51 protein-coding genes (2 of these 51 running past the window's edge) are annotated in these 57,671 nt (G+C 64.1%); 41 read left to right on the forward strand and 10 right to left on the reverse strand.

Annotated elements, in window-relative coordinates:
• On the reverse strand, positions 1-203 hold the start of the coding sequence (locus tag ACLD02_RS01335) for a phosphate/phosphite/phosphonate ABC transporter substrate-binding protein (RefSeq protein ID WP_203104207.1). 631 nt of this gene lie to the left of the window's left edge; the window shows 203 of its 834 coding nt (coding positions 1-203); the start codon lies at positions 201-203; its stop codon lies beyond the left edge, outside the window.
• 192 nt (positions 204-395) lie between these two features.
• On the opposite strand from ACLD02_RS01335, the gene ACLD02_RS01340 reads away from it, so the two are divergent.
• The 18 genes from ACLD02_RS01340 (at position 396) to ACLD02_RS01425 (ending at position 23,439) form a co-directional block, all read left to right on the forward strand.
• On the forward strand, positions 396-1,601 hold the full coding sequence (locus tag ACLD02_RS01340) for a SpoIIE family protein phosphatase (protein ID WP_203104205.1): 1,206 nt from the start codon (positions 396-398) through the stop codon (positions 1,599-1,601).
• Between the two features lie 66 nt (positions 1,602-1,667).
• Positions 1,668-2,009 carry an ATP-binding protein gene (locus ACLD02_RS01345; protein ID WP_410297744.1) on the forward strand — a complete coding sequence of 114 codons (342 nt, stop codon included), beginning with the start codon at positions 1,668-1,670 and terminating at the stop codon, positions 2,007-2,009.
• A 185-nt stretch (positions 2,010-2,194) separates the two neighbouring features.
• The gene (locus ACLD02_RS01350) at positions 2,195-2,536 is read left to right on the forward strand and encodes an STAS domain-containing protein (RefSeq protein ID WP_410297745.1); all 342 of its coding nucleotides are present in this window, start codon (positions 2,195-2,197) and stop codon (positions 2,534-2,536) included.
• A gap of 26 nt (positions 2,537-2,562) precedes the next feature.
• Positions 2,563-3,759 (forward strand): polysaccharide biosynthesis/export family protein, encoded by a 1,197-nt coding sequence (locus ACLD02_RS01355; protein ID WP_203104198.1) that lies wholly within the window; start codon positions 2,563-2,565, stop codon positions 3,757-3,759.
• Positions 3,760-3,770: 11 nt separating this feature from the next.
• Entirely contained in the window at positions 3,771-5,186 is a 1,416-nt protein-coding gene (locus ACLD02_RS01360) for a hypothetical protein (RefSeq protein ID WP_203104195.1), read from the forward strand.
• A complete protein-coding gene (locus ACLD02_RS01365; protein ID WP_410297746.1) occupies positions 5,141-6,433 on the forward strand; it encodes an O-antigen ligase domain-containing protein in 1,293 nt (430 codons plus the stop codon). The genes ACLD02_RS01360 and ACLD02_RS01365 overlap by 46 nt, the downstream gene beginning before the upstream one ends.
• A gap of 91 nt (positions 6,434-6,524) precedes the next feature.
• Complete coding sequence (locus ACLD02_RS01370) at positions 6,525-7,817, forward strand: oligosaccharide flippase family protein (protein ID WP_410297747.1); 1,293 nt, start codon at positions 6,525-6,527, stop codon at positions 7,815-7,817.
• Complete coding sequence (locus ACLD02_RS01375) at positions 7,814-8,860, forward strand: glycosyltransferase (protein ID WP_203104187.1); 1,047 nt, start codon at positions 7,814-7,816, stop codon at positions 8,858-8,860. The genes ACLD02_RS01370 and ACLD02_RS01375 overlap by 4 nt, the downstream gene beginning before the upstream one ends.
• Positions 8,861-9,145: 285 nt before the next feature.
• Complete coding sequence (locus tag ACLD02_RS01380; RefSeq protein ID WP_410297748.1) at positions 9,146-11,020, forward strand: WecB/TagA/CpsF family glycosyltransferase; 1,875 nt, start codon at positions 9,146-9,148, stop codon at positions 11,018-11,020.
• Positions 11,021-11,032: 12 nt separating this feature from the next.
• Positions 11,033-12,457, forward strand: a complete 1,425-nt coding sequence (locus ACLD02_RS01385) for a sugar phosphate nucleotidyltransferase (RefSeq protein ID WP_410297749.1) — start codon at positions 11,033-11,035, stop codon at positions 12,455-12,457.
• Entirely contained in the window at positions 12,454-12,861 is a 408-nt protein-coding gene (gene tagD / locus ACLD02_RS01390) for a glycerol-3-phosphate cytidylyltransferase (protein ID WP_203104180.1), read from the forward strand. Before ACLD02_RS01385 ends, tagD begins: the two co-directional genes overlap by 4 nt.
• Positions 12,862-12,884: 23 nt before the next feature.
• A complete protein-coding gene (locus ACLD02_RS01395) occupies positions 12,885-14,039 on the forward strand; it encodes a CDP-glycerol glycerophosphotransferase family protein (RefSeq protein WP_410297750.1) in 1,155 nt (384 codons plus the stop codon).
• A 133-nt stretch (positions 14,040-14,172) separates the two neighbouring features.
• A complete protein-coding gene (locus ACLD02_RS01400) occupies positions 14,173-15,204 on the forward strand; it encodes a sensor domain-containing diguanylate cyclase (protein WP_203104176.1) in 1,032 nt (343 codons plus the stop codon).
• A 63-nt stretch (positions 15,205-15,267) separates the two neighbouring features.
• The gene (locus ACLD02_RS01405) at positions 15,268-16,644 is read left to right on the forward strand and encodes a class II fumarate hydratase (protein WP_203104174.1); all 1,377 of its coding nucleotides are present in this window, start codon (positions 15,268-15,270) and stop codon (positions 16,642-16,644) included.
• A 128-nt stretch (positions 16,645-16,772) separates the two neighbouring features.
• Positions 16,773-18,407, forward strand: a complete 1,635-nt coding sequence (locus ACLD02_RS01410; RefSeq protein WP_410297751.1) for a fatty acid--CoA ligase — start codon at positions 16,773-16,775, stop codon at positions 18,405-18,407.
• A gap of 202 nt (positions 18,408-18,609) precedes the next feature.
• The gene (locus ACLD02_RS01415; RefSeq protein ID WP_203104170.1) at positions 18,610-19,698 is read left to right on the forward strand and encodes an efflux RND transporter periplasmic adaptor subunit; all 1,089 of its coding nucleotides are present in this window, start codon (positions 18,610-18,612) and stop codon (positions 19,696-19,698) included.
• Positions 19,698-22,802, forward strand: coding sequence for an efflux RND transporter permease subunit (locus tag ACLD02_RS01420; protein ID WP_410297752.1), 3,105 nt, complete (start codon positions 19,698-19,700; stop codon positions 22,800-22,802). Before ACLD02_RS01415 ends, ACLD02_RS01420 begins: the two co-directional genes overlap by 1 nt.
• On the forward strand, positions 22,792-23,439 hold the full coding sequence (locus tag ACLD02_RS01425) for a M48 family metallopeptidase (RefSeq protein WP_410297753.1): 648 nt from the start codon (positions 22,792-22,794) through the stop codon (positions 23,437-23,439). Before ACLD02_RS01420 ends, ACLD02_RS01425 begins: the two co-directional genes overlap by 11 nt.
• 81 nt (positions 23,440-23,520) lie before the next feature.
• Here ACLD02_RS01425 and ACLD02_RS01430 read toward each other — a convergent pair whose 3' ends face one another.
• Positions 23,521-23,724, reverse strand: coding sequence for a cold-shock protein (locus tag ACLD02_RS01430; protein ID WP_161382743.1), 204 nt, complete (start codon positions 23,722-23,724; stop codon positions 23,521-23,523).
• Positions 23,725-23,928: 204 nt separating this feature from the next.
• Complete coding sequence (locus ACLD02_RS01435; protein ID WP_203104164.1) at positions 23,929-25,299, reverse strand: WS/DGAT/MGAT family O-acyltransferase; 1,371 nt, start codon at positions 25,297-25,299, stop codon at positions 23,929-23,931.
• Between the two features lie 250 nt (positions 25,300-25,549).
• Between ACLD02_RS01435 and ACLD02_RS01440 the strand changes: the two genes are divergently transcribed.
• Both ACLD02_RS01440 and ACLD02_RS01445 read left to right on the forward strand, forming a co-directional pair.
• The gene (locus ACLD02_RS01440; RefSeq protein ID WP_410297754.1) at positions 25,550-27,958 is read left to right on the forward strand and encodes an ExeM/NucH family extracellular endonuclease; all 2,409 of its coding nucleotides are present in this window, start codon (positions 25,550-25,552) and stop codon (positions 27,956-27,958) included.
• A 36-nt stretch (positions 27,959-27,994) separates the two neighbouring features.
• A complete protein-coding gene (locus tag ACLD02_RS01445) occupies positions 27,995-28,597 on the forward strand; it encodes an HAD family hydrolase (RefSeq protein ID WP_410297755.1) in 603 nt (200 codons plus the stop codon).
• A 10-nt stretch (positions 28,598-28,607) separates the two neighbouring features.
• Here ACLD02_RS01445 and ACLD02_RS01450 read toward each other — a convergent pair whose 3' ends face one another.
• The 3 genes from ACLD02_RS01450 to ACLD02_RS01460 form a co-directional block, all read right to left on the reverse strand.
• The gene (locus ACLD02_RS01450) at positions 28,608-30,422 is read right to left on the reverse strand and encodes an acyl-CoA dehydrogenase C-terminal domain-containing protein (RefSeq protein WP_410297756.1); all 1,815 of its coding nucleotides are present in this window, start codon (positions 30,420-30,422) and stop codon (positions 28,608-28,610) included.
• Positions 30,423-30,594: 172 nt separating this feature from the next.
• Positions 30,595-31,407 carry an SDR family NAD(P)-dependent oxidoreductase gene (locus ACLD02_RS01455; protein WP_203104157.1) on the reverse strand — a complete coding sequence of 271 codons (813 nt, stop codon included), beginning with the start codon at positions 31,405-31,407 and terminating at the stop codon, positions 30,595-30,597.
• 79 nt (positions 31,408-31,486) lie between these two features.
• Positions 31,487-33,193, reverse strand: coding sequence for a potassium/proton antiporter (locus ACLD02_RS01460; RefSeq protein WP_410297757.1), 1,707 nt, complete (start codon positions 33,191-33,193; stop codon positions 31,487-31,489).
• Between the two features lie 273 nt (positions 33,194-33,466).
• On the opposite strand from ACLD02_RS01460, the gene mnmG reads away from it, so the two are divergent.
• The 17 genes from mnmG (at position 33,467) to ACLD02_RS01545 (ending at position 50,043) form a co-directional block, all read left to right on the forward strand.
• Positions 33,467-35,353, forward strand: a complete 1,887-nt coding sequence (gene mnmG, locus ACLD02_RS01465; protein ID WP_203104153.1) for a tRNA uridine-5-carboxymethylaminomethyl(34) synthesis enzyme MnmG — start codon at positions 33,467-33,469, stop codon at positions 35,351-35,353.
• Positions 35,350-35,967, forward strand: coding sequence for a 16S rRNA (guanine(527)-N(7))-methyltransferase RsmG (gene rsmG, locus ACLD02_RS01470; protein ID WP_203104151.1), 618 nt, complete (start codon positions 35,350-35,352; stop codon positions 35,965-35,967). Before mnmG ends, rsmG begins: the two co-directional genes overlap by 4 nt.
• Positions 35,964-36,755, forward strand: a complete 792-nt coding sequence (locus ACLD02_RS01475; protein WP_203104150.1) for an AAA family ATPase — start codon at positions 35,964-35,966, stop codon at positions 36,753-36,755. Before rsmG ends, ACLD02_RS01475 begins: the two co-directional genes overlap by 4 nt.
• A gap of 29 nt (positions 36,756-36,784) precedes the next feature.
• A complete protein-coding gene (locus tag ACLD02_RS01480) occupies positions 36,785-37,708 on the forward strand; it encodes a ParB/RepB/Spo0J family partition protein (protein ID WP_203104148.1) in 924 nt (307 codons plus the stop codon).
• 298 nt (positions 37,709-38,006) lie between these two features.
• The gene (locus tag ACLD02_RS01485; RefSeq protein WP_338015206.1) at positions 38,007-38,435 is read left to right on the forward strand and encodes a hypothetical protein; all 429 of its coding nucleotides are present in this window, start codon (positions 38,007-38,009) and stop codon (positions 38,433-38,435) included.
• A gap of 24 nt (positions 38,436-38,459) precedes the next feature.
• Positions 38,460-39,368, forward strand: a complete 909-nt coding sequence (atpB, locus tag ACLD02_RS01490; protein WP_203104146.1) for a F0F1 ATP synthase subunit A — start codon at positions 38,460-38,462, stop codon at positions 39,366-39,368.
• Positions 39,369-39,413: 45 nt separating this feature from the next.
• Complete coding sequence (atpE, locus tag ACLD02_RS01495) at positions 39,414-39,635, forward strand: F0F1 ATP synthase subunit C (protein ID WP_138773561.1); 222 nt, start codon at positions 39,414-39,416, stop codon at positions 39,633-39,635.
• A 57-nt stretch (positions 39,636-39,692) separates the two neighbouring features.
• The gene (locus ACLD02_RS01500; protein ID WP_203104144.1) at positions 39,693-40,163 is read left to right on the forward strand and encodes a F0F1 ATP synthase subunit B; all 471 of its coding nucleotides are present in this window, start codon (positions 39,693-39,695) and stop codon (positions 40,161-40,163) included.
• A gap of 19 nt (positions 40,164-40,182) precedes the next feature.
• Positions 40,183-40,719, forward strand: coding sequence for a F0F1 ATP synthase subunit delta (locus ACLD02_RS01505; RefSeq protein WP_203104142.1), 537 nt, complete (start codon positions 40,183-40,185; stop codon positions 40,717-40,719).
• A 16-nt stretch (positions 40,720-40,735) separates the two neighbouring features.
• Positions 40,736-42,280 (forward strand): F0F1 ATP synthase subunit alpha, encoded by a 1,545-nt coding sequence (atpA, locus tag ACLD02_RS01510; protein ID WP_203104139.1) that lies wholly within the window; start codon positions 40,736-40,738, stop codon positions 42,278-42,280.
• 23 nt (positions 42,281-42,303) lie between these two features.
• A complete protein-coding gene (atpG, locus tag ACLD02_RS01515) occupies positions 42,304-43,164 on the forward strand; it encodes a F0F1 ATP synthase subunit gamma (RefSeq protein ID WP_203104137.1) in 861 nt (286 codons plus the stop codon).
• A 49-nt stretch (positions 43,165-43,213) separates the two neighbouring features.
• Entirely contained in the window at positions 43,214-44,599 is a 1,386-nt protein-coding gene (gene atpD / locus ACLD02_RS01520) for a F0F1 ATP synthase subunit beta (protein WP_203104135.1), read from the forward strand.
• A gap of 21 nt (positions 44,600-44,620) precedes the next feature.
• The gene (locus tag ACLD02_RS01525; RefSeq protein WP_203104133.1) at positions 44,621-45,046 is read left to right on the forward strand and encodes a F0F1 ATP synthase subunit epsilon; all 426 of its coding nucleotides are present in this window, start codon (positions 44,621-44,623) and stop codon (positions 45,044-45,046) included.
• 96 nt (positions 45,047-45,142) lie between these two features.
• A complete protein-coding gene (gene glmU / locus ACLD02_RS01530) occupies positions 45,143-46,501 on the forward strand; it encodes a bifunctional UDP-N-acetylglucosamine diphosphorylase/glucosamine-1-phosphate N-acetyltransferase GlmU (RefSeq protein ID WP_203104131.1) in 1,359 nt (452 codons plus the stop codon).
• 28 nt (positions 46,502-46,529) lie between these two features.
• Positions 46,530-48,362, forward strand: a complete 1,833-nt coding sequence (gene glmS, locus ACLD02_RS01535) for a glutamine--fructose-6-phosphate transaminase (isomerizing) (RefSeq protein WP_203104129.1) — start codon at positions 46,530-46,532, stop codon at positions 48,360-48,362.
• A 98-nt stretch (positions 48,363-48,460) separates the two neighbouring features.
• Positions 48,461-48,625 (forward strand): hypothetical protein, encoded by a 165-nt coding sequence (locus ACLD02_RS01540; RefSeq protein WP_410297758.1) that lies wholly within the window; start codon positions 48,461-48,463, stop codon positions 48,623-48,625.
• Positions 48,622-50,043, forward strand: a complete 1,422-nt coding sequence (locus tag ACLD02_RS01545; protein ID WP_410297759.1) for a phospholipase D family protein — start codon at positions 48,622-48,624, stop codon at positions 50,041-50,043. Before ACLD02_RS01540 ends, ACLD02_RS01545 begins: the two co-directional genes overlap by 4 nt.
• A gap of 15 nt (positions 50,044-50,058) precedes the next feature.
• Here the strand turns inward: ACLD02_RS01545 and ACLD02_RS01550 are convergent, their stop codons facing one another.
• On the reverse strand, positions 50,059-51,669 hold the full coding sequence (locus ACLD02_RS01550; protein ID WP_410297760.1) for a class I adenylate-forming enzyme family protein: 1,611 nt from the start codon (positions 51,667-51,669) through the stop codon (positions 50,059-50,061).
• Positions 51,670-51,891: 222 nt separating this feature from the next.
• On the opposite strand from ACLD02_RS01550, the gene ACLD02_RS01555 reads away from it, so the two are divergent.
• Positions 51,892-53,181, forward strand: coding sequence for an ABC transporter substrate-binding protein (locus tag ACLD02_RS01555; RefSeq protein ID WP_203104121.1), 1,290 nt, complete (start codon positions 51,892-51,894; stop codon positions 53,179-53,181).
• Positions 53,182-53,189: 8 nt separating this feature from the next.
• Positions 53,190-53,630 (forward strand): acyl-CoA thioesterase, encoded by a 441-nt coding sequence (locus ACLD02_RS01560; protein ID WP_203104119.1) that lies wholly within the window; start codon positions 53,190-53,192, stop codon positions 53,628-53,630.
• Positions 53,631-53,674: 44 nt separating this feature from the next.
• Here ACLD02_RS01560 and ACLD02_RS01565 read toward each other — a convergent pair whose 3' ends face one another.
• The gene (locus ACLD02_RS01565; protein WP_203104117.1) at positions 53,675-53,929 is read right to left on the reverse strand and encodes a hypothetical protein; all 255 of its coding nucleotides are present in this window, start codon (positions 53,927-53,929) and stop codon (positions 53,675-53,677) included.
• Complete coding sequence (locus tag ACLD02_RS01570) at positions 53,926-54,741, reverse strand: VacJ family lipoprotein (RefSeq protein ID WP_410297761.1); 816 nt, start codon at positions 54,739-54,741, stop codon at positions 53,926-53,928. Before ACLD02_RS01570 ends, ACLD02_RS01565 begins: the two co-directional genes overlap by 4 nt.
• A gap of 179 nt (positions 54,742-54,920) precedes the next feature.
• Here ACLD02_RS01570 and ACLD02_RS01575 point away from each other — a divergent pair, with 179 nt between their 5' ends.
• Positions 54,921-55,619, forward strand: coding sequence for a response regulator (locus ACLD02_RS01575; protein ID WP_238400967.1), 699 nt, complete (start codon positions 54,921-54,923; stop codon positions 55,617-55,619).
• The gene (locus ACLD02_RS01580) at positions 55,619-56,953 is read left to right on the forward strand and encodes an ATP-binding protein (protein ID WP_203104113.1); all 1,335 of its coding nucleotides are present in this window, start codon (positions 55,619-55,621) and stop codon (positions 56,951-56,953) included. The genes ACLD02_RS01575 and ACLD02_RS01580 overlap by 1 nt, the downstream gene beginning before the upstream one ends.
• 24 nt (positions 56,954-56,977) lie before the next feature.
• On the opposite strand, the gene ACLD02_RS01585 is transcribed toward ACLD02_RS01580, so the two are convergent.
• Positions 56,978-57,671 carry the 3' portion of an NADPH:quinone oxidoreductase family protein gene (locus ACLD02_RS01585; protein ID WP_203104111.1) on the reverse strand. Its footprint extends 284 nt past the window's final position, so only the last 694 of its 978 coding nucleotides appear in the window; the start codon falls outside the window, past its right edge; its stop codon occupies positions 56,978-56,980.

The following is a 57,671-nucleotide window of genomic DNA, read 5'->3' on the forward strand; positions in this document are numbered from 1 at the left end:
GGGATGCTCGGGGCGGTGGCGAAGCGCAGGTCGAAAGGCAGCCGCTCGGAAAGATAGGTCAACAGAGGGTACCAGCTGCGGGCCAGTACGCTGGGGGTTTGCTGGGGCACGATGCCGAAGATCAGAATCGGCCGGTCGGATTCCGCCTCGGCGGAACCGGCCAGAATGACGAGCAGAAGCAGCATCAAGGGACGGTGGTTCATATTATTCTATTCCGCGCGGATCGGTTCCTTTCAGGCAATATGGTAGAAAGCTTCGCAATTTGCAAAAGTCGCCTCGTAAAATTCGTTGTCCCCGTCTTTTATATTCATAACTTATTGTATTTAAAAGAAAAACAGTTTTGGCACACTAATCGCTTATCGACCGGCAACATCAACGGGAATAGAGCTGCTTCGATGTTGATCGACGATTCCGCCTGCGCCAGTGAACCGCTTAAATTGCTGTTGGTTGAAGATACCGACAGCGAGCGTTTCTATCTGTCCGAACTGCTTAATCAGCAGGGTTTTCAGGTCACCGAGTGCCGTGACGGCGAACAGGCCCTGGCCTGGTTCGACGACTGCCAGCCTGACATCGTGGTCAGTGATTGGCGCATGCCGGGCATGTCCGGCCTTGATCTCTGCCGCCTGCTCAAGCAAAAGGAGAGGCCGCCCTATGTGCTGATGCTGACCGCCAACAGTGATACGGCGAATCTGATCCAAGGCATTGAATCCGGGGCCGACGACTACCTGGGCAAGCCGTTCTTGCCGGCGGTGCTCAAGGTGCGCCTGCTGGCCGCCCGCCGTCAGGTCTGCCTGAACCGGCGACTGCGCACCCAGTACGATGCCTTGCGCGAAAGCCTGCGTAGTGAATACAACCTGCGCAATCAATTGCTTGAGGATCTGCAGAACGCCGCCAGCCTGCAACGGGCGCTGCTGCCCGCCAAGGGATTCCGTCACCAGGGCTGGTCCGGCCTTCACCACTTCGCCAGCGCCAGTCATCTGGCCGGCGATCTGTTCAACGTGTTTCCGGTGGATGAGAACCATCTGGGGTTCTTCATCGCCGATATTTCCGGGCACGGCACCGCCGCCGCCTTGCAGGCTTTTGCGTTGGGGCTGCGCCTGGGACCGGCCCATGTGGATTGGCGCAAACAAGCGCCCTCTGAAATTCTTTCCGTGGTCAATCGTCAGTTCACCGATCCAGGCCAGGGCGGGCAGTTCGCCACCGTGCAGGTGGGGCGGATCGATTGTCGAAGCGGCGATCTGGTAATCGCCAACGCCGCTCATCCCCGCCCGTTGCTGTGGCGTTCTGACGGCTGTAAGCAGCTTGATCTGGAGGGTGGCCTGCCCTTGGGGATCGAGCCGGAGTTCACCTATCAGGACCACCACCTTCGTCTGGAGCCGGGCGACCGCCTGCTGTTGGTCACCGACGGAACCTATGAAGGCAATCACGCCACCCGGGGCCGGTTTGGCGTGACCAATATTACCGGGACCTTGATGCAAACCGGGTGGTCGGCACCCGAGATGGCGTTGGAGCAGCTTTTTGAAAGCATCCTTACCTGGCAGGACTACAGCCTCCAGGATGACGTTTCCCTTCTTATGTTATGCGCCCCCGAGGCGTTCTAGCGGAGTAAATGAGCCATGCAGCCCTTTCATTTGCGATTGTCGGAAATGCTGTGGAGGAATCACGGCGTGGTCAGAGCCCTGGAACGGTATCTGGAAGCCAACGGCGTGCCGGAACTGGCTCGCTTCAAGGTGGTTACCTGCATGGTGGAGGCGGTGGCCAACGTAGTCTGCCACACGGAGGTGGCGCTCAAGGACATAACCCTCACCGTGTGCTGCGAGGCGGGTAAGGTGAGCCTGGAGCTGACCGACCCTTCCCATGTGTCGGACTTCACCTGGCCGATTCAGCAGCCGGGTGCCCTGGACCAGCGTGGTCGTGGTTTGTGGATCATCCATAACTGGATGAACGCGGTGAGCCATGTGGTGTGCGAGCAAGGCAGCCGCCTGCGCATGGAACTGATTTTCGCCTGACCGTCTCTCCTCCCTCCTAATATTCCTCCCGCTTTGCAATTCGCTACGCAAAACCCGCGTGGCGGTTTGCCCATTCCTTCGATTTTCGTGTAACTCATTGTTTCTTAACGTAAAAAAAGTTGGCCCACTTCGTGCTTTAGGAAACTAAGTGTGACAAATGTCACAACTAAAACGAGGAGCACGTCATGCAACAACAACATATCGTCGAATCCAACGCCCTGGTCGTCCGCCTTCCCAGCGAAGTTCTGATGTCACAGACCCCCACCTACCGGGCAGCACTGTTGCGGCACATGGATGACGGCGTGGAGAACATCATCGTCGATCTTTCCGGTGTGCGTTACATGGATTCCAGCGGGCTTTCCATTCTGGTCAGCCTGCACAAGAAAGCCCGCGAGCAGGGTGGGCGGGTGGTGCTGGTGTCACCGAACGACGGTGTACGGGCGCTGATCGAGCTGACCAGTCTTAACCAGCTTTTCGATATCTACGCCGATGAAAAGTCCGCCATCGAACAGTGCGTGATGTCCTGACCAGGCCGCCCATGCCGGGGAAAACCATGAAGACCTTTGGCTTTCTGATCGTTTCCACGCTGTGTCTTTCGGCCTGCACCACGCCGGCGATGCGGCCCTCGTCCACCTGTGACGTGCTACCCGACGGCAAGCGCTGCCACTACTTCGCCGATGATGACGCCTACGCCCGCGACCGGGGTCTGGTATCGGCCCCGGAACCGGTGCAAGCCGTCCCGGTCGGACCGGCCACGCCGGCCTGGGAGATGGGCGGCGTGGGTGATCCGGTGCTGTCCAACGGCGACCGGCTGGCCGTGAAGGTGCTCAATGGCGAGGAATTCAGTGGCGAGGTGGAAATCGATGCCAGCGGCCATCTTTATCTCGACTATCTGCCGCCGATCGCGGCGGCGGGGCAGCGGCTCGGCGCCGTTAAACAGCGCATCGCCGATGCCCTGGTGGAACAACAGTTGATGCTCGAAGGGGCGATCTTCATCAGCGTCACGCCGTTGAGCTGGGCGCCCATCGACATCACCGTTTCCGGGGCGGTGTTCGAGCCCGGCCAGCACACTATCAACCATGGTGAACGCCTTCCCGATGACCTGGGCAACCTGGAAAGCGGCGATCGCGGCGGCCAGCGTACCCTGGCGGCGGCGATGCGCTCCAGCGGCGGGGTCAGGCCGGACGCCGATCTGACCCGCATCATGGTACGTCGCGGCGAGCACCAGACCGCCCTGGATCTGAGCGCGGTGATGGACGGCGGCGTGGTGCCCCGGTTGCTCTTGCAGGACGGCGACCGCATCCACGTGCCCAGCCGTCGCATCTTCGATGAGGATCTGGCACGGCCCTCTCAGCTCACCACGCCCGGGGTGCGGGTCTTTATTTCCAACCTGACGCAACCGGCGGACAGCAACAGCGAGTCCTCGGTGAATTCGGAAAGCACCCGGTTGCCCTACGGTACCCGGTTGCTGGCCGCGGCCATGGCCGCCAACTGCGTGGGCGGTGCCCAGGTTTCCAATGCCAGCCGGCGTGTGATGCTGGTCACCGAGAACCCGCTCAATGGCCAGGTGGATATCGTCGAACGGTCGGTGGATACCCTGTTGGCCCGGGCCCGCAAGCCGGAGGTCAATCCGGTGATCCTGCCCGGTGACAGCCTCACCTGCTATGACTCCGGTGTCACCAATCTGCGCGAGCTGGCTCGCACCCTGACCGACATGGTGCTGCCGGTGCACCTGCTCGGCTTGTTGTAGAGGATCGGGCCATGAACCAGTGGATGGATCAAATCGGCAAATTCGGATGGGTACGCGAGCTGGTGGTGGAAGGTAGCGACCTGAGCCTGCGCGACCGTTTCAAGCTCTACCTGCGCATCGCGCTGCTGATGCTGGCGCTGATCTGGACCGTGGCGGGCGTGCTGCTCACCGTGAAGCCGGACAAGTACATCAGCCACTGGACGCTGATCCTGCCCGGCGCCGGCTCCGGTGCCCAGGTCAGTCTGGACAGCCTGGGGCAGGCCAGTGCTTCCACCAATTCGCCGTACGCCAGCTCGGCGATTGATCCCCGGGAAAATTACAAAGCGATCGTCATGAGTGATGTGGTGATCGCGGCGGCGGCCGCGTCGCTGGAGCAAACCAGCGCGGCGTTCGGGCAACCCAAACTGAAGTTGCCGACGCAAACCGGCCTGATGGTGTTTTCCTCCCAGGCGCTCACCGCGGAGGACGCCCGGGCCAAGGCCTGGGCGCTTTATCACAGCCTTCAGTCCACCCTCGACGAACTTCGCGAGGATGAAATCCGTATGCGCGAAGAAGGCGTGCGGAAAGGACTGGACGGCTTCGCCACCAAGGTCGGGCAGAGCCAGCGCAATATCGTCGCTTATCAATCCGAGCGCGGCCTGGTGTCTCTCGACCAGTTCAAGGAGCTGGCGATCAGCAGCGAACGGCTGCGTCAGAAGCGGATTGGCAGCGTCAGCCAGCTACAGGGCATCGAGGCCCGCGAGCGCAAGCTGATTGAATACCTGGGTCTGACCGCTTCCCAGGCCGGCGATGTGCTGAAGTTGAAGAACGATCAGCTGTATCAGGAGTTGCTGGTCAACGATACCACTCTGCACGCGGAAGCGATCCGGCTGGGCGGCATGCTCGGCGACCGTCACCCGCGCCTGATCGCACTGCGTCAGGAGCAGGAGCAGGTGCGCGGGGCGATGACCGAACGCTGCCTGGTGCTGATCGATAACTGCGGCACGCGGCTGATGAGAATGTTGTCCGCGGACGATGTGGATGGCCGCGCGCAACTGATGCAGCAGCTGATCAGCCTGGCCAGCGACGCGGAAGGCCTGCGCGAGGAACTGCGCTCCTTGGACGAAGAACTCCGAATCTGGGAAAAGCGCCTGGAAGAAAGCAAACAGGATGCGGCCAAGCTGGCGGAACTGAACCGTGAACACCAGCTGGCCAGCGCCGTTTTTACCTCGGCGGTGGCACGCATGGACGTGGGCAAGGCGGACATTTATTCCGCCTATCCGCTGCTGCAGATTCTTGCCAAGCCGTCGTTGCCGTCGTCGCCGGACCGCGTCGGTTCCCTGTTGATTCTGGTGGGCGGCGCCGCGGCGTCGCTGAGCGTACTGATCGGGCTGGGCCTGTTATGGGTAAGAAAACCGATTTTGAGCAAACTGCTGACGAGAAAATAGTCTGGTTCGCCATCGTCGGCACCTATGGGTTCTGGGTACTGGGCGCGGTTTACCTGGTGGCGCCGGTGATTGGCTGGGTGTTGTTCGTGCGCCTGCTCTCCCGGCAGCTCGGCGAGGCCCGGGGGCCGGCGGAACAACTGCCGCTGCCCCTACTGGCCTGGGCCGCCGCCATGGGCGTGATGCTGCTTAGCCTGGTGATCGGTCACCTGGACATGGGCCTGGGCCTGGGCAAGTTGATCAAGTCTTCCATCGGCTGGGCCAAGGGCTGGGCGCTGCTGGCGCTGTTTCCGCTGGTGGCGCGGTTGGAAATACGACCGGCGGTGATTTACCGCGCCGCCTGCGTGGTGTGCCGTTACACGGTGTTGTTCTTTCCGCTGTTCGTGGCCGCCTGGGTGTTGTCGTTGCCGACCACGCTTTATGTGTCGCCGCTGAAGCTGGTGGGCGGGCCTGGCCCGGAGTTCTTCAGTGTCAGCCTGTACGAACTCGATCCAGGCAGCGGCGCGCCGCGCTGGCGTCTGTTCACCCCCTGGGCGCCGGCCCTGGGCATGCTCGGCAATCTCTATTTCCTGTGCGCGCTGGAGGAACAGGACACCCGTTGGCGACGCTGGGGCATCGCCGGCAGCCTGTTGATGATCGTGATCTCCAAGTCCCGGCTGGCGATGCTGTGCTGCATCGGCCTGTATGGCCTGCGCTGGGTATTCCGTTATTACCGCCACCCGGGCACTTACTTTCTGGCCACGCCGGTGTTGCTGCTGGCCGGATTCCTGGGCGGCAGCATCGTGGAAAAAGTGCTGGATGGCGTGGAGGCCATCAAGTCGGCGCGGGCCGATTCCACCCGCGTCCGTGAAGCGTTGGCGGACATCGCCATCGAGCGCTGGTGGAACGAAGCGATCTGGTGGGGCCATGGCATCGTGGAACGGGGCCCGCACATGGTGGAGTACATGCCGATTGGTTCCCATCACACCTGGTATGGGCTGCTGTTCGTGAAAGGCCTGGTGGGGGCGCTGGCGTTGATGGCCGCGTTCCTGGTCAGCCTGGGCGCGCTGTTGCCGTGGGTGGCCCGGCTTCCCTCCGCCCGTCTTGGGGTGTCCATTCTCTGTCTGCTGCTGTTCTACACCCTGGGAGAAAACCTGGAGATTCTCGCCTACCTGTTCTGGCCGGGCCTGATTCTGCTCGGCCGCGCTCATATTGAAAGTCGCGCCGGGGCTTTTGCGATGCAAAATAGGAGACAACCGCAGGCCATATAATTTTATCAATAAAAACAAAGGGTTAAGAGAAAAAAAAACTGGCATGGAAAATGGATAAAGAGGCTCGTTATCCACTCGGACGAAGAGCACCATGAAACCGATCACCCTGGCCCGACAATTTGAATCCACCGCGCTGCTGCGCGGCATGATGTGGTTGGGCAGCGCGCAAATTCTGGGACGTTGCGTACGTCTGGGGGCCAGCGTGGCGCTTGCGCGCCTGCTTACCCCGGAGGTGTTCGGTCAGGCCGCTCTTATCCTTACCACGTTTGAACTGCTCGCCACCCTGATCCGCCGTATTACCAGCGTCACCCTGATTCCCATGGACGATGAGGAACTGGGTGCTCATATGAACCGCGCGCGCGGGATCAACGCGCGTGCCTGCCAGGCGGCTTTCCTTTTAATGAGCCTGGCCAGTTTGCCACTTGCGTTCTATTACCAGGACAACACCCTGATCGGGCCCATGGTGCTGATGGCCAGCGCTTACCTGCTGCAACCCCTGGGTATGTTGCACGCCGCCCTGAACCAGCGGCGCAACGACATGCGGGTGCTGGGACGGGCGGTGCTCTGGCAGACCATCGCCGACGGTATCCTGACCACCGTGCTGGCACTGCTGGGCCTGGGCATCTGGGCCATTATCGTGCCGAAACTGGCCTCCACCCTGGTATGGGCGGCGGTGCACCGTGCCGCCGTGCGCCCGCCGCGGCCATCCGCCCGCGTCGGTACGCAGCCCCTGGCGCGTCGCGGCATCGAAACCGGTCTGGCCGATTCCGCGGTGGCCCTGCGCTTCAGCATCGATACCTTGTTGATCGGCTACTTCCTTGGCATCCAGGCGGTGGGCATTTACTTCTTCGCCTATAACACCGCCCTCGGTATCAGCCTGGGCTTGATCCAGAGTTTTGGCATCGCCTTCTATGCCCGGCTCAGCGGCACCGCCCGTGGCCGGGCATCCGGGCGGGCTCAGTTTCTGGGCGGGCTGTCCACCATGGCCCTGGTGACCTGGCCGCTGATTTTGCTGCAGTGCGCGCTGGCGCCGTGGTATCTGCCGCTGGTCTACGGCCAGCAATGGATCGATGCCGGAGCGCTGCCGATTTTCCTCTGCCTGTGCCTGTCCGCCCTGGTGCGCCCGATGGGTGAGGCCGCTGGTCAGTTGCTGCTGGCCAACGGTTTGAGCACCGCCAATCTGATTATGAATCTTGTCTTTACCCTGTTGTTGACCGCGGCCATCGCCATGGCCGGTCGCTGGGGGCTTGTCGAGGTGGCCGCCGCCGTACTGGCGTGTCATCTGGTGGGCATGCCGGTGATGGCGTTCTACGCCTGGTCAAGGTGCGGCCTCCCGGCCGCGATCATGAAGGGTAATGCCTTACCCCCTGGAGATGCATCATGATTCCCATTCCCACCGTTTCCGTCATTATGCCGGTCTATAACGTGGAAGCGTTCGTGGCCGAGGCGATTCAATCCGTATTGCGTCAATCGTTTCCGGATTTTGAGCTGATCATCGTCAACGATTGCGCCACCGATGGCAGCCTGGCGATTTGCCAGGGCTTCCATGATTGGCGCATTCGTATCGTCAACCACGATGTTAACCGGGGGCTGGCGGCCGCTCGTAATACCGGTATCAACCATGCGCGCGGGGATTTTCTGGCGTTCCTGGATTCCGACGACATCTGGCATGGCGATAAACTGATGCGACATGTTCAGCATTTCGCGGTGGACCCGGAAATCGGTCTGAGCTTCTCGCGCTCCAGTTTCATGGATTCCAAAGGAGCGCCGATCCGCTGCTATCAGATGCCGAAGCTGTCCGACATCGACGCCGCCCATCTGTTATGCCGCAATCCGATTGGCAACGGCTCGGCGCCGGTGCTGCGGCGGGAGACCCTGGAGGCGATCCGTTTCGTGGGTGAGCGTTGCGGTGAGCCGGTGTCCTGCTATTTCGACGAGGCATTCCGGCAGTCCGAGGATATCGAATGCTGGCTGCGGATCGCCGCCACCACTTTTTGGCAGATCGAGGGCATTCCGGAACCGTTGACCTTCTACCGGCTCAATGAGGGGGGGTTGTCCGCCAAGCTGGATCAGCAGCTCGCCAGCTGGGAAAAAATGATCGAGAAGGCGGAGCGGTACGCGCCGGATCTGGTCGCTGAACACGGTCGCCGTGCCCGGGCTTATCAATTGCGTTACCTGGCCCGCCAGGCCATCCGTTTGAACGATGGCGTTGCCGCCGCGCGTTTTCTAAAACGCGCCGTGGCCGCCGATCCCTCCATTCTGAAGGAAGAAACCGCGCGCACTTCGGCCACCGCCGTGGCCGCTTTCCTGCAGCGCTGTTTGCCGGCGTCACTCTATGGCTATTGCGAGCGGGTAGGGCAGGCCGTTATCGGCTGGCTGCAGCGCCGCCGGATTAGCCGCGAGGGGGTGCATTCTTCCTTACTGTAAACGCGCTGGACTGTTGATGGCAGTCTCTCTTTGGGCCTCCTTGCGAGGCCCTTTTTTTATCGAGAAAAGACAAGCCGATGGAGATTTTGGATGAGCGCGCCGCAGAGCGCGAAGCAATTTGCACACGGTGGCCGGATTTAATAATAAAAACCAATTAAATCAACAAGTTAAAAGTTGGCCCGAGGTATGCAGTAAGAGCTGTGAAAAGAACAATTCAGGAGAGGTTCCATGGCTTTTACACACTCACTCCATAGCCGCCCCCAAATCGCCGCAGGCGTACGGGCCGTGGACCTGATCGCCTCGGTGGTCTTGTTGATGGCCGGCTTGCCGTTGCTGCTGGTCGCCGTGGTCTGGCGCCGGTCACGGGGCCTGGCGGTTTTCGAGGCGGTTCACATCGTCGCCGGCACCGGTGCCGTCGTTACCCAGCGCCAGCTTGCCGGGGCCGGGCCCTGGCGGAGCTATCCGTTTCTGCTGAACGTGCTGCGCGGGCAAGTGTGCCTGCTGGGGATCGATATCCAGTTCGCCCTGGGCGTGCCGGTGGTCTACCCGGCGATGCCGGGTCTGCTGTCGGTGTCCCGGTTGCAGCAACGCATGGGTCTGGGTTTCGAGGATTCGCAAGCGGTGGCGTTGGCCTGCCAGGGCAGTGTGCGCCTCTATCTGCCGGCGTTGGCCCGGGCCCTGTTGTGCCTGTTGCTGGTGCCGCGCCAGCCTGCCGTTCGCGGCGATGAAATCCGGCTGTTTGGCGTGCGTATCCGCAACATGACCATGAAGACCATGCTGGAGGCGCTGTGCAGCCAGGCGCAGTGGGGTGGCGAGACCCGCCGCTATGCGTTCGTGAACGCGGATTGCCTCAATATCGCCTATCGCAACCGTTCCTACCGGGACACCCTGGCCGGCTGCGAGGCGGTGTTCGCCGATGGTATTGGCGTGCGCCTGGGGGCCGCCATGACCGGGCAGGGGGTGCGCGACAACCTCAATGGTACCGACATGTTTCCCCGCTTGTGCGAGCGGCTGGCGGAGAAGGGGCTGGGCGTCTATCTGCTGGGTGGCCGTGACGGTGTCGCCGAGGAAGCGGCTCGCCGGATGCGGGAGCGCTTTCCGAACCTGATTATCAGTGGTTTTCATCACGGCTATTTCGATGCCATCGACGCCATGGAGGTGATTGATGACATCAACCACAGCGGCGCCGCCGTGTTGCTGGTGTCCATGGGCGCGCCAGTCCAGGAAGCCTGGATCGAAAAATACCAGGACCACCTCAGGCCGCGTGTCTGCATGGGCGTCGGTGGCCTGATGGATTTCTATTCCGGCCGGGTCAGCCGCGCGCCGCTGTGGGTTCGTCAGATCGGCATGGAGTGGGTATGGCGTCTGAGCCAGGAGCCGGCGCGTCTGTGGCGGCGCTATCTGATTGGCAACCCCCTGTTTTTGTGGCGCGCCTGGCGGGAACGTCGTGCCGCTGGTCGTGCCGGTGGCCGGCGCCCGGGCGGTGACGCGGCGCCGTGGCACCCGCCGGTGCGTGCCGGTCGTCGTGGTTGTTCCCGCCACCGCCGCCGTTTGCGCCTGGTGCGTGCCGCCAAACGTTCCCTGGATATTCTGGTCAGCGCGTTGGCGATCCTGATGCTGTCACCGCTGTTGTTGATGGTGGTGACCGCGATCCGTCTGGAATCGCCGGGCCCGGTGTTCTTCAAACAATGTCGGGTGGGCAAGGACGGTCGTCCGTTCAACATGTGGAAGCTGCGTTCCATGTACACCGATGCGGAGCAGCGCCTGGCGGAGCTGCGCGCCGTCAACGAAATGCAGGGCGGCGTGCTGTTCAAGATGAAGCGTGACCCGCGCATCACCCGGGTGGGGCGATTGATCCGCAAGGCCTCCATCGATGAGTTGCCGCAGTTGTGGAATGTGCTGAAAGGCGACATGGCCCTGGTGGGCCCGCGGCCCGCCTTGCCCCAGGAGGTGGATCAGTACTCCCTGGATCACCGTCAGCGCTTGGCCGCCCGGCCCGGTATCACCTGCATCTGGCAGGTCTCCGGACGCTCCGACATTCCCTTTCAGCAACAGGTTCATCTGGACATGGAATACATCCATGACCAGGGGTTCTGGACCGATGTGATGCTGCTGGTGAAAACCGTGCCGGCGGTGCTTCTCGCCCGCGGCGCCTACTGAGGAATCGACATCATGGAAGCCATTGTCTTCGCCAATCGCAGCGGCTGGGAGCTGAGCCCCCTGGACCGGCGCTACTGCCCGGCCCTGCTGCCCATCGCCAACCGCGCGGTGATTGAATACACCCTGGACGATCTGGCGCAAGCCGGGGTGTCCCGAGTGAGGCTGGTGGTGTCCAACCAGGCCCGCGAGATCGAGGCGCTGGTGGGCGCCGGGGAGAAATGGGGCCTGCGCGTGGAGTATCACCTGAGCAAGGTGGAGGAGAGCGTCACCGCCGTGGTGCCCCGCCTGGGCCTGGACCCGAGCACGCCGTGCCTGTTCGTGCGCGGCGACGTGCTGCGCAGCCCGAACCTGAAGAACCTGATGGTGATGGCCACGTCTCTGGACGGCGAGGTGCTGCAGCCCTTGCTGGGCCGTCGCAACGCCGGCATCGCCATTCTAAGACCCATCAGTGAGCGGCTGGGGGAGCTGGAATGGCCGCTGATAACGCCGGCGGATACCCGGGGCAGGGTGATCGAGTTGCTGCCGGGCGATTGCAATACCCTGGAAACCTGGCGCGACCTGCTCGATGCCAATCTGCTGGTGGCCAGCCATGCGGTGCCGGGGCTTTCCCCGCGGGGGGCGGCGCGCCCCAGCGCCGAGGCGGTGTTCTTCACCGGCAGCCACTGCCGGTTGCCGGCTCTGGCGCCGCAAGCCGGCGGCGGCGTGATCGGTGAGCATTGCACTCTGGACAAAAGCTGCCTGCTTCAGGGGGTGGTGGTGATCGGCACCGGAGCGGTGGTCGACCGCGCCTGCCGTATCCAGGATGCCCTGGTGATGCCGCACACCTACCTGGGGCCAGGCCTGGCCCTGGAAGGCAAGATCGTTTGCGGCGATCTGCTGCTGGACCCGGCCACCGGTGGCTGGATTCAGGTGTCCGACCGGGATCTGCTGGGTGACAGCCGCGTCGCCACGACCCGGCCGGCGGAGAAAACACCGCCCCTGGAAAGAACGGTGGCCCTGATCGGTCTGACCCTGACGCTGCTGCTTTCACCGCTGTTGCTGGTGACCGGTGGCGCGTGGCGCCCGGAAAAGCGGCGCCTGTTCAGCAATGGCGGCCAGCACCGGATGGGCTGGGTGCTGGGCGGCGGGAACCGTGGTTTGGCGTTGCTGCCGCTGCTGGTTCTGGTGGTGCGTGGCGACCTGCGCCTGTTCGGCGCGGATCCGTCCCGAGGCATCGAGGAGGCCGGTTCCCTGGGGGTCTGGGGTCCGGTGCAACTGTGGCTGCACAGCGGCGCGTCGGACGAGGAGGTGGACATCGTCCAGCGCCACTTCCGCACTCTGAGCCCGCTGCGCCAACTGGCCATGCTGTGGCGCTGGCGTCGTCAGGCGCGCCGCCGTCCCCAAGCCGACGATACGACCTTGACCGCCAGCAGCGCGATTCCGGGAGAACCCTCATGACCACGATTCTTACCTACGGCACCTTTGACCTGTTCCACTTTGGCCATGTGCGGCTGTTTGCCCGGCTGGCGGGGAAGGGCGACCGGCTGATCGTCGGCGTATCCACCGACGCCTTCAACGCGCGCAAGGGCAAGGCGGCGTTCTTCAGCTATCAGCAACGGGTGGAGATGGTGCGCGCCTGTCGATATGTGGATCAGGTGATTCCGGAACGGCACTGGGATCAAAAGGCGGACGACATTCTCAAGTACGGCGTGGATATCTTCGCCATGGGCGACGACTGGCGCGGGCATTTCGATCACCTTGGCGTCCATTGCCGGGTGCTTTATTTGCCGCGCACGGAGACCGTTTCCACCACCAGCATCAAATCCAGTCTCGCGGGCGCACTGCCCGTGGAGCATGGCTGAACCCTGTTCAAGAGGAACCGACTATGTGGCGGAACATACTTGGCAAACTGATCTACTTCATCAGCGGGTGGGTGCCCCGGCAATCCCACAAAGCGGTGTTCGGCTGCTATCGCGATCTGTTCACTGACAACAGCAAGTACCTGTTCCTGCATTACAGCGGTGCTCCCCGGGTGCGAGCGATCTGGATCAGCGGCGATGATTATCTGGTGGAGCGGCTCAATCAGGAAGGCCATGAAGCCTACCATCGCGGTTCCTGGCGCGGCCGCTGGCACGCGCTTACCGCCGGTGTTTACTGCTACAGCAGTTACGTGGGCGACATTAACCAGTGGCTGTGCCGAGGGGCTTTTCTGGTCAACCTCTGGCATGGTTCGCCGCTCAAGGAGATCGAATTCGACATCTCAAATGGTCCCCTGGCGGATCGTTATCGCCGAACCCATCCGGGGATGCGCGCCTGGCGCTATCACCAGCTCTATCTGAAACCGGACCTGATGCTGGCTCCCAGCTTCCGGGTGGCGGATTGTTTCCGCTCCGCGTTCCGTCTACCGGAGCATCGGGTACGGATTGGCGGCTACCCGCGCACCGACTTCGCCGACAGCCCGGAGATGGCCGCCAACCCGCCGCTGCCGGCTTTCTGCAATGGACGCCGCCGGATTCTCTATGCGCCGTCCTGGCGGGACGGCGCCAATGGCAACCCCTACCTGGAGGCTCTGGATTGGCCACGGTTGTCCGATTGGCTGGTCGAGAATGACAGCGTGCTGCTGCTAAGGCTGCACCCCAATGAACGGGAAATGGCGAGGGATCTGGCGAAATATCCGTTCATTGTCGATATCAGTCACCGGGAAGACATCTATGACCTGCTGCCGGACCTGGCCCTGGTAATCACCGATTATTCATCGTTGTACATCGATGGTTTGCTGTTCGACGTGCCGGTGCTGTTCTACCGATTCGATCATGCCTGGTACGCCAGCGACTGCCGGAAAGCGTATGCCTACAGCCGGGATCTGCCGGCCGCCGGGCGGGTGGTGGGCGACTTCGAGACGCTGTTGGCGGAGCTGCAACGCGGCTATTGCTTTGATCGCAATCAGAACCGCACCGGGCGGGCCGCCCAGCGCAATCAGTTCTGGCAACCCGGGTTGCCCCGGGCGTTCGAAGTGATTGACCGCCAGTTGGGATGGTAGTGCGCGGTTTGGGCGCGGTGGTGGTCGCGGTGCAATCAATCTGCTATTACTACGGGGCGCCACTTGGGGGGCGCCGGCGGGCTGCTCAGCCCTCCGTTCCCAAGGGGAAATACAGAATAAATCGGTGTATACCATGGCTGCGACACGTTGGGGCGGCGACCACAATGGTGAGTCGCAGCGTCGGGCATTGCTCAAGGCGCTATTGATCATTACCGCGCTGTGCGGTGTGTTGTTCTTCGTGATCAACAGCCGCCGGGGCGTGATGGTGCTTGCCTATATGGAGCTGGGGGCGGCGGTGGCTTCCCTGGCACTGTACGTGGTGGCGCGGCGCACCCGGCGCCTGTTGCTCTGGACCCTGCTCTATCTGATCCCCTTCCTGACCATCATGATGGTCGCTCTCTACATACCGGGTTCCTCTCCCACGGTGTTTTTGTGGGTGTACATCGTGCCGGTGCTTTGCCATCTGTTGCTGGGCCAGCGGCTGGGGCTGGCGGTGTCGGTGTTTTATATCCTGGTGGCGCTGTTCCTGTTTCTGCACAAAAACCCGGACTATCTGTACCGTGGCCAGTTCGCGGAGATCGCCAACATCACCTTGTCCCTGGCGGTGACCCTGGCGTTCGCCTACATCTACGAACTCAGCAGCCATCGTTCCCGGTCCGACCTGATGGTGATGGCGTCCACCGACCCGCTCACCCGGCTGGCCAATCTGTACCGCTTCCGGGAGGCCTTCGAGCATGAGAAACGCCGGGCGCTGCGGCTGGACTCGCCACTGAGCGTGTTGGTGCTTGATCTTGACCATTTCAAGGCGGTCAACGATACCCACGGCCATAAGGTCGGCGACCTGGTGCTGATTCACGTTGCCCAGCGGCTGCGCGAGCGCTTGCGTGCCACCGATTTACCGTGCCGGGTGGGCGGCGAGGAATTCACGGTGCTGCTGCCCGACACGGATCGCAAGGAGGCGGTGGTGGTGGCGGAAACCCTGCGTGAGCTTATCGAGTGCCAGCCTTACCGGGGTGGCCGGCTGGTGATCCCGCTGTCGTGCAGTATCGGCGTGGCGGAATGGGGCACCGACGGCGACACCATCGACGAGCTGGTGGAAGCCGCCGACCAGCGCCTCTATATCGCCAAACAGCAGGGTCGTAACCAGGTGGTGGCGAGCGGTTGAACTCTGGACGTCCGGCGGGGCCTTACCGATACTGAGGCGACACTTTCCCGCAAGGAGACGGTGATGAGCGAAACACGGGTAGAGAAGGATTCCCTGGGCGAGATCGAAGTACCGGTGGAGGCGCGCTGGGGCGCGCAGACACAGCGGGCGGTGAATAACTTTCCAATCAGCGGTCGGCGTCTGCCGGCCCGCTTCATTCAGGCGGTGGTGCGCGTGAAGCGCTGCGCCGCCCAGACCAACGCCGATCTGGACCAGCTTGACGAGCACAAACGCGCCGCCATTGTCGGCGCCTGCAACGAGCTGCTGGAGGGCCATCATCTGGATCAGTTCCCGGTGGACGTATTCCAGACCGGCTCCGGCACCAGCACCAACATGAACGTCAACGAGGTGATCGCCCACCTGTGCCGGGACGCCGGCGCCGAGGTGCACCCCAACGACGACGTCAACCTGGGCCAGAGCAGCAACGACACCATTCCCACCGCCCTGCACCTGTCCTCGGTGCTGGCGGTCACCGAGCAGCTGCTGCCCGGGCTGGAGCATCTGATCGCCACCCTGGGCCTGCGCGCCAGCGAGGGCAAGACGCTGGTGAAGACCGGCCGCACCCACCTGATGGACGCCATGCCGGTGACGGTGGAGCAGGAGCTGCGCACCTGGGTGCTGCAGTTGCAGGGCGCCAGCGAGCGGCTGGCCCGGGCCCGGGACGAGCTGCAGGGGCTGCCCCAGGGCGGCACCGCGGTGGGCACCGGCATCAATGCCCACCCGCGCTTTGGCGAGTGCTTCGCCGCCACCCTGGCGGATGACACCGGCCGGCCTTTCACCGCCTTGCCCCATCCGGCCCTGGCGCAAAGCGCACTGGACGCGCCGCTGAATCTGTCCGCCGCCCTACGCGGCCTGGCGGTGGTGCTGATGAAGATCGGCAACGATCTGCGCTGGATGAATTCCGGGCCCATCCACGGCCTGGGGGAACTGCAACTGCCCGCCACCCAGCCGGGTTCCTCAATCATGCCCGGCAAGGTCAATCCGGTGATCTGCGAATCCGCCACCATGGTGGCGGCCCAGGTGATCGGTCTGGATCAGGCCAACACGGTGGCGGCGCAAAGCGGCAACTTTCAGCTCAACGTGATGCTGCCCCTGGTGGCCACCAACCTGCTGGACATGACCGAATGGCTGGCCAATAGCTGCCGCAACCTGGCCGACCAGGCCATCGAGGGCATGACCTGGAACCGGGAGCGCCTGGCCGAGGGGGTGGGCCGAAACCCGATTCTGGTCACCGCCCTGAACCCGGTGATTGGCTACGAAAAAGCGGCCACCATCGCCAAGGAGGCGTTCGCAACCGGTCGTGCCGTGATCGACGTGGCCGCCGAGCACACCGATCTCGGCCATGATGAGCTGAAACGGCTTCTCGACCCGCTCAAGCTCACCGGCCCCGACCCGGAATAAGCCGCGACGCACCGGTCACGCCGCCGGGGTGACGGCGGCGGCGGCCTGTGCCAATCTTTCGCCCCCTAATAAATAGCAATTTCCGGCCACTTTTTCGGACCGGAACCTTTTGGTGATGGAGAGCAAGCATGAGCAAAGACCTGACCATTGATCGCACCCCCGAGGCGGTGGAGTCGCCGTTGCTGATCCATAGCATCCTGGAATCCGGCGTGCGGTCCGCCCCGGATCAGGAAATCGTCTATGCCGACCAACGCCGGCTGACCTATCGTGAACTGGGACAGCGCGTGCACCGGCTGGCCGGTGCCCTGGCCTCCCAGGGCGTCAAGCCGGGCGACACCGTGGCGGTCATGGATTGGGACACCAACCGCTACCTGGAAGCCTTCTTCGCCATTCCAATGATGGGGGCCGTGTTGCACACCGTGAACGTGCGGCTCAGCCCGGAACAGATTCTCTATACCCTCAACCACGCCGAGGACGACGTGATTCTGGTGAACCGGGAATTCCTGCCGGTGCTGGAAGAGCTCAAGGACCGCATCGAGACCGCCAAGACCTTTATCCTGCTGGATGACGAGGGCGGTAACCTGGACAGCCAGCTGGAGCTTGCCGGTGAATACGAGGCCCTGCTTCAGCAGGCACCGGACCATTACGACTTTCCCCTGCTGGACGAAAACACCCGCGCCACCACCTTCTATACCACCGGCACCACGGGCCTGCCCAAGGGCGTGTATTTCTCCCACCGGCAATTGGTGCTGCATACCTTCGCCGGTCGCGCGGCGCTGTCCGGTTCCGGCCATGGCCGGCTCAATCAGGACGACGTTTACATGCCGATCACGCCCATGTTCCACGTGCACGCCTGGGGCGTGCCCTACGTGGCCACCCTGCTGGGCGTGAAGCAGGTGTACCCGGGCCGCTATGTGCCGGAAAGCCTGCTCAAGCTGCTGCTCACCGAGAAAGTCACCTTTTCCCACTGCGTGCCCACCATCATCCAGATGCTGCTGCAGTCGGAAGCGGCCAAGAGTATCGACCTGAGCGGCTGGAAGGTGATCATCGGCGGTTCCGCTCTGGCGCGACCGCTGGCCAAGGCCGCCCTGGCCCGAGGCATCGATATCTACTCCGGCTACGGCATGAGCGAGACCTGCCCGCTGATTTCCGTGGCGCTGCTGACCCCGGAACTGGAAAAAGCCGACCCGGAAACCCAGGCCGATTACCGCAGCCGCACCGGCCGGCCGGTGCCCATGGTGCAGTGGCGCATCGTCGATACCGACATGAATGACGTGCCCCACGACGGCAAGAGCCAGGGTGAGCTGGTGCTGCGCGCCCCCTGGCTGACCCAGGGTTACCTGAAGGACGAGGAAAACTCGAAAACCCTCTGGCACGGCGGCTGGATGCACACCGGTGACATCGGCGTGATCGATGGCGACGGCTGGCTGCGCATCACCGACCGCATCAAGGATGTGATCAAGACCGGCGGCGAGTGGGTCTCCTCCCTGGATCTGGAAGGCCTGATCCTGCAGCACGACGGCGTGGCCGAGTGCGCGGTGGTGGGTGTCGAGGATCCCAAGTGGGGCGAGCGCCCGGTGGCCCTGGTGGTCAAGGGCGGCGAAGTGGACGAACAGGCGATCAAGGACCTGGTGGCGGGCTACGCCGACAAGGGCGTGATCAGCCGCTATGGCATCCCCGATCGGGTGGTGTTCGTGGACGAACTGCCGCGTACCTCCGTGGGCAAACTCGACAAGAAGAAAATGCGCGCCGAACTGGTGTGATCGTCCCCGGGGCCGGTGTTCACCGGCCCCGTCCCGCCTTCCCACTCAGAAATTCCGATCCTCCCGACGCCAAACGGTGTACCCTTCGGGAACCGGTCGGTCATCGGTCGGTCAGCTTACTGTAATTCTCACACTCCGTGTTCCCTTCGCCCAGGCATGGCCGCCTTTCGGGGACGGGTGTGCCTGTAATGTGGAGAACACGATGTTGCGAGTCATCGCGAGCCTGGCCCTGGTGGCGGCTCTGGTCCTGGGCGCCTGGTGGTGGCGGCAGGAGGGGCTGGAGCCGGCGGCGGCGCAGCGGCCGCCCACCGTGGTCAACGTGGCGCCGGCCATCACCCGGCCGCTGGCCAACCGGCTGGACGTGGTGGGCAACGCCCGGGCCAGCCGCGCCGTCACCCTGCTTACCGAGGTGGATGGCCGCGTCAAGGACCTGCATTTCCAGGAAGGGCAGAGTGTCGCCGCCGGTGATTTGCTGGTTTCCCTGGATGACCGTCAGGCGCGAGCCGATCTGGGCCGGGCACGGGCGGAGTATCAGCGCGCCCTGTCCGACTATCAACGGGCCGCGCGGCTGGCCGGCAGCCGCTCCATCTCCGAAGCGGAGGTGGATACCTTGAAAACCACCCTGGAAGCGGCCAAGGCGGATCAGGCCGCCAGCATGGCGGCCCTGGACGATCATCGTATCCGCGCGCCGTTCGATGGCGTGGTGGGCCTGCGCCAGGTGGACCCCGGCGCCTACCTTCAGGTGGGCGATCCGATCGCCAATCTGGACAGCATCCTGACCCTGGACGTGCATTTCCAGGTCCCGGAGCGTTACCTGGCCCACCTGCACGCGGGCCTGCCCGTGGACATCACCAGCGACGCCTATCCGGGCAAGACCTTCCACGGCAAGGTGGCGCTGCTCGATACCCGGGTGGATACCGCCAGCCGCGGCCTGCCGGTGAAGGCGGTGCTCGACAATAGCGAGACCTTGCTGCGGCCCGGCCAGTTCCTGCAGGTGTCGGTGTTGCTGGAGGAGCATGCCGCGGTGCTGGTGCCGGAACAGGCGGTGATCACCCAGGGCGCGCAAAGCTATGTGTTCACCGTCAGTGACACCCAGCGCGCCGAGCGCCGGGCGGTGAGCCTGGGCGGGCGCCGTGATGGCTGGGTGGAAATCACCGCCGGCCTGCGTGATCACGAGCCGGTGATCGTCAACGGCCACAGCCGCTTGGGCGGTGGAGCGCCGGTGAAGGTGGTGGAGGACCAGGGCGCCTTGTTGCCCGCGCAGCGCGCCTTGCTGGAGGAAGCGGCCTGATGGTTCTGAGCGACGTCTCGGTCAAACGGCCGGTCTTCGCGACCGTGATCAGCCTGCTGATCGTGGTGTTCGGCGTCAGCGCCCTGTTGAAACTGCCGGTGCGTGAGTACCCGGATATCGACCCGCCCCAGGTCACCGTGGAGGTCAGCTACGACGGCGCCGCTCCGGAAGTGATCGACACACAGATCATTCAGGTGGTGGAAGGCGCCATCGCTGGCGTGGAAGGGGTGCACCGCATCGAGTCGCGGTCGCGGCTGGGTTCGGCGCGTACCTCGGTGGAATTCAATCTCGACCGCGATCTCGACATCGCCGCCAATGACGTACGCGACGCGGTATCCCGGGTGCTCAATCACTTGCCAGAGGACGCCGACGCGCCGGTGATCGCCAAGGCCGATTCCGACGCCCGGCCGATCATCTGGGTGACCTTGAGCAGTGACACCCTGGCTCCCCAGGAGCTCACCGATTTCGCCGAGCGCAATCTGGTGGACCGCTTCGCGGTGCTTGATGGCGTGTCCGAGGTCATGATCGGTGGTGAACGCCGCTACGCCATGCGCGTCTGGCTGGATCGCCAGCGCATGGCCGCCAATAACATCGCCGTCAACGACATCGCCGGTGCCCTGCGCGCCAACAACGTGGAACTGCCCGCCGGACGGCTGGAATCCGACAGCCGCAGCTTCACGGTGCGCGCCGATAACCGGCTGGCCACGGTGGAGGCGTTCCGCGATCTGGTGCTGCGTCGGCAGGGCGATTACCTGCTGCGCCTGGGGGATGTGGCACGGGTCACCCTGGGCGTGGAAAACGACGACACCATGTTGCGCGCCAATGGCAAGCAGGCCATCGGCCTGGGCATCATCCGCCAGTCCAAGGCCAACACCGTGGCGGTGTCCGATCAGGTGCGCGCGGAAATCCGCCGTCTGAGTGACAATCTGCCGGCGGACATCAGCCTGGACATCAATCACGACGAATCCCTGTTCATTCGTGCTTCGATCCGCGAGGTGCTGATCACCCTGGCCCTGTCCATGGCTCTGGTGGTGGCGGTGATCTTCGTGTTCCTGGGCAGTCTGCGCGCCACCCTGATCCCGGCGGTGACGATTCCCGTGTCGGTGATCGGGGCTTTCATGGGCCTTGGTGCCCTGGGTTTTTCCATCAACGTGCTCACGCTGCTGGCGCTGATTCTGGCCATCGGCCTGGTGGTGGACGACGCCATCGTCATGCTGGAGAACATCCAGCGTCGCATCGACGAAGGCGAATCGCGGCTGGTGGCGGCCTTTCTGGGCGCCCGTCAGGTAGCGTTCGCGGTGGTCGCCACCACCCTGACGCTGGTGGCGGTGTTCGTGCCGATCTCCTTCATGGGGGGCGACGTGGGCCGGCTGTTCGGTGAGTTCGGTTTCACCCTGGCGGCGGCGGTGATCATCTCCAGCGTGGTGGCGTTGAGTCTGGCGCCGATGCTGTGTTCCCGCTGGCTCCATCCCCACCCCAAGGAGGAAGCCCGCAAACACCGGCTCGAGCGCGCCTTGGGCGGCCTTAATCAAGTCTACGCGCGGGCTCTGGCCGGCGCTCTCGGTCGTCCCTGGCCGGTGGTGGGGTTGTCGGTGTTGATCTGCGTGCTGGCCGGTCTGGTCTACAACGGCATTCCCCGAGAGCTATCGCCCACCGAGGATCGGGGCGTGTTCATCGTACCGGCCACCGCGCCCCAAGGCGCCACGGCGGAATACACCGCCTGGCATCTGCAACGGGTGGAGGGCCTGCTGGCGCCGCTTTTGGAGGAGGGTGGCGAGGGGCAGCGCACGCTCTCCATCGTCGGTTTCCGTGGCCAGCCAGAGCGCGCCTTCATGATCGCCCGTCTGAAACCCTGGGAGCAGCGTGAGCGCAGCCAACAGGAAATCGTTAATGGTCTGCGCGGCCCGTTGAGCGAGGTGGCCGGCCTGCGGGCCTTCGCCATCAACCCGCCCGGCCTGGGACAAAGCGGTTTCAATCAGGATCTGGAAGTGGTGATCGCGGGCCCCGACTATGACTCGGTGAAACGCTGGAGCAACGCCATGATGGACGCCATGGCGGCGAACCCGAATCTGCTCAGCATCGACACTGACTACGAGGAAACCCAGCCGCAACTGGACGTGGTGCTCGACCGGGCCAGGGCGGCGGACTTCGGGCTTTCCGCCACCGACGTGGGCCAGACCCTGCAGGCCATGTTCGCGACCCTGCAGGCATCCACCTATGTGGACCGGGGTCGCGAATACGACGTATTGCTGGAGGCCGCGGATGCCGATGCCCGGGAGCCGGAAGACATCAATCCGATCTACATTCGCACCGAGGCGGGCGCCCTGGTGCCCCTGTCCAGCGTGGTGGAACTCAACACCCTGGGTGCCGCTCCGGAACTGCGCCGGGTCGATCGGCTGCCGGCCATTACCCTGTCCGCCAATCTGGGCCCCGGCTACGATATGGGCCGCGCCATCGATTTCATCGAGACCACGGTGGACGATATTCTGCCCCTGGAAGCGCGCCTCGGTTACAAGGGCACGGCGGAGGAATTCACCGAGGCGTCCTCGGCGATCCTGGTCACCTTCGCCCTCGCTCTGGTGATCGTTTTCCTGGTGCTGGCGGCCCAGTTCGAAAGCTGGATCCATCCTCTGATCATTCTGCTCACCGTGCCGTTGGCCATCGCCGGCGCCCTGCTGGCGTTGTGGGCCTCCGGCAACAGCCTCAATATTTACAGTCAGATCGGCATGATCATGCTGCTCGGGCTGATGGCCAAGAATGGCATCCTGATCGTGGAATTCGCCAACCAGCTTCGTGATCAGGGCTATTCGGTGCGTGATGCCGTCTATCAAGGGGCGATCATCCGCTTCCGCCCGGTGTTGATGACCGGGGTATCCACCATCTTCGGCGCCATCCCACTGGTGTTCGCCAGCGGCGCCGGCGCCGAGAGCCGGTTTACCATCGGCGTGGTGATTCTCGGCGGTCTGCTGTTCGCCACCGTGCTCACCCTGTTCATCATTCCGGTGTTGTATGTGTGGCTGGCCGGTTACACCGGGGCCGCCGATGCCGTGAAGCAGCAACTCGAGAAGGAAATGAACGGCGACGGGGCGTCCCATGGAGTATGAGCTGGTCCGCTCCCGCCGGCGTAGCCTGGAGGTCCGGGTGTTTCCCGACGGTCATGTTCAGGTGCGTGCCCCGCAACGGCTGGCTTTGCGCCATGTGCGGGCCTTCGTCGATGAGCGTCGCGGCTGGATCGAGAAACAGCAACGGCACATGGCCGAGCGGCCCCGCCAGCGCTGGCGCCATGGGGATCACTGTACCCATCTGGGCGATACCCTGAGCCTGGAACTGGCGGCGGGCCGTCGGCGAGTAGCGCGCCATCACAACCACCTGCGGGTCACGGTGCCGGACCCCGACGATGAACGGCAGGTCAGTGATGCCGTTCACGAGTGGTGGCGTGCCCAGGCGCGCCCCTTGTTCCAGGCGCGCATCGAGGCCCTGTTCCCCTGGTTCGCCGCTCGCGGGCACGACTTCCCGGTGCTGAGGGTGAAGAAGATGCGCACCCGTTGGGGGTCTTTATCCCAGCGTGGCTACATCAATCTCAGCCTGCTGCTGATGCAGTACCCCCTGGCGGTGATCGACTACGTGGTGATGCACGAGCTTTGCCACCTGGAGCACATGAATCACGGGCCCGACTTTCACGCCCTGATGGACCGGCGCATGCCCGATTGGCGTCGCCGCAAGATGCTGCTGGAAGGCTGAGGAAGCCATCCGGTGCCGGCCTGGAAACCGGACACAAAAAACCCCGCGCCAGGCGGGGTTTTTTGTAGCAAGGGCGGGCCCTTACTCTGCGACGACGTTCGCAGCCTGCGGACCTTTCGGACCTTGCTGGATGTCGAAGCTTACTTTCTGGCCTTCAGCCAGGGTCCGGAAGCCGGAGCCGCTGATCGCACTGAAGTGAACGAAAACGTCCGCGCCACCGTCATCCTGGGAGATGAAACCAAAACCCTTGGACTCGTTGAACCATTTAACGGTACCAGTAGCCATTTGAATCTATACCTCAAAACTTTTCATAGGGTGATGCTTGCAAACCAGGAAGGGGGTGTTCGGAGACTTCTAGTGCTTCACGCGGGGAAGGCCACTACCAAAACCAGCCACTGCCACAATCTGCAGCGTTTTGACTTTACTACCCTTTTTCACACCGCACCAACTATTTTTTTGTAACCCGCTGGTGACCGCTGAAACCGCCGGCTAGCGCAGGCCGGCGGCGATCTCCAGCTCGTGGATGGACTGCTCAAGATAGTCCAGCAGGCGCTGCATCGAGGGCAGGGTACGGCGGCAGGCGATCAGACCGAACTCGATCTGGTCGCGGTAACTGGTCAGGGTCATGTTGAGAGCGATGCGGTCCAGCACCACCGACACCGGGTACTGCCCCTGAAGCTGAGCGCCGTTCCAGTACAGCGGCTCCCGTGGGCCGGGCACGTTGGAGATGATCACGTTGAAGGCACGCCATTTGGGCGCCAGGCCGGTGAGCAGGTTGAGCCCGGTGGGCGCCATGCTCAGGGCGGTGAAGTTGAGGATCTCCTCGGGGCTCATCTGCGCGAAACGCTGCTTGGCCTCCTTCACCGAGGCTTGCACCACCCGCAGCCGGTTGGCCGGGTCGCAAATATGCGTGCCCAGGTTCGCCAGGATCATGGCGATCTGGTTGCCGCCGGCGCTGTCGTCCTTGCGCAGGGACATCGGCACCATGGCGATCAGCGGCGCGTTCGGCAGAGCATTCTGGCTGATCAGATATTCGCGCAGGGCATGGCCGCACATGCTCAACACCACGTCGTTGAGCGTGCAATTGAAGGCGCCGGCCAGTTTCTTCAGGCGCGGCAGGGAATAGCTCTGCGCGGCGAACCGCCGGGAACCGGTAATGCACTGGTTGAGGATGGTGTCCGGGGCCTGGAAGATGGAAACGAAGTTGGGGTCGTCCTTGGCTTTCTGGGTGACCCGGTAGATTTCCCGCGCCAGCGCCGGCACGGTGGCGATCTGACGGCTGGCGCCGGCGGTGAGCCGGGCCAGGCTGCTGACCGCGTCCACCGGGCTGCCCAGCCCGCGCGCCCGCTTCTTGGGTTTGTAGGCCCACACCGGAGGCAGATCCCGCTCCTCCGGGTCCGGCGATAGGGCACGCATGCCCATGCGCATGGCCGAGATGCCGTCCACCATGGAATGATGCACCTTGGTGTAGAGTGCGAACTGACGGCCACGGATGCCCTCGATCAGGTGCGCCTCCCAAAGGGGGCGCTCCCGGTCCAGCAGATTGGAATGCTCCGCCGACACCAGCGACAGCAGTTCCCGGATGCGACCGGGCTTGGGCAGCGCCTCGTGACGGAAATGGTGGTCGATATCGAACTGCTGGTCCTCGTCCCAGTGCCACTGGCCCATTCGGCGGCGCAGGCGCTGGTTGAACGGAGGTTCCGGGTGGCAGTAGTCGCGAATCGACTGCGCCAGCTCGCTGACGTACTTGGGGCCGGCGCCCTCGGGAAAGGAAAAAAGTTGCAGGCCGGCCACGTGCATGGGTTGCTGTCGTTTTTCCAGATACAGAAACAGCTGATCCACCGGACTCAGAGTCTTCATGCCATCCTCGTTTGTTATTGCCGTCCCGCTCGGGAACAGGACGCGCTATCTCCTTGGCGTTCCGGGCCATCTTAGCAGAGCGGCCACGGTCCTGAATGTGCTTTCCGGTAATCGCGGCGCGGCCCTGGAGCCGACCGGGATGTGCACCGGTTCGCGTAATGGACACTTGCAAAAAGGCTGCCATTCCGATGCAACGGTTCGGTCACGGGGCCTTGCCACGGTGCTTCGATCACCGTTTGCGGAGAGGGTCATGCGAATCACCATCATGGCGCTGGCGGGGCTGGGGCTGGCCAGCGCCGCTCAGGCCAATATTCTGATCAGCGAGTACGTGGAAGGCGGCGGCTACAACAAGGCCATCGAGCTGCACAACGCCGGTGAGGTCAGTGAAAGCCTCGACGGCTACACCCTGGAGCTTTACAGCAACGGCGGCACCGAGCCGGGTGCCACTCTGGCCCTGGACGGCCGGGAACTGGCCGCCGACGAGGTTCTGGTGATCGTCTCCAACCAGGCCGGGGGTGAGCTCGCCGGGCTGGCGGATTTGAGCAGCGCCGCGATCAATCACAACGGCGACGACGCCTACGTCCTGCGCGACGCCGGCGGCGTGGTGGACAGCTTCGGCCGGGTCGGAGAGGACCCGGGCGACGCCTGGACCGGCGGCGGGCTGAGCACCCGGGACCGGACCCTGCGTCGCAAGGACAACATCACCACCGGCGATACCGTGATCGACGACGCCTTTGATCCGTCGGCGCAGTGGCAGGGCTATCCGGTGGACACCCTGGGCGGCCTCGGCGCCCCTGGCGCCGGCAGCGTGGAGGGCGATGGCGAGCCGGTTCCCCTGGGCGCCTGCGGCGAGCCGGTGACCCGCGTCGCCGCCATTCAGGGCAAGGGCGACGCCTCGCCGCTGGCCGGCGAGGGACACGTGATCGAGGCGGTGGTCACCGCCGTGTACCCGGCCTTCGACGGCTTCTATGTGATGGAAACCGAGGCCCACCGGGATGACGACCCCGCCACCTCCGAAGGGTTGTTCGTCTATCAGCCGGAGGCGGACGTGGTCGCCGGCGACCGGGTGCGGGTGAGCGGGACCGTCGACGAGTACTACGGCCTTACCCAGATCAGCGCCGACCACCGGGCCGTCTGCGAGCAGGGCCTGACCGTGTCGCCGGTGGCGCTGACCCTGCCGTTCGACGACCCGGCCGACCGGGAGGCCCTGGAAGGCATGCTGGTGACCGTGGAGCAGCCGCTCACCGTGAGCGACAATTACCAGTTGGCCCGCTACGGCAGCATGACCCTGAGCAACGGGCGCCTGTTCAATCCCACCAACGTGGCCGAACCCGGCGCGGCGGCCCGGGCGGTGAAGGACGCCAACGAACGCAACCAGGTGCTACTGGACGATGCCTCCAACGAGCAGAACCCGGTCACCGTGATCTACCCGGCCGGCGGTCTGGCGGCGGACAACACGGTGCGCGCCGGCTACCGCACCCGGCCGTTCCAGGCGGTGTTCACCTACGGCTTCGACGAGTGGCGTCTGCAGCCGGTGGGTGAAGTGGCGTTCGACACCGCCGCCAACCCCCGCGCCCCGGCCCCGGACCGGGCCGCCGGCAGCGACCTGCGGGTGGCCGCCTTCAACGTGCTCAACTACTTCAATGGCGACGGCCAGGGTGGCGGGTTTCCCACCGAGCGCGGTGCCCGCGACGCAGAGGAACTGACCCGGCAGCAGGCCAAGCTGGTGGCCGCGCTTAAGGACATCGACGCCGACGTGGTGGGGCTCATGGAGGTGGAGAACGACGGCTATGGCCCGGATTCCGCTCTGGCGCGGCTCACCGCCGCCCTGGGCCCGTCCTGGCGCTACGTGGACCCGGGCCTCGAGCGCCTTGGCGGCGACGCCATCGCCGTGGCGCTGATCTACCGCGGTGACGTCGTGGCCGAGGCCGGCACCGCCGCCACCACCGCCGTCGGTGCCTTCGGCAACAACACCAATCGCCAGCCCCTGGCGCAGACTTTCCGCCCGCTCAACGGCGGCGAGGCGGTCACCGTGGTGGTCAATCACTTCAAGTCCAAGGGCAGCTGCCCGGACGATGGCGAGAACGCGGAGCAGGGCGATCTGCAAGGCTGCTGGAACGCGGAGCGGGTGGCCGCCGCCGAGCAATTGCCGGGCTGGCTGGAGAGCGATCCCACCGGTGCCGACGAAGGCAACTGGCTGATCATCGGGGACCTGAACAGCTACGCCATGGAAGACCCGATCGCCGCCCTGCGCGACGCCGGTCTGGTGGATCTGATCCAGCGCTTCCAGGGCGACAATGCCTACAGCTACACCTACATGGGAGAGGCCGGCTATCTGGACCACGCGCTGGCCTCCGAAGCGCTCAACGAGAAGGTGCTGGCCGCCCACGAGTGGCACGCCAACGCCGACGAGCCGGTGGCGTTTTCCTACCGCCTGCCGGAGTACCAGAGCGACGACCAGCACCGGCTCTATTACGCCGCGAATGCCTGGCGTGCCTCCGATCACGATCCGGTGATCGTCGATCTGGCCCTGTCCGGCGCCGCCGGCGGCGAACCGGACCCGGAGGATGACGCCGGTGACGGTGGCGACAGTGACGGCGGAGGCCTCGGCTATGGCGTGTTGCTGATGCTGGCGGGCCTGGCGCGCCGCCATCACTGACCATTGCGCGGCGGCGGGGTACCCTTGGGCGCTGTCATGAATACCAAGGAGACGCCCATGCCGCCGCGCCGCTTTCAGGCTCTGTTGTTCGACCTCGACGGCACCCTGGTGGATACCCGCCTGGATTTCGCCGGCCTGCGCCGGGAGCTGGGTTTCCCCGATGGCATCGGCCTGCTTGAACATCTGGAGACCCTGCCGGAGGTGGAAGCCGCACGGGCCCGGGCGGTGATCGACCGTCACGAAATGGCCGGGGCCTCGGCGGCTACCTGGATCGACGGCGCCGAGGCGCTGCTGGCCGCGCTGCGCCGGCGTGGCGTGCCGACCGCCATCCTTACCCGCAACAGCCGCGCCGCCGTGGCCCGTACCGATCAGATGTTGGGGCTGCCGGTGGATCTGATCCTGACCCGGGAGGACTGCCCGCCCAAGCCGGACCCGGGCGGACTGCTGCGCATCGCCAGACGCCTCGGGCTGGCGCCGGCACGCACGCTGTACGTGGGGGATTTCGTCTACGATCTGCAGGCGGCGCGAAACGCCGGCATGGCGGCCGGTTTGCTGCTCAACGGTGGTAATGGGCATTTCGCCGATCAGGCCGACCTGGTGGTCGGCCATCTCGGTGAACTGCTGGACTGGCTGGAATAGCCGGGCACGGTTACTCGTAGTCGAACGAGAAATGCTCCGGCGCCAGTTGCATGGTGCTCTTGGTGGGTTTGAGGGCGCCGTCGGCGTGGCCCTTGGCGGCCGGCAGCATGCGCTCGAAGAAGAATTCCGCGGTGGCCAGCTTGGCCTGGTAGAACTCCTTGGGCTCGTTGCCGCCATGGGCCAGTTTGTCGCGGGCGACCTTGGCCTGCAGCGCCCAGAAGTAGGCCATCATGGCGTAGCCGGAATACATCAGGAAATCGTGGCTGGCGGTGCCCACCATCTCACGGTCCTTGGCGGCGACCAGCATGATGCGGGTGGTCAGGTAGTTCCACTCGGCGGCGATTTTGAGCAGCTTCCAGGCGTAGGGGCGCAGCTCGCCGTCGGTGAGGTGCTTGCGACCGAAATCGAGCAGCTTCTTGGAGAAATCGCGCACGCATTTGCCACGGCTGGACAGCAGTACCTTGCGGCCCAGCAGATCCAGGGCCTGGATGCCGGTGGTGCCTTCATAGAGCGTGGCGATGCGTGCGTCGCGCACGATCTGCTCCATGCCGTGTTCCTTGATGTAGCCGTGGCCGCCGAATACCTGCATGGCGTCGTTGGCCGCTTCCAGCCCTTTCTCGGTGAGGAAGCCCTTGAGGATCGGTGTCAGGAAGCCCAACTCGCTGTCCCAGCGGTCGTACTTGTCCTTGTCGTCCTCGAGGATGCCGGAAATCATGTTGTCGGCGTACTGGGCGGCGAAATAGATCATCGCCCGGCCACCTTCGGCGATGGCCTTCTGCTTGAGCAGCATGCGGCGCACGTCGCCATGGTGAATCAGGGCGTCGGCCACCGCGTCCGGGTCCTTCTTGCCGGACAGGGCGCGCATGGAACGGCGCTCCTTGGCATAGGGCAGGGAGCCCTGGTAGGCCAGTTCGGCGTGGGCGATGCCCTGGCAGGCGGTGCCGATGCGCGCCGAGTTCATGAAGGTGAACATGCATTCCAGGCCCTGGTTGGCCGGGCCGATCAGGAAACCGGTGGCCTGGTCGAAGTTCATCACGCAGGTGGCGGATGCCTTGATGCCCATTTTCTTTTCCAGGGAGCCGCACGCCACGCCGTTGTCCTCGCCGATCTTGCCGGGCAGGTACTTGGGCACGATGAACAGGGAAATGCCCTTGGTGCCCTTGGGCGCGTCCGGCAGGCGGGCCAGCACGATGTGCACGATGTTCTCGGTGAGATCGTGGTCGCCGGAAGAGATGAAGATCTTGGTGCCGGTGATTTTGTAGGAGCCGTTGTCCTGGGGCTCGGCCTTGGTCTTCACCTGGCCCAGGTCGGTGCCGCACTGGGGCTCGGTGAGGCACATGGTGCCCGCCCAGGTGCCCTCGGTGAGCCGGGTCAGATAAGTCTGTTTCTGCTCTTCGTCGCCGTGCAGCTGGATGGTGTTCATGGCGCCCAGGGACAGGCCCGGGTACATGGCGAACGACCAGTTGGCGGTGCCAAGCATCTCCTGCTTGAACAGGTTCAGCGACATGGGCAGCCCCTGGCCGCCGAACTCGGCGGGATGGGACAGGCCCTGCCAGCCCCCGGCCACGTACTCCTGATAGGCTTCCTTGTAGCCCTTGGGCGTGGTCACCACGCCGTCTTCCAGCTTACAGCCTTCCTCGTCGCCGCTCTGGTAGAGCGGCGCGATGGTGTTCTCGCACAGCCGCGCCAGTTCACCAAGGATCGCCTCCACCATGTCCGGGGTGGCGTCCTCGCCGTTGGGCAGGGTCTTGTAGTGACTCTCGAAGTCGAACACTTCGTTGATCAGGAAGCGCATATCGCGCAGGGGGGCCTTATAGGTCGGCATAACACACTCTCGTTCTGCGATTCCGGACGCGGGCGACCGGCCCGCTTGACATTGCCGAGCATATTAGCGAACGAGCGTTGACTGACATTGACGGTCAAGCGGAGGCCGCCGGCTTTACGGTGAATCAGCGTTTCGTGAATGCTTGAGAACATATGTACACATTAAGGGGCGGTCAATCACCCTTGCCCTTCCAGCCGTACATGGACGTGGACACCCCGGTCCGTTTCGCCACCTGGTCCCAGACCCGCCGGGGCAGAATGCCCTTGAGCAGCTCCACGGAGCGCGCCATGGGCGGTTCGATCACGAATGGCTCGCCCTTGGCGACGCCGCGCAGGATGCTGTCCGCCACCCCGCTGGGGGTAAGCATGGGCGAGAACAGCGGCGTCTTGACGCCCTTGAACATGCCGGTGGAAATGTAGCTGGGGCACACCGTGGTCACCTTGAGCCGGTGCTGATCCCGTTCCGCCAGTTCCAGACGCAAGGATTCGGAAAAGCCCACCACGGCCCACTTGCTGGCCGCGTAGGTGCTGCCATAGGGCAGGCCGATGAACGCCGAGGCGCTGGCGATGTTCACCAGGTGGGCGCGGTCGGCGGCCAGCAGGTCTTCCATGAAGGCGTGGGTGCAGGCCATCAGCCCCTCGGCGTTGACCTTGAAGGTGTCCAGGTGCTTTTGCAGCGGCACCTGTTCGAATTCGCCGCCGTGCACCACCCCGGCGTTGTTCACCAGAATACTCACCGGCCCGCGCTCTTCGTGGAGCTGGTCGCGGAATTTGGCGATCGAGGCGATCTTGCTCACATCCAGGGTATAGGCATGGGCGTTGCCGCCGGCGTTGGTGATGTGGTCCACCACCTCCCGGGCGGCGGCGATGCGCCGCGCGGTGACGATTACCTCGGCGCCCCGGGCGGCGAATTTCTCGGCCATCATCCGACCGATGCCCGCGCCGGCGCCGGTGATCAGAACACGGTGGTTGTCGAAACGGGGCATGGGCTCGCTTCCTGCGGTTGCAAATGAGCCCCTAGCATACAGGCCCGGAGGGGCGGACCGAATTGGCGCGAGAGGCTCCCTATTTCGGCAGCTTGATCCCGACCAGAATCGCGCGGCCCTTTTCCACCGTGCGCGCGCGCAATTTCAGCCCGCTCAGCCGGATGGTGTCGCCCACCACCACCTGCTGGCCGAAGTGACGCTCGAACAGGGCTTCCACGGTCAGCCCTTCCAGGGCCGGGTCCGCCTCTTCCATGCCGTACACCGCCACCAACTGGTCCACGGGGACGCTACCGCGCAGGAAGAACTCGCCGTAGTAGCGTTTTTCGTCCTTGGACAGGCGGTGACACATGTCCGAGAGGTAATCCTTCTCCGCCAGGGGCGCCAGCCAGGTGACCAGGTCGCCGGCCTGGATCACCGGGTCCTCGGCCAGGTTGCGGAATTCCTGGTTGCGGATGATCAGTAGCGGCGTGATACGCGGCGTGGTGATCGCGCCCAGGCGCTGGCCCTCCGCCTTGGCGCCGGCATCCACCTCGAACTGCATGACGTAGCGATCGCCGGAGGCCGCCAGGGGCACCATCTGTTTCGGCGGGGTGGTGGTCGGCACCGACACCTTCAGGCGGCGCGCCATCCAGCGCAGGCTGCCACCCTGGGTGAGCAGGGAAATCAGTACCACCACCAGGGTGATGTCGAACAGCAATCGGGTCTGGCTGACTCCGGCCAGCAACGGGAACACCGCGAGCACGATGGGCACCGCGCCACGCAGCCCGGTCCAGGCGATGAACAGCTCCTCGCGCCAGGTGAAGCGGAACGGCAGCAGGCTGGCCCAGACCGCGATGGGACGCGCCACCAGCATCAGGAACACCGCCACCAGCAGGGCATCCACCAGGCTTTTGCCCAGCTCCGACGGGGTGACCAGCAGCCCCAGCATCAGGAACATGCCGGACTGCGCCAGCCAGGCCATGGAATCCATGGAGCGCAGCACGTTGTCGCCGGTGCCGCCGCGCCGGTTGCCGGCCACCAGGCCGGCCAGGTAAATGGCCAGGAAGCCGCTGCCGCCGGCCAGGTTGGTGGTGGCGAACACCATGGCGCCGCCACTGCACAGCAGCAGGGCATGGAGCCCTTCGTTACTGCGCACCCGCAGCAGAATCTCGCTGAGCAGGGCGCCCAGGGTCAGGCCCATGAGCACGCCCAAGCCGAACTGCTGCACCAGGGTGATCAGCATCTGCCAGCCGAAGCCGATCTCCGGGTTCACCAGCACACCCACCAGCATCAGGGTGATGAAGATCGCCATCGGGTCGTTGAGGCCGGACTCGATCTCCAGGGTGCTGGCGACCCGCTCATTGAGCGTGACGCCGGCGCCCTTGACCACATTGAACACCGCCGCCGCGTCGGTGGAGCCGATGATGCCGCCGAGCAGCAGGCCCAGGCGCCAGTCCACGCCGATTAGCCAGGTGGCGAAGGCGCCCACCAGACCGGCGGACAGGGCCACCCCCAGGGTGGCCAGGCTCAACGCCGGCTTCAGGCCCAGACGGAAGGTGCTCAAGCGGGTACGCAGGCCGCCGTCCAGCAGGATCACCGCCAACGCGATGTTGCTGACCACATAGGCCAGGGAAAAATCATCGAACTGAATACCACCCAGTCCATCCTCGCCGGCGACCATGCCCACCACCAGGAACACCAGCAGCGAGGGTACGCCGAAACGGGCGCTCAGCGTGCCCAGCAACAGGCCGATGAACATCAGACCGGTGCCGACGAGGAGAAAGACGTTCAGTGATTCCAAATGCACTCCCGGAATATCAGGCAGAGAAAAGACCGCTTTCTATTATATAGGAAGACGGCCCGGCTCTCAGTGACACGCTACCGGTTCGTGGCGACACGGTTCCTGAAGGCGCGGCAAAGGGCGTCAGGAGCGGCTTCAGCCGCGATCATCGCCCGGTTATCGCGGCTGAAGCCGCTCCTGACGCGATGAGCCTTTAAATTAGGCGTGTTCGGATTATACTAGCGCGCCCGATCTGATCATATTTTAAACGCGCGCCCGGCGTGCGGAGAGAGCATCCCCATGGAATACCCCCATCGATTCGGCGTCATCGTGATTGGCGGCGGCCATGCCGGCACCGAGGCGGCCCTGGCGGCGGCCCGCATGGGCGTGGACACGGTGCTGCTCACCCACAACATCGAGACGCTCGGGCAGATGAGTTGCAACCCGGCCATCGGTGGCATCGGCAAGAGCCACCTGGTGCGCGAGATCGACGCCCTGGGCGGCGCCATGGCCCGCGCCACCGACCGGGGCGGCATCCAGTTCCGGGTGCTCAACGCCCGCAAGGGGCCGGCGGTGCGCGCCACCCGCGCCCAGGCCGACCGGGTGCGCTACAAGGCGGCGATCCGGGGCATCCTGGAAAACCAGCCCCACCTGACCCTGTTCCAGCAGGCGGTGGATGATCTGATCGTGGAAAACGGTCGCTGCGTGGGCGCGGTCACCAATATGGGGCTGCGTTTCCGCGCCGACGCCGTGGTGCTCACCGCCGGCACCTTCCTGGGCGGCGTCATCCACGTGGGGCTGGACAACCACCAGGGCGGCCGCGCCGGGGATCAGCCCTCCAACGCCCTGGCCCGGCGCCTGCGCGAGCTGCCGTTCCGGGTTGACCGCCTGAAGACCGGCACGCCGCCGCGCATCGACGGCAAGACCGTGGATTTCTCGGTAATGGAACAGCAGTGGGGCGATGACCCGCTGCCGGTAATGAGCTACCTGGGTCGGGTGGAGGAGCACCCCCGCCAGACCTGCTGCTTTATTACCCACACCAATGAGCGTACCCACGACATCATCCGCGCCGGCTTTGACCGCAGCCCCATGTTCACCGGCGTTATCGAAGGCACGGGGCCCCGTTATTGCCCGTCCATCGAGGATAAGGTCAACCGCTACCCGGAAAAGACCAGCCACCAGATCTTCGTCGAGCCGGAAGGGCTCGATACCCACGAACTGTACCCCAACGGTATTTCCACCAGTTTGCCGTTCGATGTGCAGATGGAGGCGGTGCGCTCCATCCGTGGCTTCGAGAACGCCCACATCACCCGGCCCGGCTACGCCATTGAGTACGACTACTTCAACCCCCAGGACCTCAAGCACAGCCTGGAGACCAAGCACATGCCCGGGCTGTTCTTCGCCGGCCAGATCAACGGCACCACCGGCTACGAGGAAGCCGGCGCCCAGGGGTTGCTGGCGGGCCTGAACGCGGCGCGCCTGAGCCAGGAACAGGACGCCTGGACGCCGCGCCGGGACGAGGCCTACATCGGTGTGCTGGTGGATGATCTGATCACCATGGGCACCCGCGAACCCTACCGGATGTTCACCAGCCGGGCGGAATACCGCCTGCTGCTACGCGAGGACAACGCCGATCTGCGCCTCACCGAACGGGGCCGTGAGCTGGGTCTGGTGGACGATGAGCGCTGGGCCGCCTATTGCGCCAAGCGTGAGGGCATGGAACAGGAGCAGGCGCGTCTCAAGGCGACCTGGGTGCGCCCCGGGACTCCGGAGGCGGAGCGCGTCAACATCCTGCTCGACAAGCCGTTGCCCCATGAATACAACCTCATGGAGCTGCTCAAGCGCCCGGAACTGACCTATCGACCGTTGGCCGAGGCCGCCGGTCTGGTGCCGGCCGCCGACGCGGTGATCGAACAGGTGGAGATCGTCGCCAAATACGCCGGCTATATCGACCGCCAGGAAGCGGAGATCGCCAGGTTGCGCGCCGCCGAGGATCAGCCGCTGCCGGAGGGTTTCGACTACGCGTCGGTCAAGGGCCTGTCCAATGAGGTCAAGCAGAAGCTCACCGAGGTGCGCCCGGCCACCATCGGCCAGGCGGGCAGGATTCCCGGCGTTACCCCGGCGGCGATTTCCCTGTTGCTGATCTTCCTCAAGAAGCACCAGCACCAGACGGCCCGCCAGGCATGAGTGACCGGGACCGCCTGGCCGGCGGCCTGAGTGAACTGGAACTGGCGCTGAACGAGGACCAGGTGACGGCGCTGCTTGCCTACCGGGACCTGCTGGTGAAATGGAACCGTGCCTTCAATCTCACCGCGGTGCGTGACCCGGGCGAGATGATCGCCCGGCATCTGCTCGATTCCCTGGCGGTGCTGCCTCACCTGGGCGACGGTGACACTCTGGATGTGGGCACCGGCGCCGGCCTGCCCGGCATCCCCCTGGCCATCGCCCGCCCGGAGCAGGCCTTCACGCTGCTCGACGGCAATGGCAAGAAGGCGCGTTTCGTGCGCCAGGCCCGGCGTGAGCTGGGCCTGGACAACGTGGAGGTTGTGCACGCCCGCGTGGAACAGTACCGTAAGGCTCCATCACAGATTATCAGCCGCGCCTTCGCCGCCCTGTCCGATATGCTGGCGGTCACGGGGCCCCTGATCGCGCCGGAAACCCGCGTTCTGGCCATGAAGGCGACCGCCGTGGAGCGCGAACTGGCCGAGCTGCCGGTCGGCTGGACCGCGCGCGTGGAACCCCTGGCCGTGCCGGGGCTGGCGGAAACCCGCGTGCTGGTGATCATAAGGAGACCGCAGTGACCACCGTTTTTGCCATTGCCAACCAGAAAGGCGGAGTGGGCAAGACCACCAGCAGCGTCAACCTGGCCGCCTCCCTGGCGGCCACGCGCAAAAAGGTGCTGCTGGTGGACATCGACCCCCAGGGCAACGCCACCAGTGGCGCCGGCGTGGACAAGTACGAGCCGGAATACACCGTCCATGAGGTGCTGATGGGCGACGTGGACGTGGAGCAGGCGCTGGTGGGCACGCCGGAGGACTCCGGTTTCGACCTGATCGCCGCCAACGGCGATCTGACCGCCGCCGAAGTCCAGCTATTGGACATGAAAATGCGCGAGTTCCGCCTGCGCAACGCCCTGGCCAGAATCCGCGACGATTACGATTACATCATCATCGACTGCCCGCCTTCGCTGAACATGCTCACCGTCAACGCGCTCACCGCCGCGGACTCGGTGATCGTGCCGATCCAGTGCGAGTACTACGCGCTGGAGGGGCTCACCTCGCTGATGAACACCATCGAGAAAATCCGTTCGGTGCTGAACCCGAAGCTGCACATCGGCGGCCTGCTGCGCACCATGTACGACCCGCGCAACAGCCTGTCCAATGACGTTTCCAATCAGCTGATCAGCCATTTCGGCGACAAGGTCTACCGCACCATCATCCCGCGCAACGTGCGGCTGGCGGAGGCGCCCAGCCATGGCGCGCCGGTGATCACCTATGATCCCAAATCCCGCGGCGCGGTCAGCTATCTGGCGCTGGCCGGCGAGATTCTGCGTCGTGAACAGGCGATGCGGAAACCCCAGCAGGCATAAGCAAGAACCGACTTGAGTGAGATCCGACTATGGCGGCAAAGCGTAAACGCGGCCTGAGCAAGGGGCTCGATGCCCTGTTGAGCAGCAACGCGGCCTACCAGGAGCACCCCGACGAAGTGACCCTGGAAGACGGCGACCAGCCGTCCGCCGCCCAGGCCGGCCGGCGACCGCCGCGCGACGGCGAGCTGCGCCACCTGCCGGTGGAGTTCATGCAGCGTGGCCGTTACCAGCCGCGCAAGGACATGTCCGCCGACGCCTTGGAAGAGCTGGCGGAGTCGATCCGTGCCCAGGGCGTGATGCAGCCCATCGTGGTGCGCCCGATGGGTGAGGACCGCTACGAGATCATTGCCGGGGAGCGGCGCTGGCGCGCCGCCCAGATGGCGGAACTGGACGTGATTCCCGCCGTCATCCGCGAGGTGCCGGACGAAGCCGCCATCGCCATGGCGCTGATCGAGAACATCCAGCGCGAGAACCTCAATCCCATGGAGGAGGCCCTGGCGCTGTCGCGTCTGAAGGAGGAGTTTGGTCTCACTCACCAGCAGGTGGCCGACGCGGTGGGCAAGTCCCGGGCCATGGTCACCAATCTGTTGCGCCTGATGAGCCTTGAGGCGGACACCAAGAAGCTGCTCGAACACGGCGATCTGGAAATGGGCCACGCCCGGGCGCTGCTGGCGCTGTCCGGCGCCAAGCAGGTGGAGGCGGCTCGCACGGTGGTCGCCAAGGGGTTGTCGGTGCGCCAGACCGAGGCCCTGGTGCGCGAGCTCGAGAAGGAGAAGCCGGCCCGGCCGGCGCCCTCCCGGGAAGACCCCAATGTGCGCCACCTGATCAACGATCTGTCCGACCGCCTCGGTGCTCCGGTGCAGATCCAGCAGGGTAATGGCGGCAAGGGTAAGCTGGTGATCAGCTACAACAACCTGGATGAGCTGGACGGCATCCTCGCCCATATCAAATAGCGTCCCGGCCCACGGGATGGACCTTTTTCCCCGTGCATTAATCAACCCGCTTGACGCAGTGGCCGGGGAGGCGTATCAATACGCCATCGTTCCGACCACAAAAAACGTTCTTTTGTATAGAAAAGAGCGTCTGTTCAAATTTTGCGCTGATTCCGGTCCATTCGGGTCAAACAATCGGCCTGCGCCGGTTGATACCGGTATACCTTCCCCATATACTTCCCGCGCCAAAGATCAGGGGGTACCCGCGACCTTCTCCTGACACACCCCGGTGATGTCAGCAGCGAAACACGGGAGCACGGTGGCCAATTTTGATGAGCGAGCCCGCAGAACCTTGTTCTGGGGGTTGATGCGCGCCCAAATCAGCAGCGCGATTTTGTTCGCCGGTCTGGTTACCGTCTTTGCCGGCTTCAGTCCGGGCCTCGCGGCCGTCTGGGGCGGCATTATCAGCCTGATCGCATACGCCTGGGGTGGCTTCCAAGTGTGGCTGCACCCGGGTAATCGCGCGCCTGAGCGGATGGCGGGCGCCGCCCTGCGGGCCGAGGCCGGCAAGGTGGTGATCATGCTGGCGCTGTTCGGCCTCACCTTCGCCAAGGTGCCGGAGGCGCGCGAACTGACACATGTAGTGGTTCTGTTTCTTGGCTTTCTGCTGGCGCAGATCGCCGGTTGGGTCCAGGTCGCGCGCCTGGACCGGCGCCTGGGAACGGGGCCGGATGGTCAAGACGACTAGACTGGACAGACTGTAGGTATCGATATGGCAGCGAGCTCCGCCAGCGAGTACATCAAGCACCATTTGGGAAACCTCACCTATGGCCAATTGCCCGCCGGTTATGAGCGAAGCTGTCACGGTCACGAGGAAACGCTGAGCGACGCCACCTGGACCTTCGCCTGCAACGCCCAGGAAGCCAGCGACATGGGCTTCGCCGCCATCCACGTGGATTCCATGGCCTGGTCCGGCGGTCTCGGCATCCTGATGTGCCTGCTGTTCTGGCTAATGGCCCGCAAGGCCAGCCCCAACACCCCTTCCGGCATGATGAACTTCGTCGAACTGATCATCGAATTCGTCGACGGCCAGGTTCGCGACTCCTTCCATGGCAAGAGCAAGCTGATCGCCCCGCTTTCCCTGGTGATCTTCTGTTGGGTGTTCGTCATGAACCTCATGGACCTTATTCCGGTGGATGTGGTTCCCATGACGTTCCAGTGGATCATGACCACCTTCTTCGGCTGGAGTGCCCACGAAGCCTATTTCCGCATCGTGCCGACCACCGACCCGAACATCACCCTGTCGATGTCGATCTGTGTGTTCTTCCTGGTGATCTTCTACACCATCAAGGTCAAGGGCGTGGGCGGCTTCCTGGGTGAGCTGAGCTTCAAGCCGTTCGAGGCCGGTAGCACCGTGGGCAAGATCGCTTTGCTGCCGATCAACCTGGTGCTGGAAACCATTTCCCTGCTCGCCAAGCCGGTATCCCTGGGCTTGCGGCTGTTCGGCAACATGTATGCCGGCGAATTCGTATTCATCCTGGTGGCCGGCATGATGGGCACCTGGCAGGCCATCGCGGCCTGGCCCTGGGCGGTGTTCCATATTCTGGTGATCACCCTGCAGGCCTTCATTTTCATGGTGCTGACCATCGTCTACCTGAGCATGGCGGTGGAAGAGCACTAAGCAACGTTTCCTAACTCAACTGAAGCACTTAACGGGAGTGTAAAGATGGAAGATGTAAACCTTCTCGCGGCTGCACTGGTTGCTGGCATGGCGGGCATCGGCGCCGGTATCGGCTTCGGTCTGATGGGCGGTCGGTTCCTGGAATCCGTGGCTCGCCAGCCGGAACTGGGTCCGATGCTGCAAACCCGCATGTTCATCATCGCGGGCCTGCTGGACGCCGTGCCGATTATCGGTATCGCCATCGCCTTCCTGCTGATTTTCCTGTAAGACGCGATTCAACCGAGCCCCGGTTCAGGGAAATCTACGTAATGCTGAGGTGTTGGCATGAACATTAATGCGACACTAATTGGCCAGGCCATCTGGTTCGCTCTGTTTGTCGCCTTCTGCATGAAGTTCGTCTGGCCGCCCATTTCCCGGGCCCTGGATGAGCGCAAGCAGAAGATCGCCGAAGGTTTGAGCGCCGCTGATCGCGCGGAGCGCGATCTGGAGCTGGCACAGGAAAAGGCGTCAGCCAATCTCAAGGACGCGAAGGACAAGGCCGCCGAGATCATCGAGCAGGCCAACAAGCGCGCCAACCAGATCGTCGAGGAAGCCAAGGATCAGGCCCGCGTCGAGGGCGAGCGTCTGATCGCCAAGGCCCAGTCCGAGATCGATCAGGAAATCAACCGCGCCCGTGAGGAGCTGCGTAAAGAGGTGTCCGCTCTGGCTTTGAGTGGCGCCGAACAAGTGCTGGCCCGCGAAGTAAATCGCGACAGTCACAAGCAGCTGCTCGACGACCTGGCGGCTCAACTCTGAGTGATAGGGATGGCACCCCATGGCTGAATTGACCACCATCGCACGCCCCTACGCCAAGGCCGCGTTTCTGTTCGCCAAGGAACAGAACGGTCTGGCGGAGTGGGAACAGATGCTGGGCCTGGCGGCGGCAGTGGCGCGGGACGCCGACATGCGCGCCTATCTGGACCAGCCCGAGCTGGACCGTGCCCAGCAGGCCGAGGCGTTCATCGAGGTCTGCGGCGACGAGCTCAACGAAGGCGCCCGTAACTTCATCACTCAGTTGGCGGCCAACAAGCGTCTGGCGCTGTTGCCCACCGTCCGGGTGTTGTTTCACGAGCTGCTGGCCGCGGATCAGCGCATCACCGATGTGGAACTGATCGCCGCGTTCGAGCTGGATGACGCCGAAACCGAGAAGCTGGTGGCGGCGCTCAAGCAGCGCCTGGGCCAGGAGGTGCAGGTGTCCACCGGCGTGGATGAGTCACTCATTGGTGGCGTGCTTGTGCGAGCCGGCGACACCGTAATTGATGGCAGTGTGCGAGGCCGACTCGATCGTCTGGCAGAGCAACTGAACTCTTGAGTTTGAGGGATTAGAGATGCAGCAACTCAACCCGTCCGAAATCAGCGAGATTATCAAGTCGCGCATCGCGAAACTTGATACCTCCACCGAGGCACGGAACGAAGGTACGGTGGTATCCGTATCCGATGGTATCGTGCGCATTCATGGTCTGGCCGACGTGATGTTCGGCGAGATGATCGAGTTTGAGGGCGGCATCTACGGCATGGCCCTCAACCTGGAGCAGGACTCCGTCGGCGCCGTGGTACTGGGTGATTACCTGGGCCTGGCCGAAGGCCAGAAGGTGAAGTGCACCGGCCGCATTCTGGAAGTGCCGGTGGGCCCCGAGCTGCTCGGTCGCGTGGTCGACGCCCTGGGCAACCCGGTGGATGGCAAGGGCCCGGTCAACGCCGCCGTCACCGACGCGGTGGAAAAAGTGGCCCCGGGCGTGATCTGGCGCCGTGAGGTGAACGAGCCGGTACAAACCGGTCTCAAGTCCATCGACGCCATGACCCCGATCGGCCGCGGCCAGCGTGAGCTGATCATTGGTGACCGTCAGATCGGTAAGACCGCCGTCGCCGTGGATACCATCATTAACCAGAAAGACTCTGGTATTAAGTGTATCTACGTGGCCATTGGTCAGAAACAGTCCACCATCGCCGGCGTGGTACGCAAGCTCGAAGAGCACGGCGCCATGGACAACACCATCATCGTCGCCGCTTCCGCCTCCGATCCCGCTTCCATGCAGTTCCTGGCTCCGTTCGCCGGTTGCGCCATGGGCGAATACTTCCGCGATCGCGGTGAAGACGCGCTGATCGTTTACGATGACCTCACCAAGCAGGCCTGGGCCTACCGCCAGATCTCCCTGCTGCTGCGCCGCCCGCCGGGCCGCGAAGCTTACCCCGGTGACGTGTTCTACCTGCACTCCCGTCTGCTGGAGCGCGCCGCCAAGGTAAACGAGGAATTCGTCGAGAACTTCACCAATGGCGAAGTGAAAGGCAAAACCGGTTCCCTGACCGCACTGCCGATCATCGAGACCCAGGCCGGTGACGTTTCCGCCTTCGTACCGACCAACGTGATCTCCATTACCGACGGTCAGATCTTCCTGGAAACCAGCCTGTTCAACTCCGGCATCCGCCCGGCGATGAACGCCGGTGTCTCGGTATCCCGGGTAGGTGGCGCGGCCCAGACCAAGATCATCAAGAAGCTTGGTGGCGGTATTCGTCTGGCACTGGCCCAGTACCGGGAGCTGGCGGCGTTCGCCCAGTTCGCTTCCGACCTGGACGAAGCCACCCGCGAACAGCTCGAGCACGGCCAGGCCGTCACCGAACTGATGAAGCAAAAGCAGTACAGCCCGATGTCCGTGGCGGAAATGGGCGTGGTGCTCTACGCCGCCAACAACGGCTACCTGAAAGGCATCGAGATCGAGAAGATCGGTTCCTTCGAGGCGTCACTGCTGGATTACATGAACAGCGAACAGAAAGCGTTGATGGAAAAAATCAACGAAAAGGGTGACTACAACGACGAGATCGAGGCCGGCATCAAGGAGGCCATCGAGCAGTTCAAGGCCACCCAAACCTGGTAATTCGCTGAGAAAGGATCAGTCCTATGGCTAGCGGTAAAGAGATCAAGGGCAAGATCGCCAGCGTCCAGAGCACGAAGAAGATCACCCGTGCGATGGAAATGGTGGCGGCCAGCAAGATGCGCAAGGCGCAGGAGCGCATGGAGGCCAGCAAGCCTTACGCGACCCGCATGCGCCAGGTGGTGGCCCATCTTGCCAACGCTGATCTGGAATACCGGCACATCTACCTGCAGGAACGGGACGTCAAGAACGTCGGCTACATCGTCGTCACCTCCGACCGGGGGCTGGCCGGCGGCCTGAACGTGAACCTGCTGAAAAGCGTGGTGAAGGATGCCCGTGAGTGGGAAGAAAAGGGCGCCAAGGTCCAGCACTGCGTGGTGGGCTCCAAGGGGCTGGCCTTTTTCAGAAGTGTCGGCGGCAAGGTCGAGGCCTCGGTCAGCGGCCTCGGCGACGCGCCTTACCTGAGCGACCTGATCGGGTCCATCAAGGTGATGCTGGACGCCTACGAGAACGGTGAGATCGACCGGCTGTACATCGTGTACAACGAGTTCGTGAACACCATGACGCAGAAGCCCAAAACCATCCGCCTGCTGCCGTTGGAGCCAGGCGCGGACGAGGAGCTCAAGCGTCACTGGGATTACATCTACGAACCGGCGCCCAAGGAGCTGCTCGACGAGTTGCTGGTGCGCTTCATCGAATCCCAGGTCTATCAGGGCGTGGTTGAGAACAATGCCTGCGAACAGGCCGCGCGGATGGTGGCGATGAAGGCCGCCAGCGACAACGCCGGCGAGATCATCAACGATCTCCAACTGGTGTACAACAAGGCGCGCCAGGCTGCCATTACGCAGGAAATTTCCGAAATCGTTGGTGGTGCCGCCGCTGTATAAGGGTGTGCGAAAACAAGCGGCGAGAAACGCAAGTTAAGAGGATGCAAGCATGAGTAGCGGTCGTATTGTTCAGATCATCGGTGCTGTGATCGACGTCGAATTCCCGCGCGAGTCCGTGCCCAAGGTGTATGACGCACTCACCGTGGACGGTACCGAAACCACCCTGGAAGTTCAGCAGCAGCTGGGTGACGGCGTGGTGCGCACCATCGCCATGGGCTCCACCGAAGGCCTGAAGCGGGGCCTGGACGTGACCGACACCGGCGAGCCGATTCAGGTGCCGGTGGGCACCAAGACCCTGGGCCGGATCATGGACGTGCTGGGTCGCCCGATCGACGAAGCCGGCCCCATCGGTGAAGACGAGCGCATGGCCATCCACCGTGAAGCGCCCTCTTACGCGGATCAGGCAGCCACCAACGAACTGCTTGAAACCGGCATCAAGGTGATCGACCTGGTGTGTCCTTTCGCCAAAGGCGGTAAGGTCGGCCTGTTCGGCGGCGCCGGCGTGGGCAAGACCGTGAACATGATGGAGCTGATCCGGAACATCGCCATCGAGCACTCCGGCTTCTCCGTGTTCGCCGGCGTGGGTGAGCGTACCCGTGAGGGTAACGACTTCTACCACGAGATGAAGGACTCCAACGTACTGGATAAGGTGTCCCTGGTTTACGGTCAGATGAACGAGCCGCCGGGTAACCGTCTGCGCGTGGCGCTGACCGGTCTGACCATGGCCGAGAAGTTCCGGGACGAAGGCCGCGACGTGCTGTTCTTCGTGGACAACATCTACCGTTACACCCTGGCCGGTACCGAAGTATCCGCGCTGCTCGGCCGGATGCCGTCGGCGGTGGGTTACCAGCCGACCCTGGCGGAAGAGATGGGCGTCCTGCAGGAGCGGATCACCTCCACCAAGACCGGCTCCATTACCTCCGTACAGGCGGTATACGTACCCGCGGATGACTTGACCGACCCGTCCCCGGCGACCACCTTCGCCCACCTGGACGCCACCGTGGTACTGAGCCGGGACATCGCCTCCAAGGGTATCTACCCGGCGATCGACCCGCTGGATTCCACCTCCCGCCAGCTCGATCCGCTGGTGATTGGCCAGGAGCACTATGAAGCGGCTCGCGGCGTGCAAACCGTGCTGCAGCGCTACAAGGAGCTCAAGGACATCATCGCGATCCTGGGCATGGACGAACTCTCCGAGGACGACAAGACCACCGTCTCCCGGGCTCGGAAAATCGAGCGTTTCCTGTCCCAGCCGTTCTTCGTGGCGGAAGTGTTCACCGGCTCACCGGGCAAATATGTATCGCTGAAGGAGACGATCCGTTCCTTCCAGGGTATCCTGAACGGTGACTACGACCACATCCCCGAGCAGGACTTCTACATGAAGGGCTCCATCGACGAAGTTGTAGAGGCTTACAACCAACGCGGTGACAAGTAACCTGCACGGGGAGGAACCCAAATGGCGATGACCGTGCATTGCGACATTGTTAGTGCCGAAAGACAGTTGTTCTCAGGCCTGGTGGAAATGGTAGTGGCCGCCGGCGTGGAAGGTGACCTGGGCGTGATGCCCGGTCACGCTCCGCTGCTGACCCGCCTCAAGCCCGGCCCGGTGCGTGTGAAAACGCAGAACGGCGAAGAGCAGGTGTTCTACGTCTCCGGCGGCTTCCTGGAAGTGCAGCCGAAACTGGTCACCGTGCTGGCGGACACCGCCGAGCGCGCCCAGGACATGGACGAAGCGGACGCCGAGCGCGCCAAGCAGCACGCCAAGGATGCCCTGGAAGGCAAGAACGCGGAGATGGACTACACCCGCGCCGCCGCCGCGCTGGCCGAGGCGACCGCCCGGTTGCGCACCATCGAGCAGATCAAGAAAATGGCCAAGCGGTAATACGCGAGCGGCCGGCAAGGTTACGAAGAAGGGTGGCTACGGGCCGCCCTTTTTTGTAGCCGCCACAGCGGACAACGGAACTCAAAGGAACGGAGTATGAGTTTAGCGGTTGTGATTCTTGCCGCGGGCAAGGGAACCCGCATGAAATCCGAGCTTCCCAAGGTGCTGCATCCGATCGCCGGGCGGCCCATGGTGCAGCATGTGGTCGACGCCGCCGGCGCGCTATCGCCGGCCAACACGGTGATTGTCCATGGCCACGGTGGAGACCGGGTTCGCGAGGCGGTTTCCGGCGAGCGTCTGCAATGGGCGGAGCAGGCCGAGCAGCTCGGCACCGGCCATGCCGTGGCCCAGGCGCTGCCCCACCTCAATGAGGATGTGGTGCTGGTGCTTTATGGTGACGTGCCGCTGATTCAGCCGGAGACCCTGCGTCGCTTCGTGGATCGCGTCAACGACCACAGCCTGGCGCTGATGACCCTGGAACTGGACGATCCGTCCGGCTACGGCCGGGTGGTGCGTGACGGCGACGACCGGGTGACCCGCATCGTCGAGCAAAAGGATGCCAGCGACGATGAAAAGCGCATCCGCGAAATCAACACCGGCATCCTCGCCTGCACCCGCCGCTTCCTCAACGACAGCCTGCCCCGGCTTTCCAACAGCAACGCCCAGGGTGAGTACTATCTCACCGACCTGATCGCCATGGCGGTGGATTCCGGCATGGAGATCGTGGTGGACCAGCCGGACCACGCCTGGGAAGTGGACGGCGTCAACGATCGGGTGCAACTGGCGCGCCTGGAACGGGTCTACCAGGGTGTGCGTGCCGAGGCGCTGATGCGCGCCGGCGTCACCGTGCTCGACCCGGCCCGCCTTGATATTCGTGGCGAGGCGGAGGTCTCCAGCGACGTGACGCTGGATGTGAACGTGATTCTGGAAGGGCGGGTGTCCATCGGACCGGGTACGCGCGTGGGCGCGCACTGCGTGATCCGCGACGCGGTGCTTGGCGCCGGCGTGGTGGTGGAACCCCATTCCGTGATTGACGGCGCCACTGTGGGCGATCACTGCCAGGTGGGCCCGTTTGCTCGCCTGCGCCCAGGCACCGAGCTGGCCGGTGGCGCCAAGATTGGCAACTTCGTGGAAACCAAGAAAGCCGTCATCGGGGAAGGTTCCAAGGTCAACCATCTGACCTACATCGGCGACAGTCGCATCGGCAAAGGCGTCAATGTGGGCGCCGGCACCATCACTTGCAACTACGACGGCGTCAACAAGTTCCAGACCGTGCTCAAGGACGGTGTCTTCGTCGGTTCCAACAGTTCCCTGGTGGCGCCGGTGACGGTGGGCGAAAATGCCACCGTGGGTGCCGGCAGCGTGATCACCAAGGACGTGCCCGACAACGGGCTGGCGGTGGCGCGGGGCCAGCAGCGCAACATTGAAAACTGGCCGCGCCCCACCAAGAAATAGGGTTTCGGCGGAACGAAAGGAAAGGTTCATGTGTGGAATCGTCGGCGCCATTGCCCAGCGTAATGTCACCAATATTCTGATTACCGGTCTCAAACGGCTGGAATACCGTGGCTACGACAGTGCCGGCGTGGCGTTGGTCAATGCCAACGGCCTGCAACGGGTGCGCCGCCAGGGCAAGGTGGCCGCCCTCGAGGAGGCGGTACACGCGCAAAACAGCGCCGGCTTTCTGGGGATCGCCCATACCCGCTGGGCCACTCATGGCCGCCCCTCGGAGGCGAACGCCCATCCGCACCTGTCCGGTGATGGCCTGGCGGTGGTGCACAACGGCATCATCGAGAATTTCCAGGAACTCAAGGACGAGCTGGAAGCCGAGGGCTACCGGTTCCAGTCACAAACCGACACCGAGGTGATCGCCCACCTGGTGCACCGTACTCTGGAAGAAACCGGCGGCGACCTCCTGCGGGCGGTGCAGAAGGCGGTGAAACAATTGCAGGGTGCCTATGCGCTGGGCGTGATTGACCAACGCGAGCCGGACCGCCTGGTGGCGGTGCGTTCCGGTTCGCCACTGGTGGTGGGCCTGGGCATCGACGAGAACTACGTGGCTTCCGATCAACTGGCCCTGCTGCCGGTGACCAACCGCTTCATCTTCCTGGAAGAAGGGGATCTGGTGGAGTTGACCGTCGACCGGGTCGCCATCGTCGATGTGGACGGCACCCCGGTGGAACGGGAGGTGCACGAATTCGACGGCGCCCACGAGGACGTGGAGAAAGGCGAATACCGGCACTTCATGCAGAAGGAGATCTTCGAGCAGCCGGCGGCCATTCAACGCACTCTGCAGGATCGCATCGAATCACCGGACGCGGTCAGCGCCGCTTTCGGCGAACGGGCGGAAGCTATTTTCGACCGGGTCAAGACGGTGCAGATCGTTGCCTGCGGCACCAGCTACCACGCCGGCATGGTGGCGCGGTACTGGCTGGAAGCCATGGCCGGCCTGCCCTGCCAGGTGGAGGTAGCCAGCGAGTTCCGCTACCGCCAGCATGTGGTACCGGAAGGTACCCTGTTCGTGACCATTTCCCAGAGCGGCGAAACCGCCGACACCCTGGCCGCCCTGCGCGACACCAACTCGGACAACTACGTGGGCCGGCTGGCGATCTGCAATGTGGACGGCTCTTCCCTGGTGCGCGAGTCCGAGCTCACCTTCCTGACCAAGGCCGGCCCGGAAATCGGTGTCGCTTCCACCAAGGCGTTCACCACCCAGCTGGCCGGTTTGATGATGCTGGTACTGGCGCTCGGCCGCCGCCATGGTTTGAGCGATGAACGCATCGGCGAGATTCTGGACGAGCTGCGCCAGCTGCCCAATCTGATCGAACAGGCCGCCGCCCTGGACAAGCCCATCGAGGCGCTGTCCCGGGCTTTCGTGGAGAAGCATCACACCCTGTTCCTGGGCCGTGGCGTACAGTTCCCGGTGGCCATGGAGGGGGCGCTCAAGCTCAAGGAGATCTCCTACATCCATGCCGAAGCCTACCCGGCCGGTGAACTGAAACACGGCCCCCTGGCTCTGGTGGACAAGGAAATGCCGGTGGTGGCGGTGGCACCCAACGATGAGCTTCTGGAAAAGCTCAAGTCCAACCTCCAGGAAGTACGCGCCCGTGGCGGCGAGCTCTATCTGTTCGCCGACAAGCACGCCCGGGTGTCCGACGGCGAGGGCATTCACGTGCTTCACCTGCCGGCGGTGCCGGAAAGCATCGCGCCGATCGTCTACACCGTGCCCCTGCAGCTGCTCAGCTACCACGTGGCGGTGCTGCGCGGCACCGACGTGGACCAGCCCCGCAACCTGGCCAAATCGGTGACCGTGGAGTAATCGTTTTCGTTGTTTTCGTGGCCGTGATTTGCCGGCGGCGCCATCCGGGCTAAGATGATTTCTGACCCGGCCCGGGCCCTGAACAGGAAGGGAACGATATGGCGATCATGAAGGAATTCCGCGAATTCGCGGTGCGCGGTCTCAACCGCATGAAACGCAAGGAAGAGCAAGCGGCGCCGGTGGCCACGCCGCCCACCCCGGAGATCCCGGAAGACATCATCCTGCTTCGAGAAATTCGCGACAGCCTGAAGCCCAAAGCATGAGTGACCGCGCCGACCGGGAAGGCGCCGACGCGCCCACGTCGCGGGTTCGCCAATCCCGGTTCTGCCTGTTGCCCGACAGCGAGGAAGCCTTCGCCCTGCGGGCCGCCACCGCGCGGCTGGCGGAAAAGACCCTGGACCTTCAATACTATATCTGGGACGACGACACCATCGGCAAGCTGCTGGTGCACCGTGCCCTTGAGGCGGCACGACGCGGCGTGCGCGTGCGCTTGCTGCTGGACCACGCCAACCAGCTCGGGCGCGACGTCAAATGGGCGGCCCTCAACGCCCACCCCAAGGTGGAGATCCGCCTGTTCAATCCGTTCCGGGGCCGCTACAAGCACATTATTCAGTGGCTCTATCACGCCCCGCGCCTCAACCACCGCATGCACAACAAGGCCTGGATCGCCGATGGTGAACACGCCATCGTCGGTGGCCGCAACATCTCCGAGCATTATTTCGGGGTGCACCCGGACGCCAACTTTCGCGATCTGGATATGTATGCCCGGGGCCCGATCGTCGAGGAAACCCGAGCCGCCTTCGATAGCTACTGGAACAGCGACGTCACCGTGCACCTGCGACAGCTCAAGCATCGCTCGGAGGCGGACGCTGACCGGCTCTGGGACGAGCTGCAGGCGTGGCGCCGTGACCTGGACGGGTTTCCGTATCATTACGAACAGGATCTTGAGCGTTCCCAGGCGGTGGTGGCGGCCGCCGACGAGCGCCAGATCCAGGCCCCGGCGGCACTATTGTTCGACCCGCCGGACAAGGCCAAAGGCGCCACCCAGCGTTTGATGGGCGATCAACTGGCAAGGTTGCTCAGCCGGCGCTCACTGCGCGAAATCCTGATCGAAGCGGGCTATTTCATCCCCGGCGACGACTTCGTCGCCACCCTGGCCGACCTGCACCGTCGCGGCGCCCGCATCGGGCTGCTCACCAACAGCCTGGCCACCAACGATGTGATTGCCGCCCACGCCGCCTACGCGCATTATCGGCGCGCCCTGGTGGAGGCCGGTGTCGAAGTCCATGAGCTGCAGCCCAATGCGCGTACCGGCCGCCATCTTGCACGCCTGAAGCCGGGGCACTCAAAGTCGGCGCTGCACACCAAGGCCATGGTGCTGGACCGCCGCGAGCTGTTCGTGGGTTCATTCAATCTGGACCCGCGCTCGGCCAACCTGAACACGGAGATGGGCTACTACGTGAATTCCGAGGCGCTGGCGGCCCGGGTGGCGGCGTTCGTGGAGGAAGGCATGGCGCCGCAGAACAGCTATCGGGTGAGCCTGGACGAGCGCCGGCGCCTGGTGTGGGGCGCCGGTGATGCCCGGGGGCCGGTGCAATCACACCGGGAACCCCAGGTCACCAAGGCACGCTGGCTGGCGTCGCGTTTCTTCGGCCTGCTGCCGATCGAAAGGCTGCTGTAGTGTGAACGGGCCCTGCTAGTCCCGGGTGGCCTGTTCGCGATCCTTCCAGTAGGGGTCGCGCAGTTCGCGCTTGAGGATTTTGCCGATGGTACTGCGCGGCAGCTCATCGCGGCGCTCCAGCCCGGACAGGCGCTGGCCCTTGCCGAGGCGTTCGTTGGCCCACTCGAGGATTGTCTCCAGGTCGGTATCGGCCTCTTCGGCCAGTACCACCAGCCCCAGTGGTGTTTCTCCCCACTGCTCGCTGGGAATGGCGATCACCGCCGCGTCGGCCACCGCCTCGTGCTTGAGCAGCACCCGCTCCAGATCCTCCGCGTAAATATTGAAGCCCCCGGAGATGATCATGTCCTTGCGGCGGTCCAGCACCGACAGGAAGCCGTCCTCGTCCAGGCGCCCCATGTCACCGGTGCGGTAGAACACCTCGCCGTCCGGGCTGGTCCACAGCAGCTCATTGGTCTTGCCTTCGCGTTTGTAGTAACCGCGCATCATGGCACCGCTGCGGCCGACGATCTCGCCAATTTCACCGGCCGGCACTTCCTTGAGGTCCTCGTCGATGATGCGCAGCTCGCAGCCCGGGCTGGCCTTGCCCACGGTATCCCATTTGGTGGGGTTCTCGGCGCAGTTCAGGGTGGTGGTGACACCGCCCTCGGTGAGGCCGTAAAACTCGATGATGTTGCCCGGCCAACGCTTCATGGCGTCGGTGATCACATGGCCACGCAGCGGCGCGCTGGTGGAGAACTTCATCTTGAAGCTGCTCAGGTCGAAGCGGTCGAAGTCCGGCTCAGCCAGGATGCGCTGGTACTGCACCGGAACCAGCATGGCGTGGGTGGCGCGATATTCCTCGGCCAGCTCCAGGAAACGATGGGCATTGAACTTGGCCATGCTGACGATGGTGCCGCCGCCGAACAGGGTGGGCAGCACCGCCACCAGGGTGGTGTTGGAGTACAGTGGCGTCGACACCAGGGTCACCGCGCTCTGGTCATAGCCCAGAGCATGGCCGCGTTCCACGTGACGGGCACGCAGTCGGTGATCATGGAGAATACCCTTGGGCACGCCGGTGGTGCCGGAGCTGTAGATGATGTTGAACGGATCGTTCAGGGACGGCGTATGGTCCGGGGCCCCGGCGCCGGCGTCGCCCAGCCACTCCTCGAAGCCCAGCCAGCCCCGCCCCTGGAAATCCAGCGCCACGCGCTGGGCCGGGTCCACGTTGTGCAGGCTGTCCAACAGCGGTTCGATCAAGGTCCGGTGCTTGTCGGAAACGAACAGGAAACGGGCGTCGCAGTCGTTGATCATCAGCGCCAGGGTTTCGCCGGCGGCCATGCCGGACAGCGGCACCATGCAGCCGCCAGCGGTGAGGGTGCCCATGAACAGCGTCAGGTAACGGGCGCTGTTCTCGGACAGGCCGGCCACGGTGTCGCCCCTGCTCAGGCCCGCCGCGCGCAGCCGGTTGGCGACCCGGTTGACGCCGTCGACGAACTCCCGCCAGGTCAGCGTGCCGGTCTCGTCGTGGACCGCCGGATGGTCCGGCTGCCGGTCCGCCAGTTCCTGCAACCGTTGAGGGATGGAGACGAAATCATCTTCCGGCAGGGAGGGGGCGTATACCGGCATGGCATCACTGATAGAGGTCATCGAACTCTCCCGAAGGCCGGTGGCGCGGGGCCTCTGGCCGTCAATTGTGGAATTTTGTTTTAAATTAGGCCGTCGAGCATACTATTGGGTATGTCCTCGCTCAATACCGCCAGGTGACAAAACCGTTAGCCGGATCGACCAATGGCTAATAACCTCTACCTAGAGCCTGTGCTAATGCTCGGAATAGCGGATCAATGACGATAATAAAAAGAGGGGATGGTCATGGAATGCAAACATGGGGAGCGGGTCCGGACCCGCGTGTCGCGGCTGGCCGCCGCCGTGCTGGTACTGAGCGCCGCCTTCTGGGCTGGCGTGGCCGGCGCGGCGGCGCCGGTGAAACTGGGGCTGAATTACCCGCACACCGGTGAATACCGGGAAGAAGGGCTGATGCAGAAGCGTGGCGCCCTGATGGCGGTGGAAGAGATCAACGCCGCCGGAGGCGTATTCGGCCGGCCCCTGGAACTGCTCGACCGGGATTCCGCCTCCCAGGCGGATCGGGCCCGCGCCAACGTGGACGAGCTGGCCGCGGAGGGGGTGGCGATGCTGTTCGGCGGCTCTTCCAGCAGCGTGGCCATCGCCGCCAGCGAGCAGGCCCGGCGCCACAATCTGCTCTACTTCGGCACGCTCACCTACTCCAACGACACCACCGGCAAGGACGGCCACCTGGGCATGTTCCGGGAATGCTACAGCGCCTGGATGGCGGCCCGCGTGTTGGGCGATTACCTTAAGCGGGAATACGGCGACAAGACCTACTACTACGTCACCGCCGACTACACCTGGGGGCACACCACCGAGGCCTCCATGCGCGAGCTTACCGGCACCACCGATGAACGCCGCCATGGTTCGGTGCTGGTGCCCTTTCCGGGGGGGCGCTATCACGAAATCCAGGAAGCGGTGAAAGCCGCCGCCGAGAGCGACGCCGAGGTGTTGGTGATGGTGCTGTTCGGCGAGCAGATGGTGCATGGCATGACCATCGCCCAGCAGATGGATCTGCCCAAGCGCATGCAGATCGTGGTGCCCAATCTCACCCTGAGCATGGTGGAACAGACCGGTCCCTTCATCATGGCCGGCGTGATCGGCGCCGCGCCCTGGACCTGGAACGTGCCCTACGAATTCGATTACCCGCGCGGTCGCCAGTTCGTCGAGCGTTTCTCGAAGCGCTACCGCACCCGGCCTTCCACCTCGGCGGCTTCCGCCTACAGTATTGTCTATCAATGGAAGGATGCGGTGGAGCGCGCCAACAGCTTCAATACCGCCTCCGTGCGCCGGGCCCTGGAGGGTCACCACTACAGTCTGCTCAAGGACGAACAATACTGGCGCGCCTTCGATCACCAGAATGTGCAGTCGGTTTACGCGGTACGCATCAAACCCCGCGATCAGGTGATGCAGGACGAATACCGGCAGAATTTCTTCGAAATCATCAATAGCATGTCCGGCGACGACGCGGCACCGGCACATCAGCAATGGCTGGCGGAACGGCGCCGTCACAACCGCCCCGAACAATTGGAATAGGAGACCCCATGAGCGAACCCTTCCGGTTCCGTTTCCGGGTCCGCTACAACGAATGCGACACCCAGAAGGTGGTGTTCAATGCCCGTTACGCGGACTACGTTGACCTGGCCACGACTGAATTCATGCGCGCCCTGGGCCGCGATTACAACGCGCTGCTGGCGCGCGGCCTGGACAATCAGGTGGTCAAGCTGACCCTGGAATGGCGCGCCAGCGCGGTGTTCGATGATGTCCTCGATGCCCGTGTGCGCGCGCTCAAGGTGGGCAATACCTCTTTCGTGCTGGAGATGGATCTGGCGCGGGTCGCGGATGGCACGCCATTGTGCCGCGCGGAAGTGGTGTACGTGATGATGCGCACCGAACCGTTCGAGAAAACCCCGGTGCCGGACGATGTCCGCGCCGCTCTCGAGGAGGGGGCGCCGGAGGTGCTGGTCGATCAGAGCGGTAGCTGATCGCGACGGAAGCCGCTCCTACAGTAGCGGTCGTAGGAGCGACTTCAGTCGCGATCTCCGGAGCCCCGCTCATGGTGGCCGGTGTTCACCAGCCACCGTTCGAACTCTTCCAGGGACACCGTGACGCTGTGTTCCCGTCGCCGTGACCGGGAAGGGCGGTAGTGTTCCTCGTAGTGGTTCAGCCGTAGCCGGCCATCACCGGTGAGGCTGAGCCGCCGCTCGCGGTAAATCAGTCGGTCGCTGCCGCGCTCCTGATGGCGCGACAGAACCAGGGTTTCCACTTCCTGTTCGCCGATCATGGCGCCTCGGCCCCGGCCGGCGTGGGCCGCTGTTCCGGTGACGCCGTGGCATCGTCGTTGGCGGCTTCCGGGGCCACCGCGCCGACCCGGCCCTCGAACACCAGCTCCGCGCGCCGACGGGCGATGTAGTCGCGCATCGCCTGGTAATAATCCGGGCTTTGCTCCAGGCGGTCGGTCAGCGGCAGGGCCTGATAGCGATTGTCCAGGGTTCCGGCCACCCGCTTGCCGGTCTTGATGGTGTCCACGGTTTCGCTGTCGGTCTGGCCGAACGGGTCCAGGAACAGCCCGATCACCCGGCCCGTGGCGTCCCGGCTGTTGCTGGAACCGAGCAACGGCAGCTCGATGATGGGGCCGTCACCAATGCCCCATACGCCCAGGGTCTGGCCCATGTCCGCATCGTGGTAGGGCATGCGCCAGTGGGAGGCCACGTCGAAAATGCCGAGTACGCCCACGGTGCTGTTGGTCAGGAATCGGCCCAGGGTGTTCGCCGAACGGCGGCCGTTGCCTTGCAGCAGGTCGTTGATGAATACCCCGGGTTCACTCAGGTTGGTCACCACGTTGTGCACGCCGTCGTTGACCGGCTCGGGTAACCAGCCATAGGCGGTGGCCAATGGCTTCAGCAGCCAGTTGTCGACCACCCGGTTGAAACCGAACAACACCCGGTTCACCGGCTCGGCGGGGTCGTGCACCGCTACCTCACCGGGGGGCGCGGCGGGATTGTTATCGGGCGTGTGGGCGCAGGCGCCCAGAAAAATCAGCAAAAGGCCCACGATCAGCGGGCGCGTCCGGGCAGGCGGGCGTCGTTCAATCACGGTGGCTCAACTCCATCACCGGCTTTGGGAGAGCATTGAACACTAGAGCCCGCGTCTTGCCCGGGTATGTCCGGTTGATTGCCACGGCGACACTTTATTGCCGGATTGAAATATTTGTGTTCACCCGGGGTTTGATCGTACTTTTCTAGCGGATTGAATGTTTCCAACGGACACCGCCCTTGAGCACGCTTCTGATCGTCGATGACGACGCCGAGATACGTTCGCTGCTGAAGCGCTTTTTCATGCAGCACGGTTATCGGGTGGCGCTGGCCTCCGACGGCGAGGCCATGTGGGCCGCATTGCGTCGTCACCGGCCGGATCTGGTGATTCTCGACCTGATGCTGCCCGGCGAGGGCGGCCTGGATCTGTGCCGGCGGATGCGCAATACCTGCCCCACGCCGACCATCATGGTCACGGCCATGGATCAACTCAGCGACCGTATTGTCGGGTTGGAGCTGGGCGCTGACGATTACGTGGCCAAACCCTTCGATGCCCGGGAACTGCTGGCGCGGGTACGGGCGGTGCTGCGCCGCAGTGCGGTCAGCGCGCGGGATCATGGGCCACGGGTTTCATTCCGTGGCTGGCGGGTGGATCAAACCCGCCGCGAGCTGCGCACACCGGACGGTGTCATGGTGCCGTTGTCCAATGGTGAATTCGATTTGCTGATGGTGTTTCTCGACAACCCCCAGCGGGTGCTCACCCGGGAACAACTGCTCACCCTGGCGCGTGGCCAGGGCCACGAAGCCTTCGATCGAAGCATCGATGTTCAGGTCAGCCGGCTGCGCCGCAAGGTGGAGCAGGACAGCCGTAACCCCACCATCATTCGTACCGTGCGCAACGGCGGCTATCTGTTCGATTGTGCCGTGGAACGGGGCTGATGCGACCCCGGCGGCGGGATACGGTGGTGGGCTGGATCGCGCTGACCATCGTGCTCGCCATGGCGGTGTCGCTGATGTTGAACATGCTGTTCATCGAACTGGCCGGGGTGTGGGCGCGCCCGGCCCTGGATCGCACCAATCTGCTCAGGGAGGTGGCGTCGCTGGCGCGGGTGCTGGAAGCGGCGCCGTCGTCGTTGCGACCGGCGCTGGCGGAGGCGGCCACCAGCCATGACCCGGATTACCGGGTGCGCTGGAGCCCGGATCTGGCGACCCTGGACCTGCCCCAGGGCCCGGACCTTCGTTTCCATGATGGAACCGATACGCTGCGCGAGCACCTGGGCCGGGAGAACGCGGGGGTCTGGGTGGTGCAACCGGAAGATCGTAGCGATGACGACGCCGACAAGGGCTATCTGCTGGCCCTGGAGCTGCGTGACGGCAGTTGGGTGGCGTTCATCGCGCCGCGCAGCTGGGGGCTGGAGCCGGTACCCCGGGCTCTGGTGACGCTGGTGCTGGTTCTGATTTCCACCCTGTTGGTGGCCTGGGTGGCGACCCGCCGCCTGGCCCGGCCCTTGCAGGCGTTCACCCGCGCGGCGCGCCGGTTCGGCGCCGATATTCAGGCGCCGCCGATACCTGCGCAGGGGCCTTATGAACTGCGTGAAGCGACCCTGGCGTTCAACGCCATGCAGGCACGGATTCAGCGGCTGGTCGCGGATCGCACGCAGATGCTGGCGGCGATTTCCCACGACCTGCGCGCGCCGCTCACGCGCATGCGCCTGCGCGGAGAGTTCGTCGGTGACCGCAAGCAGCAGAGCCGGCTGTTTCGGGATATCGATGAAATGCAGGCAATGATCAACGCCGCCCTGGTGTTCTTCCGCGACGATACGCTGAAGGAATCACCGACCTGCTTCGATCTCGGCGAGTTGCTGCTGACGCTGGTGGAGGACTATGCCGACCAGGGGTTACCGGTGAGTTGCGAGGGAGGTGGCAGGCGGGTGCATTTCGGCCGGCCGGGGGGCCTGAAACGGGCGCTCACCAATCTTATCGACAACGCGCTCAAGTACGCCGGCGCGGCGACCCTGGAGCAGCGCCATGAGGGCGGGCAGGTGATTCTGCGGGTGTGCGATCGCGGCCCGGGTTTGCCGGAGACCCAGTTGGAGAAGGTGATGGAGCCGTTCTACCGGCTTGAGCCTTCCCGTAACCGTGCCACCGGCGGCGTCGGCCTCGGCCTAGCCACCGCGCGGGCGTTGATCGTCGAGGAAGGCGGTACCCTGACGCTCGGTAACCGGGCCGGCGGTGGCCTGTGCGCCACCATCCGGCTGCCCGGCGGCGATTAAGGCCGCCGGGCTCCGCTGGCCGGATCAGTCGCTGACCTTGAGCACCACCTTGCCCTTGGCGCGGCGCGAGGTGAGCGCCGCCAGGGCGTCCTCGTACTGTTCGAACGGGAACACCTCGCTGACGCGGGGATCGATCTTGCCCTCGGCGAACAGCTGCATCAGCTCCTTCACGTTCTGGATGTGCTCCTTCGGCTCGTGCTGGGTGAAGGCACCCCAGAACACGCCGACGATGCTGCAACCCTTGAGCAGAGCCAGGTTGGCGGGAATCCTGGGAATTTCACCGGCGGCGAAGCCGACGATCAGGAAGCGGCCATTCCAGGCCATGTTGCGCAATGCCGGCTCGGTGAAGCGGTCGCCCACCGGGTCGTAGATCACGTCGATGCCTTTCGGGTAGCGGCTCTTGAGCGCCTGCTTGAGGTCTTCTTCGCTGTAGTTGATCAGCTCATCGGCGCCGGCTTCCTTGGCCACCTGCAGCTTGTCGTCGGTGCTGGCGGCGGCGATCACGGTGGCGCCCATGGCCTTACCCAGCTCCACCGCGGCCAGGCCCACGCCGCCGCTGGCGCCGAGCACCAGCAGGGTTTCCCCGGGCTGGATGTTGGCGCGCTGCTTGAGCGCGTGGTAGCTGGTGCCGTACACCATGCTGAAGGCGGCGGCGGTTTCATCGCTCATGCTGTCGGGCACCGGAATCACCCGGTTCTCGGCCACCACCATTTCCTCG

The sequence above is a fragment of the Alloalcanivorax sp. C16-2 genome, from assembly GCF_046507615.1.
Classification (GTDB): domain Bacteria; phylum Pseudomonadota; class Gammaproteobacteria; order Pseudomonadales; family Alcanivoracaceae; genus Alloalcanivorax; species Alloalcanivorax marinus_A.

What these genes read in the sequence shown, in the direction of transcription:
- ACLD02_RS01340 (WP_203104205.1), top strand. Translation starts at nt 396, where the DNA reads ATGTTGATCGACGATTCCGCCTGCGCCAGTGAACCGCTTAAATTGCTG.
- ACLD02_RS01350 (WP_410297745.1), top strand. Translation starts at nt 2,195, where the DNA reads ATGCAACAACAACATATCGTCGAATCCAACGCCCTGGTCGTCCGCCTT.
- ACLD02_RS01355 (WP_203104198.1), top strand. Translation starts at nt 2,563, where the DNA reads ATGAAGACCTTTGGCTTTCTGATCGTTTCCACGCTGTGTCTTTCGGCC.
- ACLD02_RS01360 (WP_203104195.1), top strand. Translation starts at nt 3,771, where the DNA reads ATGAACCAGTGGATGGATCAAATCGGCAAATTCGGATGGGTACGCGAG.
- ACLD02_RS01365 (WP_410297746.1), top strand. Translation starts at nt 5,141, where the DNA reads ATGGGTAAGAAAACCGATTTTGAGCAAACTGCTGACGAGAAAATAGTC.
- ACLD02_RS01370 (WP_410297747.1), top strand. Translation starts at nt 6,525, where the DNA reads ATGAAACCGATCACCCTGGCCCGACAATTTGAATCCACCGCGCTGCTG.
- ACLD02_RS01375 (WP_203104187.1), top strand. Translation starts at nt 7,814, where the DNA reads ATGATTCCCATTCCCACCGTTTCCGTCATTATGCCGGTCTATAACGTG.
- ACLD02_RS01385 (WP_410297749.1), top strand. Translation starts at nt 11,033, where the DNA reads ATGGAAGCCATTGTCTTCGCCAATCGCAGCGGCTGGGAGCTGAGCCCC.
- tagD (WP_203104180.1), top strand. Translation starts at nt 12,454, where the DNA reads ATGACCACGATTCTTACCTACGGCACCTTTGACCTGTTCCACTTTGGC.
- ACLD02_RS01395 (WP_410297750.1), top strand. Translation starts at nt 12,885, where the DNA reads ATGTGGCGGAACATACTTGGCAAACTGATCTACTTCATCAGCGGGTGG.
- ACLD02_RS01400 (WP_203104176.1), top strand. Translation starts at nt 14,173, where the DNA reads ATGGCTGCGACACGTTGGGGCGGCGACCACAATGGTGAGTCGCAGCGT.
- ACLD02_RS01405 (WP_203104174.1), top strand. Translation starts at nt 15,268, where the DNA reads ATGAGCGAAACACGGGTAGAGAAGGATTCCCTGGGCGAGATCGAAGTA.
- ACLD02_RS01410 (WP_410297751.1), top strand. Translation starts at nt 16,773, where the DNA reads ATGAGCAAAGACCTGACCATTGATCGCACCCCCGAGGCGGTGGAGTCG.
- ACLD02_RS01415 (WP_203104170.1), top strand. Translation starts at nt 18,610, where the DNA reads ATGTTGCGAGTCATCGCGAGCCTGGCCCTGGTGGCGGCTCTGGTCCTG.
- ACLD02_RS01420 (WP_410297752.1), top strand. Translation starts at nt 19,698, where the DNA reads ATGGTTCTGAGCGACGTCTCGGTCAAACGGCCGGTCTTCGCGACCGTG.
- ACLD02_RS01425 (WP_410297753.1), top strand. Translation starts at nt 22,792, where the DNA reads ATGGAGTATGAGCTGGTCCGCTCCCGCCGGCGTAGCCTGGAGGTCCGG.
- ACLD02_RS01430 (WP_161382743.1), bottom strand. Translation starts at nt 23,724, where the DNA reads ATGGCTACTGGTACCGTTAAATGGTTCAACGAGTCCAAGGGTTTTGGT.
- ACLD02_RS01435 (WP_203104164.1), bottom strand. Translation starts at nt 25,299, where the DNA reads ATGAAGACTCTGAGTCCGGTGGATCAGCTGTTTCTGTATCTGGAAAAA.
- ACLD02_RS01440 (WP_410297754.1), top strand. Translation starts at nt 25,550, where the DNA reads ATGCGAATCACCATCATGGCGCTGGCGGGGCTGGGGCTGGCCAGCGCC.
- ACLD02_RS01445 (WP_410297755.1), top strand. Translation starts at nt 27,995, where the DNA reads ATGAATACCAAGGAGACGCCCATGCCGCCGCGCCGCTTTCAGGCTCTG.
- ACLD02_RS01450 (WP_410297756.1), bottom strand. Translation starts at nt 30,422, where the DNA reads ATGCCGACCTATAAGGCCCCCCTGCGCGATATGCGCTTCCTGATCAAC.
- ACLD02_RS01455 (WP_203104157.1), bottom strand. Translation starts at nt 31,407, where the DNA reads ATGCCCCGTTTCGACAACCACCGTGTTCTGATCACCGGCGCCGGCGCG.
- mnmG (WP_203104153.1), top strand. Translation starts at nt 33,467, where the DNA reads ATGGAATACCCCCATCGATTCGGCGTCATCGTGATTGGCGGCGGCCAT.
- rsmG (WP_203104151.1), top strand. Translation starts at nt 35,350, where the DNA reads ATGAGTGACCGGGACCGCCTGGCCGGCGGCCTGAGTGAACTGGAACTG.
- ACLD02_RS01480 (WP_203104148.1), top strand. Translation starts at nt 36,785, where the DNA reads ATGGCGGCAAAGCGTAAACGCGGCCTGAGCAAGGGGCTCGATGCCCTG.
- atpB (WP_203104146.1), top strand. Translation starts at nt 38,460, where the DNA reads ATGGCAGCGAGCTCCGCCAGCGAGTACATCAAGCACCATTTGGGAAAC.
- atpE (WP_138773561.1), top strand. Translation starts at nt 39,414, where the DNA reads ATGGAAGATGTAAACCTTCTCGCGGCTGCACTGGTTGCTGGCATGGCG.
- ACLD02_RS01500 (WP_203104144.1), top strand. Translation starts at nt 39,693, where the DNA reads ATGAACATTAATGCGACACTAATTGGCCAGGCCATCTGGTTCGCTCTG.
- ACLD02_RS01505 (WP_203104142.1), top strand. Translation starts at nt 40,183, where the DNA reads ATGGCTGAATTGACCACCATCGCACGCCCCTACGCCAAGGCCGCGTTT.
- atpA (WP_203104139.1), top strand. Translation starts at nt 40,736, where the DNA reads ATGCAGCAACTCAACCCGTCCGAAATCAGCGAGATTATCAAGTCGCGC.
- atpG (WP_203104137.1), top strand. Translation starts at nt 42,304, where the DNA reads ATGGCTAGCGGTAAAGAGATCAAGGGCAAGATCGCCAGCGTCCAGAGC.
- atpD (WP_203104135.1), top strand. Translation starts at nt 43,214, where the DNA reads ATGAGTAGCGGTCGTATTGTTCAGATCATCGGTGCTGTGATCGACGTC.
- ACLD02_RS01525 (WP_203104133.1), top strand. Translation starts at nt 44,621, where the DNA reads ATGGCGATGACCGTGCATTGCGACATTGTTAGTGCCGAAAGACAGTTG.
- glmU (WP_203104131.1), top strand. Translation starts at nt 45,143, where the DNA reads ATGAGTTTAGCGGTTGTGATTCTTGCCGCGGGCAAGGGAACCCGCATG.
- glmS (WP_203104129.1), top strand. Translation starts at nt 46,530, where the DNA reads ATGTGTGGAATCGTCGGCGCCATTGCCCAGCGTAATGTCACCAATATT.
- ACLD02_RS01540 (WP_410297758.1), top strand. Translation starts at nt 48,461, where the DNA reads ATGGCGATCATGAAGGAATTCCGCGAATTCGCGGTGCGCGGTCTCAAC.
- ACLD02_RS01545 (WP_410297759.1), top strand. Translation starts at nt 48,622, where the DNA reads ATGAGTGACCGCGCCGACCGGGAAGGCGCCGACGCGCCCACGTCGCGG.
- ACLD02_RS01550 (WP_410297760.1), bottom strand. Translation starts at nt 51,669, where the DNA reads ATGACCTCTATCAGTGATGCCATGCCGGTATACGCCCCCTCCCTGCCG.
- ACLD02_RS01555 (WP_203104121.1), top strand. Translation starts at nt 51,892, where the DNA reads ATGGAATGCAAACATGGGGAGCGGGTCCGGACCCGCGTGTCGCGGCTG.
- ACLD02_RS01560 (WP_203104119.1), top strand. Translation starts at nt 53,190, where the DNA reads ATGAGCGAACCCTTCCGGTTCCGTTTCCGGGTCCGCTACAACGAATGC.
- ACLD02_RS01565 (WP_203104117.1), bottom strand. Translation starts at nt 53,929, where the DNA reads ATGATCGGCGAACAGGAAGTGGAAACCCTGGTTCTGTCGCGCCATCAG.
- ACLD02_RS01580 (WP_203104113.1), top strand. Translation starts at nt 55,619, where the DNA reads ATGCGACCCCGGCGGCGGGATACGGTGGTGGGCTGGATCGCGCTGACC.